General features: G+C 40.3%; 39 protein-coding genes and 5 pseudogenes (2 of these 44 running past the window's edge). 26 read left to right on the forward strand and 18 right to left on the reverse strand.

Annotated elements, in window-relative coordinates:
* The 5 genes and pseudogenes from I6L24_RS16530 to I6L24_RS03305 form a co-directional block, all read right to left on the reverse strand.
* Positions 1 to 5926 carry the 5' end (the start) of a VCBS domain-containing protein gene (locus I6L24_RS16530; RefSeq protein WP_228733338.1) on the reverse strand. The gene continues 20252 nt to the left of window position 1, outside the view, so the window shows 5926 of its 26178 coding nt (coding positions 1-5926); it begins with the start codon at positions 5924 to 5926; its stop codon lies off the left edge, out of view.
* A gap of 42 nt (positions 5927 to 5968) precedes the next feature.
* Positions 5969 to 6832: an OmpA family protein gene (locus I6L24_RS03290; RefSeq protein ID WP_032041808.1), complete on the reverse strand. Its 864-nt coding sequence runs from the start codon at positions 6830 to 6832 to the stop codon at positions 5969 to 5971.
* A gap of 83 nt (positions 6833 to 6915) precedes the next feature.
* Positions 6916 to 7063, reverse strand: a pseudogene (locus I6L24_RS03295) (IS3 family transposase); the annotation flags it as partial.
* 18 nt (positions 7064 to 7081) lie between these two features.
* Positions 7082 to 7507 (reverse strand): annotated as a pseudogene (locus I6L24_RS16820) (P-loop NTPase fold protein); the annotation flags it as partial.
* 121 nt (positions 7508 to 7628) lie between these two features.
* Positions 7629 to 8451 (reverse strand): IS5-like element ISAba27 family transposase gene (locus I6L24_RS03305; protein WP_103800643.1). Its coding sequence is split into 2 segments (ribosomal slippage): positions 7629 to 8069 and positions 8071 to 8451, totalling 822 coding nucleotides; the frame shifts between segments, so codons are not numbered across the junction.
* A 151-nt stretch (positions 8452 to 8602) separates the two neighbouring features.
* Here I6L24_RS03305 and I6L24_RS03310 point away from each other — a divergent pair.
* From I6L24_RS03310 to I6L24_RS03330, 6 genes and pseudogenes are all read left to right on the forward strand, one after another.
* Entirely contained in the window at positions 8603 to 9274 is a 672-nt protein-coding gene (locus I6L24_RS03310) for a hypothetical protein (protein WP_005233305.1), read from the forward strand.
* Positions 9274 to 11586: a hypothetical protein gene (locus tag I6L24_RS03315; RefSeq protein WP_017394004.1), complete on the forward strand. Its 2313-nt coding sequence runs from the start codon at positions 9274 to 9276 to the stop codon at positions 11584 to 11586. Before I6L24_RS03310 ends, I6L24_RS03315 begins: the two co-directional genes overlap by 1 nt.
* Complete coding sequence (locus I6L24_RS03320) at positions 11570 to 14785, forward strand: tyrosine-type recombinase/integrase (RefSeq protein ID WP_044108666.1); 3216 nt, start codon at positions 11570 to 11572, stop codon at positions 14783 to 14785. Before I6L24_RS03315 ends, I6L24_RS03320 begins: the two co-directional genes overlap by 17 nt.
* Before the next feature lie 191 nt (positions 14786 to 14976).
* Positions 14977 to 15125 (forward strand): annotated as a pseudogene (locus I6L24_RS16860) (IS3 family transposase); the annotation flags it as partial.
* A gap of 253 nt (positions 15126 to 15378) precedes the next feature.
* A complete protein-coding gene (locus I6L24_RS03325) occupies positions 15379 to 15696 on the forward strand; it encodes a helix-turn-helix domain-containing protein (protein ID WP_004883943.1) in 318 nt (105 codons plus the stop codon).
* A complete protein-coding gene (locus I6L24_RS03330; protein ID WP_004883944.1) occupies positions 15693 to 16982 on the forward strand; it encodes a type II toxin-antitoxin system HipA family toxin in 1290 nt (429 codons plus the stop codon). Before I6L24_RS03325 ends, I6L24_RS03330 begins: the two co-directional genes overlap by 4 nt.
* 18 nt (positions 16983 to 17000) lie before the next feature.
* Here I6L24_RS03330 and I6L24_RS03335 read toward each other — a convergent pair whose 3' ends face one another.
* The 3 genes and pseudogenes from I6L24_RS03335 to I6L24_RS03345 form a co-directional block, all read right to left on the reverse strand.
* Positions 17001 to 20348: a DEAD/DEAH box helicase gene (locus I6L24_RS03335; RefSeq protein ID WP_086227553.1), complete on the reverse strand. Its 3348-nt coding sequence runs from the start codon at positions 20346 to 20348 to the stop codon at positions 17001 to 17003.
* 264 nt (positions 20349 to 20612) lie between these two features.
* Positions 20613 to 21575 (reverse strand): annotated as a pseudogene (locus I6L24_RS03340) (IS481 family transposase).
* Between the two features lie 103 nt (positions 21576 to 21678).
* Entirely contained in the window at positions 21679 to 22770 is a 1092-nt protein-coding gene (locus tag I6L24_RS03345) for an ATP-binding protein (RefSeq protein ID WP_002058158.1), read from the reverse strand.
* Positions 22771 to 22968: 198 nt separating this feature from the next.
* On the opposite strand from I6L24_RS03345, the gene I6L24_RS03350 reads away from it, so the two are divergent.
* The 3 genes and pseudogenes from I6L24_RS03350 to I6L24_RS03360 all read left to right on the forward strand — a co-directional run bounded on the left by I6L24_RS03350 (position 22969) and on the right by I6L24_RS03360 (position 23876).
* On the forward strand, positions 22969 to 23271 hold the full coding sequence (locus tag I6L24_RS03350) for a helix-turn-helix transcriptional regulator (RefSeq protein ID WP_044111704.1): 303 nt from the start codon (positions 22969 to 22971) through the stop codon (positions 23269 to 23271).
* Between the two features lie 64 nt (positions 23272 to 23335).
* Positions 23336 to 23524, forward strand: a pseudogene (locus I6L24_RS03355) (type II toxin-antitoxin system HipA family toxin); the annotation flags it as partial.
* A gap of 115 nt (positions 23525 to 23639) precedes the next feature.
* Complete coding sequence (locus I6L24_RS03360; protein WP_004647809.1) at positions 23640 to 23876, forward strand: VF530 family protein; 237 nt, start codon at positions 23640 to 23642, stop codon at positions 23874 to 23876.
* Between the two features lie 550 nt (positions 23877 to 24426).
* On the opposite strand, the gene I6L24_RS03365 is transcribed toward I6L24_RS03360, so the two are convergent.
* Complete coding sequence (locus I6L24_RS03365; protein ID WP_180087389.1) at positions 24427 to 26127, reverse strand: NAD-dependent malic enzyme; 1701 nt, start codon at positions 26125 to 26127, stop codon at positions 24427 to 24429.
* A 293-nt stretch (positions 26128 to 26420) separates the two neighbouring features.
* On the opposite strand from I6L24_RS03365, the gene I6L24_RS03370 reads away from it, so the two are divergent.
* From I6L24_RS03370 to I6L24_RS03450, 17 genes are all read left to right on the forward strand, one after another.
* Positions 26421 to 27383, forward strand: a complete 963-nt coding sequence (locus tag I6L24_RS03370; protein ID WP_216986412.1) for an alpha/beta hydrolase — start codon at positions 26421 to 26423, stop codon at positions 27381 to 27383.
* A 345-nt stretch (positions 27384 to 27728) separates the two neighbouring features.
* Positions 27729 to 29240 carry an acetaldehyde dehydrogenase ExaC gene (gene exaC / locus I6L24_RS03375; protein ID WP_180087387.1) on the forward strand — a complete coding sequence of 504 codons (1512 nt, stop codon included), beginning with the start codon at positions 27729 to 27731 and terminating at the stop codon, positions 29238 to 29240.
* A 404-nt stretch (positions 29241 to 29644) separates the two neighbouring features.
* Entirely contained in the window at positions 29645 to 30760 is a 1116-nt protein-coding gene (gene ribBA / locus I6L24_RS03380) for a bifunctional 3,4-dihydroxy-2-butanone-4-phosphate synthase/GTP cyclohydrolase II (RefSeq protein ID WP_004647616.1), read from the forward strand.
* Positions 30761 to 30778: 18 nt separating this feature from the next.
* Positions 30779 to 31249, forward strand: coding sequence for a 6,7-dimethyl-8-ribityllumazine synthase (gene ribH / locus I6L24_RS03385; protein ID WP_004280926.1), 471 nt, complete (start codon positions 30779 to 30781; stop codon positions 31247 to 31249).
* Between the two features lie 4 nt (positions 31250 to 31253).
* Positions 31254 to 31703 carry a transcription antitermination factor NusB gene (gene nusB, locus I6L24_RS03390; RefSeq protein ID WP_005249568.1) on the forward strand — a complete coding sequence of 150 codons (450 nt, stop codon included), beginning with the start codon at positions 31254 to 31256 and terminating at the stop codon, positions 31701 to 31703.
* Positions 31704 to 31720: 17 nt separating this feature from the next.
* The gene (gene thiL, locus I6L24_RS03395; RefSeq protein WP_216986413.1) at positions 31721 to 32638 is read left to right on the forward strand and encodes a thiamine-phosphate kinase; all 918 of its coding nucleotides are present in this window, start codon (positions 31721 to 31723) and stop codon (positions 32636 to 32638) included.
* Positions 32616 to 33137 carry a phosphatidylglycerophosphatase A family protein gene (locus tag I6L24_RS03400; RefSeq protein WP_085064581.1) on the forward strand — a complete coding sequence of 174 codons (522 nt, stop codon included), beginning with the start codon at positions 32616 to 32618 and terminating at the stop codon, positions 33135 to 33137. The genes thiL and I6L24_RS03400 overlap by 23 nt, the downstream gene beginning before the upstream one ends.
* 20 nt (positions 33138 to 33157) lie before the next feature.
* Positions 33158 to 34522: a bifunctional UDP-N-acetylglucosamine diphosphorylase/glucosamine-1-phosphate N-acetyltransferase GlmU gene (gene glmU / locus I6L24_RS03405; protein WP_216986414.1), complete on the forward strand. Its 1365-nt coding sequence runs from the start codon at positions 33158 to 33160 to the stop codon at positions 34520 to 34522.
* Positions 34523 to 34533: 11 nt separating this feature from the next.
* On the forward strand, positions 34534 to 36372 hold the full coding sequence (glmS, locus tag I6L24_RS03410; protein WP_216986415.1) for a glutamine--fructose-6-phosphate transaminase (isomerizing): 1839 nt from the start codon (positions 34534 to 34536) through the stop codon (positions 36370 to 36372).
* 686 nt (positions 36373 to 37058) lie between these two features.
* Positions 37059 to 37325, forward strand: a complete 267-nt coding sequence (locus tag I6L24_RS03415; protein WP_010325590.1) for a type II toxin-antitoxin system TacA family antitoxin — start codon at positions 37059 to 37061, stop codon at positions 37323 to 37325.
* Positions 37315 to 37806 (forward strand): GNAT family N-acetyltransferase, encoded by a 492-nt coding sequence (locus tag I6L24_RS03420; RefSeq protein ID WP_071850529.1) that lies wholly within the window; start codon positions 37315 to 37317, stop codon positions 37804 to 37806. Before I6L24_RS03415 ends, I6L24_RS03420 begins: the two co-directional genes overlap by 11 nt.
* A 450-nt stretch (positions 37807 to 38256) precedes the next feature.
* The gene (locus tag I6L24_RS03425) at positions 38257 to 39069 is read left to right on the forward strand and encodes a TnsA endonuclease C-terminal domain-containing protein (RefSeq protein WP_216986416.1); all 813 of its coding nucleotides are present in this window, start codon (positions 38257 to 38259) and stop codon (positions 39067 to 39069) included.
* Entirely contained in the window at positions 39053 to 41161 is a 2109-nt protein-coding gene (locus tag I6L24_RS03430) for a Mu transposase C-terminal domain-containing protein (protein ID WP_216986417.1), read from the forward strand. The genes I6L24_RS03425 and I6L24_RS03430 overlap by 17 nt, the downstream gene beginning before the upstream one ends.
* Positions 41162 to 41177: 16 nt before the next feature.
* On the forward strand, positions 41178 to 42860 hold the full coding sequence (locus tag I6L24_RS03435) for an AAA family ATPase (protein ID WP_071850531.1): 1683 nt from the start codon (positions 41178 to 41180) through the stop codon (positions 42858 to 42860).
* Positions 42861 to 42862: 2 nt separating this feature from the next.
* Entirely contained in the window at positions 42863 to 44401 is a 1539-nt protein-coding gene (locus I6L24_RS03440; RefSeq protein ID WP_071850532.1) for a TnsD family Tn7-like transposition protein, read from the forward strand.
* Positions 44389 to 46020, forward strand: a complete 1632-nt coding sequence (locus I6L24_RS03445; protein ID WP_228733339.1) for a Tn7-like element transposition protein TnsE — start codon at positions 44389 to 44391, stop codon at positions 46018 to 46020. The genes I6L24_RS03440 and I6L24_RS03445 overlap by 13 nt, the downstream gene beginning before the upstream one ends.
* 308 nt (positions 46021 to 46328) lie before the next feature.
* Entirely contained in the window at positions 46329 to 47705 is a 1377-nt protein-coding gene (locus I6L24_RS03450) for a phosphohexomutase domain-containing protein (protein WP_071850533.1), read from the forward strand.
* Positions 47706 to 47788: 83 nt separating this feature from the next.
* Here I6L24_RS03450 and I6L24_RS03455 read toward each other — a convergent pair whose 3' ends face one another.
* The 9 genes from I6L24_RS03455 to I6L24_RS03495 all read right to left on the reverse strand — a co-directional run.
* Positions 47789 to 48667 (reverse strand): beta-1,6-N-acetylglucosaminyltransferase, encoded by an 879-nt coding sequence (locus I6L24_RS03455; RefSeq protein WP_071850534.1) that lies wholly within the window; start codon positions 48665 to 48667, stop codon positions 47789 to 47791.
* A gap of 2 nt (positions 48668 to 48669) precedes the next feature.
* A complete protein-coding gene (gene galE / locus I6L24_RS03460) occupies positions 48670 to 49689 on the reverse strand; it encodes a UDP-glucose 4-epimerase GalE (protein WP_071850535.1) in 1020 nt (339 codons plus the stop codon).
* Positions 49682 to 51349, reverse strand: a complete 1668-nt coding sequence (gene pgi, locus I6L24_RS03465; RefSeq protein ID WP_216986418.1) for a glucose-6-phosphate isomerase — start codon at positions 51347 to 51349, stop codon at positions 49682 to 49684. Before pgi ends, galE begins: the two co-directional genes overlap by 8 nt.
* A complete protein-coding gene (locus I6L24_RS03470) occupies positions 51349 to 52605 on the reverse strand; it encodes a nucleotide sugar dehydrogenase (protein ID WP_216986419.1) in 1257 nt (418 codons plus the stop codon). Before I6L24_RS03470 ends, pgi begins: the two co-directional genes overlap by 1 nt.
* A gap of 24 nt (positions 52606 to 52629) precedes the next feature.
* Positions 52630 to 53505, reverse strand: coding sequence for a UTP--glucose-1-phosphate uridylyltransferase GalU (gene galU, locus I6L24_RS03475; RefSeq protein WP_216986420.1), 876 nt, complete (start codon positions 53503 to 53505; stop codon positions 52630 to 52632).
* Positions 53506 to 53517: 12 nt separating this feature from the next.
* Entirely contained in the window at positions 53518 to 55392 is a 1875-nt protein-coding gene (locus I6L24_RS03480) for a polysaccharide biosynthesis protein (protein WP_216986421.1), read from the reverse strand.
* Positions 55393 to 55522: 130 nt separating this feature from the next.
* A complete protein-coding gene (locus I6L24_RS03485; RefSeq protein WP_216986422.1) occupies positions 55523 to 56692 on the reverse strand; it encodes a DegT/DnrJ/EryC1/StrS family aminotransferase in 1170 nt (389 codons plus the stop codon).
* Positions 56693 to 56745: 53 nt separating this feature from the next.
* On the reverse strand, positions 56746 to 57441 hold the full coding sequence (locus I6L24_RS03490) for an NAD(P)-dependent oxidoreductase (protein ID WP_180101094.1): 696 nt from the start codon (positions 57439 to 57441) through the stop codon (positions 56746 to 56748).
* On the reverse strand, positions 57438 to 57671 hold the 3' end of the coding sequence (locus tag I6L24_RS03495) for an ATP-grasp domain-containing protein (RefSeq protein ID WP_216986423.1). The gene runs 780 nt beyond the window's last position; only the last 234 of its 1014 coding nucleotides appear in the window; its start codon lies beyond the right edge, outside the window; its stop codon occupies positions 57438 to 57440. The genes I6L24_RS03490 and I6L24_RS03495 overlap by 4 nt, the downstream gene beginning before the upstream one ends.

Here is a 57671-nt window from a genome sequence, read left to right on the forward strand (position 1 = left end):
CAGTATCTGCCACAGCAGTCGGAACATCATCAATCACTTGTACAACCAGACTACCTGTTGTGGTTACCCCTCCTGCATCTGTGACACTCAGTGGAATGCCACTCAGAAGTAAACCATCATTTCCAACAACGCTATGTGTCTGGGCGTTGTTCAAAGTATAGGTATAACTCAAACTACCTGAAGTTGGGATACCACCTACACTGCTATTTGCCGTAAAACCATTTAGAACGATGGTTCCACCAGCGACGTTGATCGCTGCCGATGGGTTGCTGCTACTCAGTGATTGTAATTGTGAAAGGCTAAAGGTCTGTCCGCCTATGTTAATACTGCTTAAGCCATCTCCTGCATTGATCTGAATCGTTCCACTGGCAGATTCGCTCGCTGCACTTGCATTGCTACCTGTACTTAGACCACTTTCATACACTGTAATCTGACCACCAACATTGTTTCCGTTCTCATCGTTCGGTGTAATGCTTGGTAGGCCATCGGTATGTCCGTTAATGGTGATGGTTAATGTCGTGGTACTCCAGTCCCCATCTGCATCTTTAATGGTGTAGCTAAATGTTTCTGTGAGCTTGCCTCCATCTTTTAATGCATTCACGGTTGCGTTATTTGGGTCAACGGTATAGCTGTAACTACCATCGCTATTGAGTATCAGTGTGCCGTAGTCACCTGCAAGTCCTGTTCCACCAACATTACCTGTTTGTTCTGTTGTTGAGCTTCCTTTGCTGACTCCTGTCACTTGTGTTGCATCTGCACCTAAACTGTCAGCAACATCTGTGCTGTTGCTACTGCCACCTGTGATCACGTTTCCTTCAAGTGCTGCACCGTCTTCTGTCACTGTGCCTGTGTCAGCTTTGGCTTCTGGGGCGGTATCTGTGATGAGAATGACCAGATTCGTCGCTGCTGAGCTTTCATCGGCATTGTCTGTCACTATAATTGGGAAACTATCACTTACGCTGCTATCACCACCGCTGTGGTTTTTGCTGGTGCCACTTTGTTGGTAGCTATAACTGACTTTGCCTGTTACTGGATCATAGTCGGTAAGGGTCAGTGTTCCTTGTGTACCTATGATTGTTTTTGGTGTGGTCGGGGATAGACCCAAGAGTTCGCTGGTCAGAATGGTCGTGACACCAATCGTGATAGATTTCAGTCCATCTGCTGCGTTGACGGTAAACTCGCCTTGTACTGGGGTCGTTGCATTTTCGGCAATGCTGTTCGCACCAAGCGCTGATCCATTATGATCAGTGATAACCACGTTAGGTGCGCCATCGGTATGTCCGTTAATGGTGATGGTAATGGTCGCTGTCGATTTATCTCCATCTCCATCGGTAATGGTGTAACTAAATACGTCTTGGAGGCTTTGGTTATCTTTAAGGGCATTTACATCCGTATTGTTATTATTTAATTGGTAGGTGTAACTACCGTCAGCACGGAGAATTAATGTTCCGTATTCTCCATTCACTGCTGTATTCAATGCGCCATTTGCTACGTGTTCACCTGACGCAACTGTTCCAGCCTGTACTCCACTGACGTTAGCTTTGTCTGCGCCTTGGGTATCAGCTGTATCTCCACTAGATACGCCTCCTGTCAGTACGTTGCCACTGACTGGATTAGGTACGCTGTCTTCTGTAATGCTATTCGTGTCAGGCGTCGCAACAGGTGCGTCATCTATAATCGTAATCGTTACGGTATTCGTTGTACTATTGCCCTGAGCATCCTTAGTTGTATAGCTAAACGTATCCTCAACATTATCGCCATTTGATGGTTTAGTCAGTGTGTATGTGTAATGACCATCTTCATCAATGCTGAACGTCCCATATTGAGTCGAACCATTAGTAACGGGTACTGCTTTGACCTCGGATGGTAGGTTCACTGTATCTGTTACGGTATGACCAGTACCCGCAGTTGAACCACCCGCAAGACCACTTTCATTGACAGTATTGCTAATTGGGGCTGGTGTTAGATTGACATTTGCCACATTAATCGTAAGCGTTGAATGAGTTAAATCACCATCCGCATCACGTACCGTATAAGTAAATACATCCTGTGCATCAGCTGTTACTGCATCAGCGGTTGATACATAGGTATAACTGCCATCGGCATTTAAAGTGATATAGCCATATTGGCCATCTATCCTGCCTCCAACGCCACCAGCGCTGTTCGTTGCAGTATCACCCGATACCACACCAACCACTGCACCAGTATTCACCCAACCATCTGCGCCAGCAGTATCATTTGTTAATACACCGTCAGCAGCAAGTACGCTCAGCACACCACCTTCACTAAGGCTACCAGTATCTGCCACAGCAGTCGGAACATCATCAATCACTTGTACAACCAGACTACCTGTTGTGGTTACCCCTCCTGCATCTGTGACACTCAGTGGAATGCCACTCAGAAGTAAACCATCATTTCCAACAACGCTATGTGTCTGGGCGTTGTTCAAAGTATAGGTATAACTCAAACTACCTGAAGTTGGGATACCACCTACACTGCTATTTGCCGTAAAACCATTTAGAACGATGGTTCCACCAACGACGTTGATCGCTGCCGATGGGTTGCTGCTACTCAGTGATTGTAATTGTGAAAGGCTAAAGGTCTGTCCGCCTATGTTAATACTGCTTAAGCCATCTCCTGCATTGATCTGAATCGTTCCACTGGCAGATTCGCTCGCTGCACTTGCATTGCTACCTGTACTTAGACCACTTTCATACACTGTAATCTGACCACCAACACTGCTACCGTTCTGATCGTTCGGTGTAATGCTTGGTAGGCCATCGGTATGTCCGTTAATGGTGATGGTAATGGTCGCTGTCGATTTATCTCCATCTCCATCGGTAATGGTGTAGCTAAATGTTTCTGTGAGCTTGCCTCCATCTTTTAATGCATTCACGGTTGCGTTATTTGGGTCAACGGTATAGCTGTAACTACCATCGCTATTGAGTATCAGTGTGCCGTAGTCACCTGCAAGTCCTGTTCCACCAACATTATCTGTTTGTTCTGTTGTTGAGCTTCCTTTGCTGACTCCTGTCACTTGTGTTGCATCTGCACCTAAACGGTCAGCAACATCTGCACTATTGCTACTACCACCTGTGATCACGTTTCCTTCAAGTGCTGTACCGTCTTCTGTCACTGTGCCTGTGTCAGCTTTCGCTTCTGGGGCAGTATCTGTAATGAGAATGACCAGATCAGTCGCTACTGAGCTTTCATCGGCATTGTCTGTCACTATAATTGGGAAACTATCACTTACGCTGCTATCACCACCGCTGTGGTTTTTGCTGGTGCCACTTTGTTGGTAGCTATAACTGACTTTGCCTGTTACTGGATCATAGTCGGTAAGGGTCAGTGTTCCTTGTGTACCTATGATTGTTTTTGGTGTGGTCGGGGATAGACCCAAGAGTTCGCTGGTCAGAATGGTCGTGACACCAATCGTGATAGATTTCAGTCCATCTGCTGCGTTGACGGTAAACTCGCCTTGTACTGGGGTCGTTGCATTTTCGGCAATGCTGTTCGCACCAAGCGCTGATCCATTATGATCAGTGATAACCACGTTAGGTGCGCCATCGGTATGTCCGTTAATGGTGATGGTAATGGTCGCTGTCGATTTATCTCCATCTCCATCGGTAATGGTGTAACTAAATACGTCTTGGAGGCTTTGGTTATCTTTAAGGGCATTTACATCCGTATTGTTATTATTTAATTGGTAGGTGTAACTACCGTCAGCACGGAGAATTAATGTTCCGTATTCTCCATTCACTGCTGTATTCAATGCGCCATTTGCTACGTGTTCACCTGACGCAACTGTTCCAGCCTGTACTCCACTGACGTTAGCTTTGTCTGCGCCTTGGGTATCAGCTGTATCTCCACTAGATACGTCTCCTGTCAGTACGTTGCCACTGACTGGATTAGGTACGCTGTCTTCTGTAATGCTATTCGTGTCAGGCGTCGCAACAGGTGCGTCATCTATAATATTAATAACCAGATCACCCGAAGCTGTTTTATCGCCATCGATATCTGTCACTTCCACTGCAAATGTTGCATTGGTATTATCACCTGACGTATTCGCAGGAAGTGTGTAGCTATAGTGGATAGTACCTGTACCAGTTGCCGAATTGTATTCATAGCGTGCAGTTAAACCATCCGAGAATGTTTGATCTGCTGTCGTTAGGGTATGTCCACCTAACTTCACTGCATCTTGAGAAGCCAAACCATCTGGAGAGGTAAAAGCAATTGTACCGCTTGTTGTTTCCTTATCAGTAGATGCTTTAGAGCCACCATTATTCAAACCTGATTCATAGACTTTGGTACTCTCTCCATCGCTCGAAGGAAGCGTAACAAGAGGCGCACTATTGCCAATGACTAATGTCAAGCTAGCTGTTGAGCTATCCCCATCACCGTCAACCAATGTATAAGTAAATACCTCATTTACACCGCCCGGCGTACCTTCATGACGCTCGTAACTATATTCACCTGTGGTCTTATTGAGTATTAGAGTACCATACTGCCCTTCGATCGTCAGCGTTGTGCCATCATCTGTTACCACGTTAGCAGATACATTATCACTAACCACTGTGGAGATGCTCACTCCATCGGCACTAATTTTGTCTGCACCTGTAGCCCCACTACTCGTACCAACACCCGTCAGTACATTTCCAGTTTCAGGGGTAAATTGATTAGCAGCCACATTATCGATGTCGTTTTTGGCAAGTGGTGCATCATCAATAATGCTAATGACTAGACTGCCACTGCTCACAATATTACTTTGATCTGTCACAGATATACCGACTTCTTCCAGAAAGTTATCGGTGTGTGATGCATCGTTGGTAACAGGTTGATCTAGTTCATATTCATAAGTAATGGTGCCACCCGTAGATACGCCATTAAATTCCTGACCATTTGGCGTATAGTCAGTAATGATGATCTTGCCATGAGGCGTGTTGATAATAATCGGTGTAGTTGAGGCATTTTCCAGATCTGTTAGCAAAATATTGGTATCACCAACCGTAACAGACTTTACGCCATCACCAGCCCCAATCGTAATACTACCCGCTTCTTTATTTGAACCCGATGTATCAGTTAAACCCTGTTCATATACAGTAACATGCCCCTGTTCAATTAATGTATCAGTAGTATTGTTCGGATTTTCACTGCCGCCATTTTCATCTTTTATGCTAATCGAAGGATTTGCATCAGGTGTAATTGTGATTACCAATTCCGCTGAAGCGGTTCCACCCTGGCCATCACTAATTGTATAAGTAACTGTTGGAACGGTGCCATTCCAGTTAGTCGCAGGGACAAAGTGATAAGTTCCATCGGCATTGAGCGTTAGCTCGCCAATTTTATCAATTGTAACGGTTTGGCCTGCATTATAGCTTTTCCCCTCCACAACAAATTGAGTAACTGTGATTGCGTTTCCATCAGGATCACGATCATTAGTTAAAACATTGCCATTAACTGGGGTATCTTCAACACCTGTAATTTCATCCTTAACGGCGATTGGCCATGCGTTTTTATCCCCTCCACCGCCACTTCCTGCGGCTGCAATGATGCCACCAATAACAGCACCACCACCAATAATCCATGGCAGTAAAGACCCACCTGCCGCACTAGCAGGTAATAAGACCTCAAGCCCAGGTATTCCCTTAAAACCAGAAACACCATCAAACCAGTATAAGATACAACCATCTTCTTCAAAAACCAGATCAGAATCAACTTTGTCATATACGACAAAGAAGTTTTCGATAAGGACAGTTTCACCATTATTTAACTTTAAAATCAGGTTATTGCCATCACGTAAAAACTCTGCTACATCATTACGATGCATTTTGGTATGGACAATTGATGCTTCTGTTAAAGTGATATGTTGCGTGTTGATAGATACTTTATTTAAAGAATCTTTTTCTACTACAATAAAATTTGTCATGTTCTGTGTGGCCTATATTCGTTGAAACTTTTAAATGCTGAATTACTTGGTAATGCCCGTAATTTGTACCGTCACGCGACGATCGGGCTGTAAACATGCTTTTAGTGCTTCACGAGATTTAACCGTAGGACAGCCGTCCGTGACTGGTTGATTCTTCCCTGCACTTGCCACCGAGATAATATTTGCGGATACGCCATTTTGAACAAGCAGACTACGTACAGTTTCAGCACGATTCTGACCAAGTTTTTGGTTATAAGTTTCGCTTCCTAGACGATCCGTATGACCGACCAATATGATCTTACTGACAGAAACAAAACCTGTTGAAATTTTTGATGCTACGTCCTGAACTTCCTGACGGCCTTTAGGCAATAAATCATTTAAAGATGAACCATCAAATTTAAATAATGTATCGGCTGCCAAATCAATTGTTTCAGTATGCTCAACAGGAGCAACGACAGGCTTTTGAGCTGCTGGCTGTTGTCTACAAGCCAAAGGATGACCATTATTTGAAATAAAAGGTACACCAGCAGCATCTACAGAAAGAATAAAGTTACGATCTTTTAATTGATCTGGCCGCAAGTCGACATCGCAACTCTGACAATTTTTTTCGCCGCTACAATTTTTAACTTTGAAATTATAAACCTCTGGTTTTAAATAATACTTTGCCGTATTATTGATATAGAATTTACCTGATTCAATACTGTCAATATAGAAATAAATTGGACAACTCTGTTCATCTCTTGTATCCCCTGCGCATAATTTAGCATCTCTGTTGACATTGATCTCCTGATTATAACCTTGCTTATTATTTTGAAACCGTAAAGCAGAAGGCTTTGAGTAAGGATCAGATGCACAAGAGGCTAGCACCAATGAAATTACAGTAGTTAAAAGCGATAATTTCCACATAAACAACCCTTGGTAGACTTAAAGAGGTGGTCCCACTTGTTTGAACAACTAAAAGCGTATTTATAAGTGATATTCCGCTCTAGTTAAGCCACCTTGTTTTGTTGGGGTAGCTGATCATAGTAAAACTCATTTGGTGTCATTTTGTCTAGACTGAGGTCGTTTCAAATTATAAAACTCAAAATATGCACTTAATTGCTTTTTCGCATCTGTGACACTGCTATAAGCTTTGAGAAGTTCTATTAATTTTGCATCCTGCAAGGCTTTCAGAATAGATTTATAAAACAACTCAGTGGGTGAAGTAACACCACCTACAGCTTTAATTATTAGCCAAGGTTTTTCATGAGAAAAGTTAAAAGACTTATCAAATTTTTTAAGTAGCTTTTTATCATTAACAAGATTTCGTGCTGCACCCCGTATGCCATCATTTTGATGTAACAAACCTGTTAACACAGCAGCTAAGGTGGATTTCCCTGTTCCATAACTGCCTGTCAAGGTAAAGGTTGACTGACCAGAAGTTTCGAATGAATCTATAATAGTCTGTAAAGAATTATAAGCTGTTCCATGAAAAACAACTTTATCAAAAAACTCTTTTGATATATCCGTATCTAATCGGGTAGATAAAAGATGATTAACATGGACCTGGTAGTAATGATTCAAATTTTCTACTTTAGTCATTTTTAATTTTTCCAGAATAAATATTAGCTAAGAGTTCATCTAAATTGACTTCACTGATTTGATCGCAAGCTAAACTTCTCATACCTAAGGTATCTGTCCATTAGACCTCTTGCGAAAGTCGTTATTGCAAGTTCATCCGATTTACCAGTGCAGCGATTAAGTTAATGCGTAAACCGAATCTTTTCCGTCTATTTCGATAGCGTTCACTTAATATTCTAAATGTTTTCAATTGACTATTAATATGTTCGATCACAACTCGTATTTTTCCAATCATTTTATTGTACTTTTTCTCAACATCAAATAAGGGTAAATTCTTCTTTTTCTTTATTGGCATCAATAATTTAAAGCCATCTTGCTCTAATCCGTAGTACCCTAAATCGGTCATAACATATTTACAATGTTTGAATTTTTTAACCGTTCTTCTTGCCAATTTAATGTCATGCTGACTGCCATTCGATATATCTAGCCCTATGATTTGTTTGCTGTTCGGATGATAGATCACTTGTGCTTTTAGCGTATGTTTCTTCTTTTTACCACTGTAGAACTTACTCTGATTTTTTTTTCGGACGTTCTATTGAACATTCTGTCGCATCAATAATGACCCAGTTAAACTGTTCGTCTGCTGTGGTAATGCTTCGTTTTGGCAGAGTAAACCGTCTTGATTTCATCAATGCATCTTCAACCTTTTTAATGGTTCGATTCACATTACTTTCAGCGATATGGTAATTTGCAGCCAACCCCAATTGAGTGCTGTAATTCCGTAAGTAATTGAGTGTTAATAATAATTGATCCTCTATAGCTAAAGTATGAGGACGCCCAGATTTCTTTTTAAGTGATTCTACTTCTTTTAAAACTTCGATCATTTCACTAAAAACTGGTCGAGGTACACCAACCAAGCGCTGGAATTCAGAATCTGAAAAACGATTTAATTTCTGATATCTCATGAAATTTAGATTGAGGTGGTTTTTACTTTCGCAAGAGGTCTAGTGGTTTTTGAAATTTAGATGCACAATATATGGAATTTTTAGCCATTGTCTGACTGTTAACGAATATACGAATATTTACTTGATTTTTTTATATAATCACCAAGTAAATATGCAAACGGCTTTTGATTTCAATGAAAAATTTGGCGCACCTAAAAAATTGTTGTGCAAAAATTTTAATAAAATCCAAATCAGTATACACCCTGATTTTTCTGGAATTTATCTTTGCTATCAAGAGGCTTTCAAAGCTTTAAAAACAGATCTAGGTATCTTGAATCCACGTCCCGAAATTCACGTCTGGAAAGATACTAATCTATCCGGTTATACCATCGCCAGTAATATCCAATGGTTCCTATACTGGACTCAGAATGCACCCAAAGAAATTAATCTAATTATCCATTCTCTTCCCAAAGATAACAAAAAAATCGAACTATTAAAAAATGTGGCTAGTTCCGAATTTCTAAAATTTCTATCATCTACTTATTATGATCTTAATCGATTAAATCCCAAAAGGTTACATAACTTAATAAATGAATACATTTCTGCCGAGGCTATTTACAAGTTAAACAAAGAAAATTCTTTCAAACCTCACCGTACTATGAGCTTAGACCTGCTAGCAAAACGACTCTCATACACACGATATCAGCTGAATTATCGCAATAAAGTTATAAACCGAAAAAGACAAAGTGTGCTTGATCAACTAGAACAAACTAGTGAAGTTGTACAACAGCTTTTAAATAATGCGGACTTCGTTCTCACGCCAGATCAGCTATGGAAAGCATAATGTCAGAATCCAACCCAACCCATCAAAATATTGCTGATATTCCAGGGGTATCATTAAAACAGACATTGGAAAAACTCTTTGGTGATGAGCAGCTCCAACGTACCGAACATATTCAATATGTTGCTGATTTACTGACTTCGCACCCAACTGATCAATGTCTGGAAGGACTGAATCTCGATCTATTAGATTTTGATCTAGAAACCAATTCTGTTGTTGCTAGACCAGCTGCATTGGTCTCCTCTCGAAAACATACTGTTAGCGCAACACCAGTTACTTGGTATGTGAACTCAATTGCACAATTAGCAGAGTCGGAAGAAAACGCTTTAATCTGGAATATCCTGGTCTTAAAAGCAGCAATCTATTTAATTGCCCTTCCAGACATTAAACCTGAGCTTTTTAAAGAAGACTACACTGAACATTTCAATACTGTAAAACGCTTATTTCAACGCTTCCGTGTGGCCAATAGGGTTCTGAATCCCGATAAAGAATATCAAAATACACGCGAATACATGATCCTTTGGGAAAAGCATCTTAAAGATCCTACGCTTTCGTTAACTGAATTTGTTCAATATTTAAGTAATTTCAATACAGATCCATCCAATGATTTTGAAAAAAATCTACTGAATAATCTACGCATTACATTTACTTATATTTTAAACAATAAGGCCAAAATTGCCAAAGCGAGCATCGAGACTCAACTTCAACATGATTTTTTAGATGAAGATCAGCTGATTGTAGAAAGTTCAGAAATTAAAAAAGGTCAAAAGTCTAAAGCTCTTAATATAGAAGAACAATTAGATGACCAAGATACACGTCAAATACTTGTAGACCCAACCATCGTTACCCCCCTTGCTGCATATTCAGAATCCGGCCAAAGCTATGTGCTGCCTCTGGTTGCCAAACATATTCAACGGAAAGAACATTTGCTGCCATACAGCAGCCTCTTTCCTAATACCACAAGCATAAGTGCCCTAATTACTGAACTATATAAAAATTACATTGTTGAGGTTAAAGAAGACTCTAAAGACAAGGATAAAGAAATCAAAAAAAAGAAGGCATCCTTGATCCTGATGCTGTCATTTCTGACAGGAAATAAAATCCAGGAGTGGCTCCGTCTACAAAGTAAACGTGCTAAAAATTTAAATGCTCGCCAACAGATCAAGCAAAGCAATGGACAATATTATCTGAGAAGTAAATTTTCAATTTTTGAAAATAAGGATTTTGCTTATCCAGAGGGCTTGCTCAACCAAACAGTTCATCTGGACATCCCGATCCCGAATTCATTTATTGAATCTCTGCGAGACGGTGACCCCGTTAAGGAAGAGGACCTTCAGCAACATTTGAAACAGCTGAGAGCCAAATTTTATATTCCAAAATTATCACTAATAAGAATTGGCTCTCTTTTACATCAGACTATTTTGCAACGCACTGGAAATAAACAGCTTGCTGACCTTCTCACTGGTATTGATGCCAATAAGTCTTCTTCTACTTCTTATTGTCATCAAAATATCCTGACTTTACAGACTGAATATGTCTCAATTTTAAAAGAGCTGTGTGAGTCGTTATCCGATGAATACCAGAATATTGAATATGCTGCAGAAAAAAACTTTGGAAGCCGCAAAGCACCTACTTCAAATGTGATTCAAAATATCTTTGCCACTCTCAAATTCAGAATAATTTCACAAAAAGAAGACGACTGGATAGCAATTTTTAATCACTATAATCTGTGGATGTGGCATTTCTTGTTGCTCTTTACTGCTGCACGACCCGTCGCTGAATTTCCAGGTTTTTTAAAAAGCTTTAACCTGAAAAGAAAAATATGCATGGTTTCTGATAAGGAGGTGGGTGGGCGTCAAGGCTATGGACGTTTAATTCCACTAGGTCATTTTGTTGTACAAGAACTCCAGAAATTCATAGATTTTTTACATTATTTTAAAACTCAAATTGCTCCTAGTCAGCCAGAAATTCCACAACATATTCAACAAATTTTAGAGAGCAAGCTCCCACTATTGAATATCTTTCAGGATGGTCAATGGTACCCCTTAAGGCCTTCGATTATAAAAAAATCTAACCCTGAGTTAAGTTTGCTACATGAAAACTGGCACCGGCATACTGCCCGTGCGTTTCTCAGCCATAAAATTAGCGAAATTGAAATTTTAGCTTTATTCGGTCATGAACCGATGCAGCAAGAAGCTGCTCATCCTTATTCCAGCTTATCTATTTCACAATATTCAAGCATTGCCCATGTTCTTGAACAAATGAAAGATCATTTTCAAATTACCGGTATTGAACTCGATGTCCTCATCCAATAAACGAACTAAGCAAGCTCGACCACTATATGCAGAAAATCGTAGAAAACAAATTCGTCTTGAGAAAGAGAAATCTCCTCGATCGGATGTAGAAAAGGAATTAATTCAATATTTCCAAGAAATAGAACTAGAACAAAAAGAACATCTTGAATCCTTATATCCCGCAATTTATGAGTTTATTAAACGCAAAGCTCCAAGCTTGGCCTGGAAAAAATATGCACATGAGCTTTTTCGGTCATATATCAAGCAAATCAATTTAAATCGTCGTGAGACTTTGCCCCTACCGAATCTGACATTTGAGATGAAGCGTGATCAACCAGTTTTTACCATGGACTGGATCGAGAAGGGACAGCAGGTTGATGAAGTTCTTGATAAGCTTTGGGACTACTGGATTCTAGCAAAAGATAGCAAGACATTTTCTGATGATGAAATCATTGGAAATATTGTTATTTCTGCCATGCTTTATTCCGGCTTAAATCAAAAAGCGTCTTTAGAAGCTTTGCTTGAACACTTAAAAGATCCGGCAAAAATCAGAAAGATCGAAGATCTGAACATTATATTTTTAGAACCGCTCTCTCCCTCTTATGGAGATCTATTTATTGATGAAAAAACCATTCGTAAATCGCGTAATTTTATTCCTGATCAAATCACCCGCTTATGGTTAATTCATTTTAATAGCAGAAATATTCGTACAGTAAACCAGAATGTAGAAGATTATCTACAGCTTATTTTTAATAAGATTAAGTTACCATTTAATCTTAAAACTTATAAATTATTACGCGACTACGCCAACTTTAACTGGATGCAACTCCCGAAAGTTGACATTGATCCTGCTCTCTCACAATGTCTTATAGAAAATACTGCAACCTGTGGCTTATCAGAAATAGAATTTGAAAGATTTCTTCATCCAAAATTTAAATATCAGCAGGACACTCTTACTGATTCAGATGTAGAAAAATCACCATCTATTGTGGGTAAATCTTACTCCAATGATGACATTCAGCAAGCTTTGGATGATGTTATAAAGATTCACAAAGACCTTTTACAACTGATTCGTACATCACAAACTGATCAAGCCATTGATGTATTAATCATTAAATATTGTCTTGAAAATACTGATAAATTTAATGAGTACAGTAAACGTGTCGCCTTATGGCTCATCAGCCTTTATAAACCAGAATTAGAACAGATTCAGCAACTGGCTGAACGTTTTAATTTTTGCGTAAACCAATTTCAAAAAGCGTTTCAGCAGAATAGACCGTTAGCAGATAGTTCGATTTACACTTATTACTCCCGTATTGCTGAGCCCTGGCTCACCCATTCCTTACAATATCTAGATAGCGAAGATGATCTGAATACGAACCTAGCGAAGATCTACCAACAAATTATTACGAACACCCGTCTCGCAGATGAAGCAGGCCAACCTGAATTTAAAAAATCCAGAGGTCAAACCAGCAGGATGTTGAAGCGCTTCCATAGCTTTCAACGAACAGTTTTCGAAGCTGAATCTCTCGAATTAGAATCACTCACCATACAAAATAGGCCTAGAGCCCGTATTATTGGCCCTTTGACTTATCAAGCTTTCATGAACAAGTTAGATGTCTTATTTGCAGGTTCTGATAGTCAAGAAAATATGTATAAAACATTAAAAATCATCTATATCTTAGCTTACCGAACCGGTATGCGTATTAATGAAATTCTGGGCTTACGTGTGCGGGATATCGAGGGTTTGAGTCGTCTATCAGTATGGATTCAGCCCTACGGCTCAAAAAAGAAAGGAAACTTACATCAACTTAAAACAGATAGTGCTGAACGCAAAGTTCCTGTGTATTGCTTATTAAAAACCGATGAATATCAACTATTTCATAATCATGTAGTCGAGCAACGTTTACTCAATCAGCAAAACTTATACTTATTCCGTAATTGGAATGAAAATAGCAAGCTGAACAAACATACGGTGACAACACCTTTTAGAATGATTATGAACGAGCTTTTTAAAACTCATGATTATTCTTTTCACTCATTTCGACACACGGCTGCCAATCACTTATCCGTTCTGCTCAACTGCGATTACGCTCCCCTAGTCAAGAATCTGACGGATTATACTGAAGAACAATATCAGTCCATTCGGACAGAGTTACTCCGTCATACACATGGTCAAAATCATTGGTTTATGATTGCCCATTTACTGGGTCACATTGACCCTACAGAAACTTTTAAAAGTTATATTCATCTAAGCTACCTGATTGCTGGGCATAAAATACTGAAATATCACCCAGACATCGATACTCAACTGGCAAAAAAGATGATGGGCTACCTACCTTCTTTCAAATTTTTAAACACAGTAAAAGATTCTGCTCCATTCAATTTCGAAAAGCATGCTGGTCATTTAAGTCAGCAGTTACTCAACGATCAAACTGACTGGTTAAAAAGTAACGTAGAAGACATTCTAGATGAGGTTTCATTTAACTCAAAGCATCATGATTTTTTTAAATATTTCGCGGGAACAAAAGAATCCAAAGTTTCATTTGCATGGTTTTTTAAGTGCCTAAATTTACTGGAAATTCATCATGATCCAGATCGGGTATCACAAGAAATGAGTTTACCTGTCGAACTGGTTAACTACTGGTATGAAAATGCCAAACAACTGGGCCAACTCAAGTCTCAAAAAAACAACCCAAGGTTATTTGATCTCAACAACACAAATCATCTGGATAAACCTTTGAAACCCTCGATGATAGATACCGCTGAAGAGCGCAAAGCAAGGAACTATTTCTTTGAAAATATTCAAAATATCTTTGAAAAAAAGCCAGATCAAATAAAAGCGGTGCTTGAGACATTTTTAAGTCGTGTTACAGTTTCGCATACCGGCATTCATTATCGCTGGAATAAAATTGATCAATTGGAATCATTTTATTGCAAGGTAAAAGACCTGTTTCCCCATCAATTTTGGCATTTGCTTGGACAAGACTTGGTACAATTGCTAGATAAAAAGAAACAACCTTTATTACTGAAGCTGGCTAAATCGAGCACAACAGAGCATCCTACGACTCAAGAAGATTATGTTCGTCTCCAGCTTTACTCGACAAAAGATGCCAAAGCACTGGCCGCATTTAAATTTTGCTTACATCTAGCTTGTATTGGCAGACCTCGATCTCTTGAACTGCAAGTTGAAGGTCTAAAAATCACTACATGCGATTAAATAATTTAACCGTTGCTGCCTTATCTAAATGATGTGTGCTGAAAAAACAAGAGGTTTTAACTTGGTAAACTATACATACTCATCAGGAGTTTATCATGAGCAAGAAACACAAGACGTATACGGCAGAATGAATCGTACCGGGTTTGTCGGAGACCAACTTTCCCTGAGATAAGAAGCATCGCTTCGCAAGGAAACATCGAGCAAAACGAGGTCTACATGATTTTCATCATGCTGAGCGAATCAAACGAATTTGGAAAGAAAGTTCGGGGTGATATGGCGTTCGTAAGGTCTGGCAATAACTGCAACGAGAAGTTATGTTATTGCGCGCTGTACAAGTGCGCTAGGTTATGTGCCACCTTTTGTGTTTGAAAAAATGTTCGATGATAAGATTAACACGTTAGGTCAGGTGGCCTAACTTAAATAAAAAAGTCTCCGACAAACCCGGTACGGTTCAATGCAAAATCAACAACAATTTGAACACCCATTTCTCATACAAGTAGGGCTATTTTACAGATCGAAATGATAAATTCATAAATTGCTTTTCAAAAAAAAAGCAACTAATATGCTTCTTATACCACCAAAAAGCAATAAATATGTCTACACTAAATAAGTCTTTACTACAGCAAGTCAAAAAAAGACGAACCCTATTGGGTTTAAAGCAAGTTGATATGCAATCACGTACAGGCATTTCAAGACAGCAGTACCAAAAACTGGAAAGTCAAGGCAATCCTCGATTAGATACCTTAGAAATTATTGCGGCAGGACTAAATGCTCAACTGATGCTCATCCCAGATGATAAGGTTCATTTGATTAGACAATTATTGAATGATGAAATTAAAGTCACTATTGAAGATCAAGATGACTTAATGTCTAACCCATGGAAAGGTCTTCTCGGAGGAGAGGAACCATGAATACTGTTGCAGTCCTGAAATTAACATTACATCACGTTGTCGTTGGATACTTGGCAGGATTTCAGAGCGGAAAAAATATTCTGGTTTTCACAGATTCTTTTCACTTGGATCAGCAACGTCCGACCTTGAGCTTGCTTACTTCCCCTTTATATCCTCAAGCGGATAAGATTTTAGAAAAGACCTATGTTACACATCAGCGCTTACACCCCTTGCTATCAAATCTGCTACCAGAAGGTGCATTACGCGAACTCATAGCACAAAGCCTCAAAATACATATAGACAATGAATTTCAGTTATTGGCAGCTTTAGGTCATGACTTACCTGGGGCACTGATTGCAACCCCAGTAGATCCAGAAGAAATCCCAGATGGAATAAAATTTAAGCTTCAGATCTCGAATCCAGATCAGATATTAAAACAAGAGATTCGGACAAATAATAAGTTTTCCTTGGCTGGCGTCCAAATGAAGTTTTCCATGAAAGCCAAAGATGGGCGTTTTACATTAGCACAGGCAACGGAATCCAGCCTACTCGGTGATTGGATTGTCAAAACTCCTTCTACCAGACATGCTTTTGTTCCGCTGAATGAATACTCTATGATGATCCTTGCCAAAATGGTCGGAATAGATATCCCAGAGATTCGTTTGGTAGATATGGCACTCTTACAAGACCTTCCACCATTAAATCTACCCCAAGAGCAATATGCTTTTGCAATTAAGAGATTCGATAGGCAGAGTACTGCTAATACTACAGAGCTTATTCATATTGAAGATTTTGCTCAGATCTTTGGTTCATATCCACACCAGAAATACAGCACCACAAATTATGAGCAGATCGGTAAGATCATTTATCACTATTCAGATAACAAAATTATTGATATTCAGCAATTTGCCAGCCGTTTACTCGTCAATATTTTACTCGCCAATGGAGATGCGCACTTAAAAAACTGGAGTATGATTTATCATGATAAAAGTGCACCCAGATTATCTCCCGCATACGATATATTAATGACCAGTGTATATATTGAAAATGAGCGTCATTTCGCATTAAATCTTGCCAAAAATAAAGATTGGTATTTAGCTGAGATGAAACACTTTGAAGAATGGGCTGAAAAAGTCGGTGTTCCATGGCGTGTTATTGAAAAACAACTTCACGCGATCATGGACAAAGCACGGTCAGTATGGCCAGTGCTATTACTAGACTTACCTATGATTTCTGTTCATAAAGAAAAATTAAGAGAACATTGGAAAAAATTGCATCCAGACTTTCAGATACTTACAGATGATTAGAGGAAACCTGTAACCAAGCTAAAATTTCTCAAACAATTTCATCACATCATTTTCCGTCAGTTTCGCTTCTCCCTCATGATCTGTGCTTAGAATAGACTGTGCCAGTTCTGCTTTATTCTGCTGCAAGGCAATAATTTTTTCTTCTATGCTTTTATTGGTAATCAGCTTATACACAAATACCGGCTTGTCCTGTCCAATCCGCCATGCACGATCTGAAGCTTGATCTTCAGCAGCAGGGTTCCACCATGGATCATAGTGAATGACCGTATCTGCGGCAGTTAGATTCAGACCAACCCCTCCTGCTTTCAGACTGATTAAAAATACCGGCACTTGTCCAGACTGAAATGCTGTAATGACTTCATCTCGCTTTTTGGTCTTTCCAGTCAGCTTCACATAGCCAATTTTTGCGTGATAGAGCTGTTGTTCAATCAGTTCCAACATTGAGGTAAACTGAGAGAAAATAAGAATTTTTCGTCCCTCTTCCACCATTGGAACAACCATATCCATCAACTGTTCAAGTTTGGCAGAATACGCCTGCCCGGTTTTAACTGAATCCAGTTTCAGCAAGCTAGGATGACAACAGACCTGACGCAGCTTCAGCAAGGCATCTAAAATTTGGATTTGACTACGCTTAAAGCCTTTTTCTGCCACAATTTTCTGAATATTTGCCTGCATCGTGGCGCGAACAGCCTCGTATAGCTTGGATTGCTGCTCATTCATGTCAATATTGACTTCAATCGTGGTTTTTTCAGGCAATTCCTTGGCAACGTCAGTTTTCAAGCGACGTAAAATAAAGGGTTTAATGCGGTTTACCAACTTTTGCCTTAACTGCTGATCACCGCGTTTTTCAATAGGATAGCGGTACTTTTTATTAAAGATTTCTTGTGAATATAAAAATCCTGGCATTAGAAAATAAAATAGTGCCCACAGCTCACCCAAATGATTTTCCATAGGTGTACCAGTTAGACATAGACGATGTCGCGCTGTTAATTGCCGTACTACCTGTGCAGCTTTGGCACGCGGATTTTTAATATTCTGCGCTTCATCCAGAATGAGTTGATGATATTCATATTGCTTCAGTTGCTCTTCATCTCTCGCCAAGAGCGGGTAGGTGGTTAACACAATGTCATAGTGTGAAATCTGCTCAAAATACTGATGGCGGTCGGGCCCCTGTAGCAGCAATACCTTGAGCTCAGGGGTAAATTTCTCCGCTTCTTTGAACCAGTTATGCATCAGCGATGTGGGTGCAACAATTAAGGCGGGACTGTCCTGCAAATATCCAGCCTGCTTTTCCATGAGTAAGTGGGCTAAAGTTTGTGCTGTTTTACCCAAACCCATATCATCCGCCAGAATCCCGCCATGCTGGGTTTCCCTTAAAAACTGTAACCAGCCTAGGCCCTGCTGCTGGTATGGACGTAATTCCCCCTGAAAACCTTGTGGTGTCGGCAGTTGTTGCTGATAGCCTTGTTTGAATTTCTGCGCAAATTGCTGCAGGCGATTACTGACCTGCCACACCATCCCCAGATGATGTTGTAATTCTAATAGTTGACTCGCATCATAGCGATCTATGCTACGCTCTTCTTGCTGTAAAATGCTCTGCAGATGCAACAATACCGGCTTAATGTCCTTTGCGGATAAAGCCAAATCTGGTTGATCCGCTGCAGTTTTCACGGTGAAAATGTGACTGTCATTCAGATGACCAAAAATCCGTGGATCAAGTAAATCAGGCTGTTCTTTCACCAAAGCCACAAGTGCATCGAGTAAATCATAGCTATTGCCTGCACTGTCCTGAACGGTCGCCCCGATATTGAACCAGTCTTGTTGGCTTTCAGATTCAGTGATGGAAATATTTAAATTTTCAACATATTGCAGGTTAAAGGGGCTGTTTTCCAGATGCTCTATCTGCCAGCCCATCAACTCCATTTGATTGATGGGCATCAGCTGTTTGATCCAGTCTCCATAGAAAGCAAAAACCATAGAATCAAGACGTTGTTTATCCAGTTTTAATTGCTGGTCATAACTAAGATCTTTCACCCACTTCAGTGATTCGACCAATAGCTGTAAACGCTGGATTGACTGTTGTTCCTGAACTAAGTCCCGAAGCTGTCGCACCATTTTGCCATGCTGCTCACCAATAAAACTGTCGCCTGATGTACCTGCTTTTATTCTTCCGCCTGCATAGGAGAATTCAATTTCAGCACAAACAGACTCTTCCCATTTCCAATCAAATTTATCTAAAACACCGAAGCGTAAAATTGGCTGGGGACTACCCTCAAGGACATCAATATGCTGAATAGACTCGGGCTGAGGCAGATTTTTCACGTCTGAATATTGATGAGTCAGTTTCTCAAACTCTGGCAAGAGCATAGATGGAAGATCAGGCATCTGTAAAAAATGGTACAGAAGATTTGCCGTATATTCACCATATAACTGGCCCACCGTGTTCTGTTGAATATCCACATAACATGGTGGATGGCTCGCGAGAATCTGAATATGTGGATTTGATTTCAAATCGAGTCGAATATCACCATTGACCAATTCAATGTTTAAATGCTCTGTCTGTTTGTTTACACCTTGTTGCCAGATCAGTTCGATGTGATAGCCTTGTTCTGACCATTGAAGTGCAGTATGGCTCTTTTTTTGCCAGTATACATCGCCACTTTGAATAAAAGATTTGAAATGCTCCAATAAAATGCTGGAGATATCAAGATTGCTTTGATAAAAGCGTTCGTCACTGTTTATTTTGGCATAATAATAAATCTGGTTAAATAATTGTCGTTTTTGTTCAGGTAAAGTCAGATGCTTTCTGGTGATATTTTCATATTGGGTATAATAACTTTCCCCCGCAATTGAGCCATTTTTAATGCGTCTGGCCTTCTGAACATCAACTGTCAATTTCTTTAAGCTGACAGACTGATCTAGCAGGTAAATTAAATAATTGTTTGTTTTGACAGATTGCTCTGGTTCAGTCTGTTGTAAATACCGTTTAAAATCATTCAACCAGCGCTGTGCCTGATCATCCCCACGTTGGCGTTTTGCGATTCCCTGCGGGGATTGAGAGTCAGCATAACGCTGTTGAAATTCCTGACGATATTCTTGAAAGAATAACCGCGCTAAAGCAGCAGCATGTTTACAGTTATATCCAACCGGACAAGTGCAGTCGTCATCGATTAAACGGTCTTTTTGGGGATTATAGGTAATCGCGGTATCGTAATAATCTGTCCCTTCAATTTGAGCATACATCGTGACATCATCATTTTCCTCAAAAAACTCAATTGTTTCCCTATCAATGTGCTTAGCATAGCTCAGACTACGATGAAGAGTTGCAGTACTAAAGCGAGATAGAAAATTGATCAATGACGACATGATTACCAGACACTAAAAATGTTTATACAATTATAACGGACAAAGCTGTCATTTCAGAACAGTAGCCGAACTGCTCAACCTGAGCACAGATTCGACTCACTCAATAGGAATATTGTGAATAAAGACAATCAAATTCGAGAAGTTAAACAGTTCATTGAGATCGAAAATATCCTGATAGAAAGTGATCATTTCTTCACAACAGTTAATTTTAAACCAAATGGGGTCAAAAGTTTTAGCATTGTTTCTATGTGTGATTCATAGAGATCATTTCAATTTAGCGATCTCTAGATCCATCTTGTAATTGGCATGTTGAATCCGTTCATTTGAGGGGTTGTATTGCTTCTGGACTTCATCTGAGAAAGGAGTTTCTTCACATAATTCAAAGTACCTCTCCATCGGTGTTTTACCTTTCAACGCTGAATGTGGTCTCATCCAGTTATAGTAATGCTGCCATTCGGCTAGCTTGTCTTGGATATCCTCAGAATTGATATCTACAGTAGCGTAGAACTCAGATTTATCAGTTTTTTGTGAACGCTCTACCTTGCCATTCAGATGAGGTGAACCTGGTTTATTTGGCCTAAATTTGATTCCATGCTGCATCATTTTTTTCTGTACTTTTTCAGCAAAGAATTCCCGCCCACGATCGGTCTGTATTCGCTGTATGGGAAAAGGCATTTCTTCAATTACGCAGTCTAAAAAGTCGAGAGTATTCGCTGCTGTTCGGCGTTTATATATCCTTAAAACGCGATATCGTGTGCAGTCATCGATAGATGTGTACTGATATAGTCCTGGACCCAGTTTACAGGTATCCATTTGAATTCTATCGCCTGGTAATGGGCGTTCATAACGAATGAAATCTGCTTTACGACGGAATTTTTTAATCGGTTTGACTTGATGGGTGGATAGTACTTTATGGATAGTCGCTAAGGACAACGAGACTCCGTGCAGCCTCATCAATTCTGTTTGCAAACGTCGAGCACCAAAATTTCTAGCTGAGCGCATTTCTAATATTAAGGCTTTTAGCTCAGCATTGATTTTAGTATTTGGCGATTTTAAGGGACGTCTACTCTGGCTACTTAATCCATCAATACCTTGCTCAGAATATCGTTTCCACCACTTGCGTAACGTTGGTCTAGAAATGCCACATCTCCGACAAACTAGGCCAGCATCATTAGTCTCTTCAAATAATTTAACTCATACGAGTCTTTGTTGAATTTCTCTGTTCATAGACACCCATTATATTGAAATAATGTCTATGAATAAAATACTTAAATAAAAATTCTCCGACAAGCTCAGTACGGTTAATTTTTATCCAAATGAGTTTTCAAAATTATGCTTCATCCATAATCCATTCTTTAAAAAGAGCATCCTCGATTTCATAAGTACCATTTTCTGGTTTAAAAATAATTTGTTTTTTTGATAAAGAACGTAGGGCCGATTGAATACTTGATACCGCAATGTTATCTACACCAATGGAATCAGCCAGATGTTGTCTAAATTGACTACTATAAAGTTCAACTTGTGATTCCGCTATGGCTTTTAAAATTAGCTGTTCTAATAACTTAAACTCTCCCCATAATCCCGAAAAGTCACGATGCCCCATTGTATCGGCTATAAGCTGTTCCTTGGCAAAATCTATAGCCAGCATTGGGTTTAAGGCTAAACGCTCCACTAATGATCTTGCTAGTTGAGGACTTTGCTTCATATCTAAAAAAGCGTGCCATAAAATTTCTTTATTCAAACTACGTCCTGTTGTCTGATTAAATACATCTGCCAGATGATCTGTAAATGCTTTTGTTAGATTTGGAAAAGGTAAATTCTGTCCATAATGAAAAAAGGGAGCACTACTCACAGAAAACATTTGTCTCAGGCCTTCTCGACTTGAACCAGTAAAAACTACCTTTATTGTTTCTTTATGCATATCTAAAGCGGTACGTAAACTGGCAATCGTGGTTTTATATTTTGAACTAGCTAAAGCCTGAATCTCATCAAGTAACAGTAAAATAGGTTTCCCCTGCTGAGCCAGTTTAGTAATGCTAGACAAAATACTGGAATTCACTTGTCCTTGTAGAAGTGTCACTTCAGCTTTTACCCCTGCCACCTCTGTACTTAAAGAACCAATATTTTTAATCCAATGTGTGGCTTTCCCCATTAAGCCATTTTGTTTTGAAAACTCATCAAGAGCTTTTACAAACTGCCCTTCACTATGCAGGCCTGCATCTAAAAAACTGAAATAAAAAACGCGCCATCCAAGCTGTTCTGCTAGGGGCGTAATATCTTTTCGTAAAAATTCAGTTTTTCCCATCCGGCGTGGGGCAAAAAAAGTCAGAGAACTAGCTAGTCCAGTCTCAAACATGCCTAAAATTTGTTTCGCCAGTTCGGTACGTGGAAAGTGCCAAGGGTCATTGGAGATGGTCATCATTTTAATTACTCGGCAATGATTTATTTATTACCATAGATTGTATTAGATTCCATTAGATTGTAAATGTCTAATTAGATTTCTTTAATCTAATAGGATCTAATCAGGCCAATAAAGCACCTTCTTACCGATCAACTGTTTATTTTATAACTCCATTATTTTGTGGTTTAATAGACATATATGGACATAAGACCCAATATTATGGATTTAAAATTCATAAAACCTGAAGAAGTTGTTGGATTATTATGTGAGAGGCTTCGTAAAGAACGACTTTATCTGGAAATGACTCAGGCAGATGTTGCTGCACGTGCTGGTATTGGTGTGAATACAGTATCCAATCTGGAAGCAGGTCGAAATGTTTCATTTGAAAATTTAGTACGCGTTGCCATGGTCCTAGGCCGATTACAAGAATTAGAGGAACTCTTCAAACCTAATTTAAACAGTGTAGATGATATTCTTCGCTATGAGAGCAATACGGCTCGCCAACGTATCAAAAGGAAATAAATCCATGCTCAAAAAACTTAATGTTTACTACAATGGATGGGGTGAATATTGGCTTTAGGGTACACTGGTCTCCTCAACAGCAATCACAGGTCGACCATTAATTGCCTTTGAATACAGTGCTGAAGCGATCCGTAAAGGTTTAGAGCTTTCCTCTTACCTACTTCCATTAAAAGGTGACCCATTAAGAAAAAACTTTCCTACACAGCAAATGGGATTACCAAGTCATATATATGATGCATCACCCGATGGCTGGGTGTGCTCCAGAATTTTGGTGGCTATTCAGTCCATCATTACTTACATTCCAACTCTCTAGTTTTCCAACTAGCCCAGGTTATAATAATGGCCACCCAAAATACGATTGATCTATTATGAACAACTCCAATGACCCTTTACACGGCAAAAAACTTGCTGACATTTTGGATGAATTATTGGATTACTACGGTGGCTTTGAAGGTTTAAGTCGTAAAATTGAAATTAGATGTTTTTGCATAGACCCAAGTGTTAAATCATCATTGCGATTCTTGCGTACCACACCATGGGCACGTGAAAAAGTAGAAAGCTTATATTTGTACGTCTTACGCCAAAAGGCAAAACAGAAACCGTAGCCCCAGGCAACACCCCCTCTCATTATAAAATTATACCAGTCAGTAAAACACCTTTAGATTAAGCATGTGTATGTTGGTTATTATTGTTGATTATCAAAATAAATTAGTTACCAAAAATCAAAGTACCCCACCCTACCTTAAATTACACCACACAAAATAAAAACTCTATATAACTGTTATATATAGAGTTTATTAAAATACCAATTATGTTATTTAGTGTATTTTATGTCGGTGACTCTTGCCAAGGTTGGGGTCGGGAGTTCGAGTCTCCTTTCCCGCTCCAGATTCTAAAAAAGCCCTGATCGAAAGATCGGGGCTTTTTTCTGCTGATGTTATTTTCTTTAAATGATTCTTTCATTTTTATTTCACTCAATAAAAAATTCTTAATGTACTTTCTGATTTTATAACCAAGATATGACCATGACACCCCTAAGACAATAAAAAAGCCCTCATCAAAAGATCAGGGCTTTTTGATATTCCATCAATGAATCAGATGAAAGCAGGCTGGCGCAAAAAAACTAGCGATGATAAGAATCCATCTTCAATACAATTAAAAGGTGATCCGCTGATAGTCACGGTATTGCGGTGTCCAGAAATTATGCTCTATTGCTAGCTGCAATTCTTCTACACTGACTTTCGGTGCTACTCCGTCTTCAATCGCAGCAAGTGCCACTTTTAAGGCAATCTGCTTCGAAATTGACTGTAAACAATCCAGATTCGGCAATAAATCTGCCTGAGGGTCTTTGAGTTTAGGAGAACAGTCCGCCAAGGCATTACTCGAGGCCATCAGCATATTATCCGTGACACGTTTTGCACCTGAAGCAACTACGCCCAGACCGATACCCGGAAAAATATAAGAGTTATTGCATTGGGAAATATGATGAATCTGTCCCTGATAATTCACCGGGGCAAATGGACTACCCGTTGCAATCAATGCTCTGCCTTTGGTCCATTGCAAGATGTCTGCCGGAACAGCTTCTACGCGGGAAGTTGGGTTAGATAAAGGGAAAACAATCGGTTGTACGCTGTTTTCAGCCATGGCTTCAATCACTTCCTGAGTGAATAGACCTGGCTGTCCAGATACGCCAATCAATACCGTCGGTTTGGCACGTTTGACCACATCCAGTAGAGAAATCATACTCTCTGCATCTGCCCAGCTTTCTACATTTTCAAGCGGCTGTGCCAGTTTTCGCTGGAAGTCCAGTAAATTCGGCTGATTCTCAGTGATCAGACCAAAGCGGTCGACCATAAATACACGTGCGCGTGCTTCGGCATCACTTAAGCCCTCAGCAACCATTTGCTTAATAATCTGTTCTGCAATACCGCAACCGGCTGAACCAGCACCCAGGAAAGTAACCACCTGATCTTTAAGTTGTTTGCCTGCTGCGCGCGCAGCAGCAATCAGGCTGCCCACAGACACTGCTGCGGTGCCCTGAATATCATCATTGAAACAACAGATTCGATCACGGTATTTTTCCAGCAAAGGCATGGCATTTTTCTGTGCAAAGTCTTCAAACTGAATTAATGCATCTGGCCAACGTTGTTGAATCGCCTGAATCACCATCTCAACAAAGGCATAGTATTCATCGCCGCTGATTCGCGGTTCACGCCAGCCCATATAAATCGGGTCATTCAACAACTGCTGATTATTGGTACCGACATCAAGGGTAATTGGCAAGGTATAAGCCGGGCTAATCCCGCCACACGCGGTGTAGAGTGCCAGTTTTCCAATTGGAATCCCCATACCACCAATGCCTTGATCTCCAAGACCCAAAATGCGCTCACCATCCGTGATCACAATCACTTTCACGTTCTTTTTGTTGATATTGTGAATAATATGATCGATCTGATTACGGTCAGGATAGGAAATAAAAATCCCACGATGACGGCGATAGATATCAGAAAAGCGCTGACATGCTTCACCCACAGTCGGAGTATAAATAATCGGCATCATCTCGCTAAGGTGATTTTCAATCAGATGGTAAAACAGGGTCTCATTGGTATCCTGAATATTTCGCAGATAAATATGCTTGTTAATATCACTGCTAAAAGCACAATACTGCTGATAAGAACGCTGACTTTGTTCTTCAATGGTCTCGGTAACATGAGGAATCAAACCATGTAAATTAAAACTTCTGCGCTCTTCTTCAGAAAATGCAGAGCCTTTATTGAGTAGTGGGAGTTCTAGCAGAGTATTTCCAGCATAAGGAATATATAAAGGGCGTTTACTGTTCAAATTTTCTCTGGGCATTATTTAACTCATCTAATCAATCTTCGGCAGTTCTGCCAAAATAGTCACATCACTTTGTTTATTTTATATAGCTTAGCCTGATTTTAAGCTGTTAGGTCATTTAGCAAATTTATAATACTTGTAGCAGGATTTTATAATCTGATAACACTCATTTTCAGCCTAGGTTTTGGACGGTTTCTAAAATTAATCCCTATTCGTATTTTTAATTTAAATCGGCAGCAAGATCTGTTTGACAAAAAACCTCAGCTCATCAAGGATAAAGCATAAATTTAATAAGACCAACGAGTATAACAATGAGTGAACTGCAACCGCTTTATCAGCCCGATATTTTGGGGACAGGTTATGAGCAAGCGACCTTAAACTTTCCCGATGATTATGAGGGCAAAGTCGTAGCAACCCTGATCCGTAAAAAAGCAGCCCAACCTACAAAAAAAGCAGTTCTATATATTCACGGCTTTATCGATTATTTTTTTCAGACCGAAATGGCAGAGCGCTTTAATCAGCATGGTTTTGATTTTTATGCGCTGGATTTGAGAAAATACGGCCGTTCGATTCTGCCGCATCAAAAATATTATAACGTGTATGACCTTGCTGAATATGATGCAGAAATTACCCAGGCACTCGACATTATAGCAGCCGAGGGTCACGATGCTGCCCTGCTCTGTGGTCATTCTACCGGCGGCCTGACCACGACCCTGTATGCGGCACATCATCCGCAGCACCCTTTAATCAAAGCGCTTTGGGTCAATAGTCCATTTTATGACTTCAATATGAATCCAATCAAACGTGCGCTTGGCATTCCGCAACTGAGCAGACTGGCTAAAATTTTTCCCAATCTTAAATTTCCAAGCGAGCTGAACAAGTGGTATGCCACCAGCCTGCATAAGGATTTAAAAGGCGAATGGGACTTCAGTCTGGACTGGAAAAAGACCCGCTACCCGATGGTTCGGATCAGTTTTATTCGTGCCATTCATGAGGCACAGAAAGAAATTCATCGCGGTGTTCAGCTCGATATTCCGGTATTGATCATGCATTCGCATCAGACCTTATATCCTAAAAAATGGGGCAAAGCCGCACAGAGCAGCGATGTAATTTTAGGGATTAAAGACATTCAGAAATATGCCAAAAAAATTAAAGGCGATGTCACGGTTCAAAGTATCCGGAACGGTTTACATGATCTGGTACTTTCAGAGCAATCTGTGCGTGAGCAGGTTTATCAGCAACTGTTTCAATGGCTGCATGACAAAGGGCTTTAGATAAATGCGAAAGGAGAAATGAAACTTGCCCTCATTTCTCCTGCTTGGCTTCTTTTGAATCCTTATTAGGTTGGAATGTAATTAAGCACATTGAAAATATGCCAATTTTTCGATGGTTTATAAGTGCTATAAACCCTTGTTTTTAAATTTAAGACTTGAGAATTTATAACTTTTATTCTTCTACTGCTTGTCTCCAAATATTGTCTTTTGTAGCAAGCCTGTAAACAAACAACCGCCCGTCTTTTTCCCTCTTTATAGTAGAGCTGAATGCAGAAGCGCCTATATTTTTTGATCGGCAACATGCGCTCGACCTGCACCACTAACAATCATATAAAGGAATAGATTATGCGTTATGCAGACCCCAATACTGACGGTTCAAAAATCCAATTTAAAACACAATACGATAATTTCATTGGCGGCGAATGGGTCGCTCCGGTTAAAGGCGAATACTTTGACAACATCTCTCCGGTAGATGGCAAAGTCTTTACCAAAGTGCCGCGCTCTTCTGTAGAAGACATAGAGTTGGCGCTTGATGCAGCGCATAAAGCCAAAGAGCAATGGAACAGATCATCGCCGACCACCCGCTCCAATATCCTGCTGAAAATTGCAGATCGTCTGGAACAAAATCTGGAACTGCTGGCTGTGGCAGAAACCTGGGACAATGGTAAGCCAATTCGTGAAACACTGGCTGCCGATATTCCATTGGCCATTGACCATTTCCGTTATTTTGCGGGCTGTATCCGTGCCCAGGAAGGCGGCATTTCCGAAATTGATGAAGATACCATCGCCTACCATTTTCATGAACCGTTAGGCGTCGTGGGTCAGATTATCCCGTGGAACTTTCCGATTCTGATGGCCGCCTGGAAACTGGCACCTGCCCTGGCTGCGGGTAACTGTATCGTGCTGAAACCTGCGGAACAGACTCCGGTCAGTATTCTGGTGCTGGCTGAACTGATTCAGGACATTTTACCCCCGGGCGTATTGAACATCGTCAATGGCTATGGGGTCGAAGTCGGCCGTCCACTGGCGACCAATCCCCGTATTGCCAAGATTGCCTTTACCGGCTCAACCGCAGTGGGTCAGCTGATCATGCAATATGCGACTGAAAATATTATTCCGGTGACTCTGGAACTCGGCGGTAAATCACCAAATCTTTTCTTTGCCGACATCATGGATCAGGAAGACGATTATCTGGATAAAGCTCTGGAAGGCTTTGCCATGTTTGCCCTGAACCAGGGTGAAATCTGTACCTGCCCTTCCCGGGCCTTGGTACAGGAAAGTATTGCCGATGAATTTCTGGCGCGTGCGGTAGAACGGGTGCAACGCATTAAAACCGGCCATCCACTCGACACCGACACCATGATTGGTGCGCAAGCCTCACAGGAACAGCAGGACAAGATTCTGGGCTGTATTGCCACTGGCCGTGAAGAAGGTGCACAGATCCTGACCGGTGGTGAAGCACGTCAGGAAGTCGGTCAAGGTTTCTATATTGAACCGACCATCTTTAAAGGCACCAATGACATGAAGACCTTCCAGGAAGAAATCTTCGGGCCTGTACTGGCTGTGACCACCTTTAAAGACTTTGATGATGCGATCAAGATTGCCAATGATACGATTTATGGTTTAGGTGCCGGTGTCTGGTCACGCTCAGCGCATACCTCCTACCGTGCAGGACGCGCGATTCAAGCGGGTCGGGTCTGGACCAACTGTTATCATATTTATCCTGCACATGCGGCTTTCGGTGGCTATAAAAAATCAGGGATTGGTCGTGAGAATCACAGAATGATGCTGGATCATTATCAACAGACCAAAAACCTGCTGGTGAGTTATTCAACCAAACCGGCTGGTTTCTTCTAAGTATGAATTTTCTCAAAAGCGAACTGCGGTTCGCTTTTTTGTTTTATTCAAGTTTTTTAATATCTGGTAAATTTTTCTGCTCTTGATCGTTGACCAGCAAAATAAAAGTCTGAAAATCACAAAAACAGGAATAAAACTGTATAAAAAACAAATTAATACTTTAACTTAGAAGGACTTCGCCTAAGTTTTTCATTTTTTATGCATTTTAACTGTTCAAAAAACCTGCATAAAGCCCTGGCTTTCATTTAAAGTCGGCTTTTCATGATTCCCAAGACTGTGTATAACATTGAACCACTATAGGGAAACTAATAAGCATAGGCAAAATTGCTTAAAAAGCGTTAGACTATGTACCCAATAATGTCATGATTCGGTCTGATCAAGATCAAAAAAGAAGGTGAAGGTTGATGCCGCTCAATACTGTTGAAGAGCTTGTAGCAGATATCCGTGCAGGAAAAATGGTCATCCTGATGGATGATGAAGATCGTGAAAATGAAGGCGACTTAGTGATTGCTGCCACGCACGTACGTCCTGAAGACATCAACTTCATGATCACCCATGCACGTGGTCTGGTCTGCCTGACTTTAAGTAAAGAGCGTTGCCAGCAGTTGAATCTGCCTTTGATGGTTGATGCCAACGGCGCCCAGCATGGGACCAATTTCACCTTGTCGATTGAAGCGGCTGAAGGTATTTCTACCGGTATTTCTCCGGCTGAACGTGCTCATACAATTCAAACTGCTGTGGCTGCTCATGCCAAACCGGCCGATATTGTACAGCCAGGACATATCTTCCCGCTGATGGCGCAGCCAGGCGGTGTATTGCACCGTGCTGGACATACTGAGGCAGGTTGTGATCTTTCCCGTTTAGCAGGACTGGAACCAGCTTCTGTGATTTGTGAAATCATCAATGAAGATGGCACGATGGCGCGCCGTCCGGATCTGGAAGTCTTTGCTGAAAAGCATGGCCTGAAAATCGGCACGATTGCCGATCTGATTCATTACCGCATGACCAATGAACAAACGGTAGAGCGTATCGATCAGCAAAGTATTGATACTGAATACGGCAGCTTTGACCTGTACCGCTATCGTGAACTGGGTAACCCGGATATCCATTTGGCCTTGGTCAAAGGTGAGCCTAAAGAGGGTGTGACCACAGTGCGTGTACATGGTTTTAACCCGACCCGCGACTTGCTCAAACTGAAGAAACAGGATGGCGAGCCGGCCTGGAACCTGGATCGTGCCTTGAAAGAAATTTCCAACAGTGATCGTGGTGTACTGGTCTGGATTGGCCAACACCATTTACAGGACCTGGGTCCAGCATTAGATACCCTTAAAGCGCCAAAAAATGTAAAATCAAATTCTGCACTGTCTCAGCAGTATCAGACCATTGGTGTGGGTGCACAAATTTTGCGTGATCTAGGCGTTGAAAAAATGAAGCTGCTCAGCTCTCCATTGCGTTTCAATGCCCTGTCAGGCTTTAACTTAGAAGTGGTGGAATACATCACCGCACAACAAACATCTTAAGAAATTATCGAGGTTGTTATGGCAGTTCGCCGTATTGAAGGTATGTTACATCTCGCGAACGAAGACCGTTATGCGATTTTAGTTGGTCGTTTTAACAGCTTTGTGGTTGAACATCTGTTAGAAGGTGCCATTGATACATTGAAACGTCATGGTGTATCAGAGGATAATATCACTGTTGTTCATGCACCTGGTGCCTGGGAACTTCCTGTAGTTGCGAAAAAACTGGCAGCTTCAGATCGTTTCGATGCCATCATCGCGCTTGGCGCCGTGATTCGTGGTAGCACGCCTCACTTCGATTTCGTTGCAGGCGAATGTGCCAAAGGTTTGGGCGTGGTTGGCCTGGACACTGGCTTACCTGTCATTAACGGTGTACTCACTACGGACAGTATTGAACAAGCGATTGAACGCTCTGGAACAAAAGCAGGCAATAAAGGTAGCGAAGCTGCCCTGACTGCGATTGAAATGGTTAACTTGTTAAAGGCTATTTAACGCTATGTCGCAAACACTTCAAGCAACTTATGCAGCAAAACGTAAAGCACGTCGCTTTGCTGTACAAGGAATTTATGAATGGCAAATGAGCCACAATCCGGTGCATGAGATTGAAGCACGTACGCGTGTGGAAAATGCCATGCACAAAGTGGATCTGAGCTATTATCATGAATTGTTGACTCAAGTGGTTGCCAATCATGAAGCATTGGATGCGCTCTTAATCCCGGTACTCGATCGCGAACTTTCAGCACTTGACGGTGTTGAGCTTGCGACCCTTCGTCTTGGTGCATATGAACTCAAAGAACATTTTGAGATTCCATATCGCGTCGTTCTAGATGAAGCAATCGAACTGGCTAAACATTTTGGCGGTGCCGATAGCCATAAATACATCAATGGTGTATTGGATCGTTTAGCGACAACTTTGCGTGCAGCAGAAAAACAGCAGTCTAACTAATAGCGTAGATTCGTTGTATGGCTGAATTTTCGATTATCGACACCTATTTCAATCGCAAGAATGCCCATTCTGTCGATCTGGGCGTCGGTGACGATTCAGCCTTGCTCACCCCCCCTCCTCAGCAACAACTGGTCATCTGTGCCGACACTCTAGTTGCTGGACGCCATTTTCCAATAGACACCGATCCGCATGCGATTGGCTGGAAATCTGTGGCGGTTAATTTATCTGATATTGCCGCGATGGGCGCAACCCCGTACAGTATTTTACTCGCATTGAGCCTACCCCAAATTGATCATGACTGGCTAAAAGCTTTTAGTCAGGGTCTGTACGATTGCTGCGATCAATTTGGCGTAAGTTTAATCGGTGGTGATACCACTCAAAGTCCTCATTTAACCCTGTCTGTTACAGCATTGGGCTGGGTGGATATTGGTCAAGCCATTCCACGCTCAGGTGCAAAACCGGGTGATCTGATCTGTGTCAGTGGAACTGTCGGTGATGCAGCTTTTGCACTACAGCATCTTGGTCATCCACTGCAAAAACGTCTGGACTATCCAACGCCACGTTGTCAGCTCGGTGCTGCCCTAAAAGGTCTGGCGCATAGCATGATTGACGTCTCGGATGGTTTGGCCCAAGATCTTGGACATATTCTCAAAGCCTCTCAAGTCGGTGCCAAGCTGCAACTTGAAAACCTGCCGATCAGTCCTGCCCTGCATGCCTTAAGTGATGAACAAAAATGGCAATATGCCCTCGCTGGTGGCGATGATTACGAATTATGCTTTACAATAAGCCCGCAAAATTACGAAAAATTATTGCAAAAACAACTTGATGTTTCGATTAGTATAATCGGCACAATTCAGCAGCAACACGGCTTAACTTTTGAAAAAGATGGCGTAGATCATTCACTTCAATTTAATGGGTATCAACATTTTGCATAAACCTGCGATTAATTTTAAAGCCATGTCATGGATCGACCGACTGATTGTCTTTAGTGGGGTTGGTTTTGGTTCCGGTCTGGCACCTAAAGCACCCGGTACCTTTGGGTCGGCCTTTGCACTTTTATTTATTCCCATTTGGCTGCATCTTGGTTTTCTAAACAGTGTTTTTGCCATTGCCATCATGTCCCTGGTTGGCATATATATCTGCGGGCATACTGCTAGAGTCATGGGGGTTCATGATGATGGACGCATTGTCTGGGATGAATTTGCCGGACAATCCATCACATTTTTGCCCCTGATCTATTTAGGCCAGATGAACTGGTTATGGTTGCTCATCGGTTTTGCGCTATTCAGATTATTTGATATCTGGAAACCTTGGCCGATCCGTGTGATTGACCGACAGGTCGACGGTGGCTTCGGCATCATGCTGGATGACATTATTGCCGGCCTTTGGGCTGCTCTTTGTATTTTGCTTTATTTTTACTTCATCGTGGCATAAGCCATATTTAGGATTAGAACATGTCAACGACTGTTATTATTCTTGCTGCAGGTAAAGGAACGCGCATGCGCTCTAGCTTACCGAAAGTATTACAACCCCTTGCAGGACGTCCTTTACTGGGTCATGTCATTGAAACGGCAAAAAAATTAAACGCAGATAATATTATTACGATTTATGGTCACGGCGGTGATCGGGTTCAGACAGCATTTGCACAAGAGGATATTAAATGGGTCGAACAGGCTGAACAGCTGGGTACCGGTCATGCCGTACAAATGACCTTGCCTGTCCTGCCACAAGACGGCGTCTCGCTGATTCTTTCCGGCGATGTGCCGTGCATTAATCCTGTGACCTTGCAAAAATTACTCGATGCGACAGCAACAACTAGTATCGGCCTAGTGACATTAACTCTGCCTGATGCCAATGGCTATGGACGTATCGTGCGTGAAAATGATCAGATTCAAGCGATTGTTGAACATAAAGATGCCTCTGAAGAGCAGCGTCAGATCAAGGAAATCAATACCGGTATTTATGCCGTCAGCAATGCTAAATTACATGAATGGCTGCCAAATTTAAGCAATGACAATGCGCAGGGTGAATATTACCTGACTGATATTGTCGCGATGGCTTTGGCAGATGGTATGCAAGTTGCATCGGTAGAACCTGAGCAGGCTTTTGAAGTTGAAGGGGTAAATGACCGTGTGCAGTTGGCTGCTTTAGAGCGTCAGTTCCAGGCTTATCAAGCAAAACAGCTGATGCAGCAAGGCGTACATTTGATTGATCCAAGCCGCTTTGACCTACGTGGCAATTTAACTGTCGGTCAGGATGTCCGTATTGATATCAATGTGATTATGGAAGGTGATTGCGAGCTGGGCGACAACGTTGAAATTGGCGCCGGCTGTATTATCAAGAATACCAAGATTGCAGCTGGCACCAAGGTTCAACCATATAGCATTTTTGATAGCGCCGTCGTTGGGGAAGATACCCAAATTGGACCTTTTGCACGACTGCGTCCAGGTGCACAACTGGCCAATGAAGTACATATCGGCAACTTTGTTGAAGTCAAAAATACTACGATTGGTCTAGGCTCTAAAGCCAACCATTTTACCTATCTGGGTGATGCTGAAATCGGTGCCGGTTCTAATATCGGTGCAGGAACCATTACCTGTAACTATGATGGTGCGAACAAATTTAAAACGATTATTGGTGATCAGGCCTTCATTGGCTCGAACAGTTCATTGGTTGCACCTGTGAGAATTGGCAACGGTGCCACAGTGGGTGCAGGCTCAACGATTACCCGTGATGTGGAAGACAACAGTTTGGCAGTAGAGCGCTCTAAGCAATTTGCCAAAGAAAACTATCCACGTCCGCAAAAAATCAAGAAATAAGGGGAACAAATATGTGTGGTATCGTTGGTGGCATTGCAGAACGTAGCATTACCAATATTTTGATTGAAGGCTTAAAACGCCTGGAATACCGTGGTTATGATTCAGCAGGTTTGGCACTCATTAACAACAGCCAAGTCCTACGTGAACGCCGTGTCGGTAAGGTTGCAAACCTTGAACAGGCTGTGAATGAATCCCAGATTAGCGGTTCACTCGGCATTGCGCATACACGCTGGGCCACCCATGGCAAACCGACTGAAGAAAATGCCCATCCGCATATTTCTGAAAATGTAGCAGTGGTCCATAACGGGATTATCGAAAACTATCAGGAACTGAAAGATGATCTTGAAGCTTTAGGCTATGTGTTTACCTCACAGACCGATACTGAAGTGGTAGCACACCTGATCAATGATGCGCTGAAATCTACCCCGAGCCTGTTAGAAGCCGTACGCCAAGTGGTTCCACAACTGAAAGGTGCCTATGCACTGGGCATCGTACATACGGATCACCCGGATGAATTGATTACTGTGCGTGAAGGTTCACCACTGGTGATTGGTGTCGGTATTGGTGAGAACTTTATTAGTTCCGATCAGTTGGCATTACTTCCAATTACCAACCGTTTTATTTATCTTGAAGAAGGTGATATTGCCCGTTTGACCCGCACCACCATTGAAGTCTTTGTCGATGGTCAACTGGTCGATCGTCCGGTCAAGGAACTGGATGCTGCGGTCAGCAATGCCTCTAAAGGTGAATACAAGCACTACATGCTCAAAGAAATTTATGAGCAGCCTGAAGCGATCAAACAGACCATTTCCCAAGCCTTAAATAGCAATGAGCTGCGCGAAGACTTCCTGACTAATGCAGAACAGGACTTCTCCACAATCCAGCAAATCCAGATTATTGCCTGTGGCACCAGCTATCATGCCGGCATGATTGCCAAATACTGGTTTGAACAACTGATTGATCTACCTTGCCAGGTCGAGATTGCCAGCGAGTTCCGTTATCGCACTCCGGTGATTGTGAATAACACGCTGTATGTGTGTATTTCCCAGTCTGGTGAAACTGCCGACACTTTAGCTGCCTTACGTGATACGCAAAAACGTGCGGCCGCCAAAGGACTGGACATCACCACGATGACCATCTGCAACGTGGCCACCTCATCAATGGTACGCGAAACTCAGCATAGTCTGTTGACACTGGCAGGCCCTGAAATTGGGGTAGCATCAACTAAAGCCTTTACCACCCAGCTTGCTGCATTGATGCTCTTGGTCCTGAAAATCGGTTCTGTGAAAAATACTATTTCTACAGAACAAATGACGGAGATCACCACAGATCTTTGGCACATGCCTAAAGTGATGCTGGACACATTACGTCATGATGATGAGCTTCTACGCCTTTCTGAACTGTTTGTTGAAAAGCAGCATTGCCTGTTCCTGGGTCGTGGTACGCATTTCCCGATCGCTCTGGAAGGTGCACTCAAGCTGAAAGAAATCTCCTATATTCATGCGGAAGGTTATGCTGCAGGCGAACTAAAACACGGGCCATTGGCACTGGTTGACAATGACATGCCGGTAGTGATTCTGGCACCACAGGATGACATGCTGGATAAGCTCAAATCCAATATGGAAGAAGTTCAGGCGCGTGGTGGCGAGCTATTTGTGTTTGCTGATGAAAACAGCGGCATTAAAGCCAAAGAACGCCAGCATGTGGTACATATTCCGGCAGTCAATGCAGTGCTGGCACCGATTGTGTATAGCATCCCGGTGCAGTTATTGTCTTATCATGTGGCTGTATTACGTGGTACGGATGTAGATCAGCCACGTAACCTGGCAAAATCGGTCACCGTAGAATAATTAAAATTGAATCAAGGCTGGTGTTGTTTTTGAGTAATAAAGTTAAATACTAGGTAATAAATAATCATACTTAGTAATAAAGTTTCATACGAATTTTCAAAATAAAGAAAATATATTCATTATTTTCAGTATTTTGTAATTTTGGTATGAAACTTTTTTTTATTTTGATAGAATTAAATTTAGACTAGCCCTGCCTATAGTATGATACTTTAATAAATACAATATAATTTTGGAACCAATAAAAACAAATACTTATGCACAACAAAGGATGAAACTTTATTACTCTCATATAATAATAAAATAAGATAATAAAAAATTTGAATTTAATGTTTGTATTTTTATAATTAAGTTTGTATCAAATGGGAACACATCATACGCTACTTGCTCAAAGAACAGTCAACCGAAGCAAAAAGGCATGCCATCAATTAAGCCAGATCATGATTTAGGCAAGGTAGATTGATGACAGCGAAGTTTTGAGCCGGTTTGTCATAGCGTGTGAATACCTTGCGTATTCTTATGCAAACCTACTACCTATTCTTATTCACCCCCCTCATTTTGGTTCATATTAAACCACTGATTTTCTATTCAAATATTTCAAAACAAAATATGCAAATTTGAATCTTAAACCACCACCTTAATCTGCTATAATTTGTACATCATACTGATGTACAAATTGGTGGAAAAATATGACTAACTTAGCAACAGAACGAATAAATGTTCGTTCAACTGTAGATGCAAAGAATGTAATTGAGCAAGCTGCGAATTTATTGGGTCTTAGTGTGAGTTCCTTTATGATCCAGTCCTCATTTGAACGAGCAAAAGAATTACTTAAATCTAATCACGAGTTAAAAGTAAATAATGCTGATCGTGATATGTTAATGAATTTGCTTGAAAATCCACGCCCTGCAAATGATGAGATGAAAAAATTAATGAGTTTATTGGATGAAAATTGAGGTTTTACAAGCCCATCATCAGAAAAAATCATTTAATTGTGGGCAAGATGATTTAAACAAGTTCATCAAACAATACGCATCTCAGCATCAGAAATCAGGAACAAGTAAAACCTATGTTGCTATTGATGATGATACACAGCAGGTGCGAGGATTTTATTGCCTATCAAGTACCTCTATTGGATTTGATGGGGTTGATGCGGTTCTCACTCAACGATTACCTCGTTATCCACTCCCTTGTGTAGTTATAGGTCGCTTTGCCGTTGATCAAACTGCCCAAGGGCGAGGAATAGGAAAAGTGCTTTTAGCACATGCGCTTAAACAAGTTTCAAAAGTTGCTCAAATTATTGGTGTAAATTTTATTGTAATACATGCCAAGGATCAAAAAGCGATGGAATTTTATCAGCGTTTTGGCTTTATTTCATTAACATCAAATCCATTAACATTAATATATCCAGTGAGTGAAATACCTAATTTTAATTAAATGGCCTACTAGCAACAGGAGTGACTAGTAGTAGATTACGAACAAGAATAGGTGACGGACTTATTCAGCAATTTGCAATTTATGAAGACTAATGAGGAAAAGTCAGTTTTTCTCAAGCTGATTGATAAAAAACCCTAGGAAAATTAATATTTTGGCTACCAAACAATTCAATAGTAGCTCATTTTATTCTAGAGTTTTCACTGGAATTTAAAATCATACTTTCAAAAGTAAAGAATGAAACTTTATTTTTTTAAATTTTTCACAATAAGATGAAACATTTTAAAATTAACCAGAATAAATATAATTAAATTATAAATATCAATAATTTGAAATAAAAAATATAAAACAAAATATAAATTTCTGGAAAAAAGTAATAAAGATACATACCATATTGAATAATAAACAACCTAATGATATGCTCAAAAATATACTAAAGCAGGTTAAAAAAATATGTTAACCAAAGAGCAACAACTAAAATGGATAAAAGAAGGACGTGGTCAAGGCTTTCTAAGTAAATACAAACCCTTCTTGACAGTTAAGGATAATAAATCCCTAAACAACCGCTCAAGTCGAGTATATGGCTATAAAACCGGTCGAACTCATCACTTGTTTTCAGATTTAGAACTCGCTGTTTTTTTGATTTTAGATAGAAATATTTTTATCAAAGATATTCGAGAACAAATGCCACTGAATTTAAAAGAAACTGAGGATTTGGCGCGTACTTTTTCCCTTTATCATCCAATGAAAAATGGTATTGCACAAACACTAGTTTCTACATTTTTTATTGTCAGTGAAGCTACTAATGCTCCCCCTGTTTATGTCATCAGAGCTATTTCTCATACTGAATTAGAAAATTTAAATATTCTTGAAAGTCTCGAGTTAGAAAGACGCTATTGGCAAAAAGAAAATATCCCTTGGTATCTTGTTACAGAAAAAGATATCCCTCTGACGGTCGTTGATAATATTAAATGGTTATATCCTGCAAATTACTCAGAAAGTAAAAATCACACTCCAGATAAAATCAACTTCTATTATCAGCAATTTATAAGAAATTCTCATCTGAGTCTAATTGAACTATCAAAATATATTGATGTTCAATATTCATTAGAACCAGGAGAATCACTATTAGAAATCCGCGAGCTCATTGCTCAGAGGTACTTCGTATTTGATATCAACATTAGTTATAGAAAAATCACATGTGGCAATATAAAACTCAGTGAACAAGATTCATGGAAGGTCATCTGCAATGCTTCGAATCAATGATGTTTATGAGCTTGATGAGAAAAAGTATCGCATCCTCAAAGTATATACAGATCATATAATTTGGATAGAACTTGAAAATCAAAAAGCTTTACCTGAATTGTATACAAGATCTACACTCATCGAGGCAATTGAATCGGGCAACATAAAAATTACTACAGATCCTTTTGAAGACATGTCTTTGATGGTATTAGAAGAAAACTCTGTCTATCAAATCAAACGTGACAAGAATTTAGCTATTATAAAACCTATAATTGAACATGAAAAATTTTATGATTCAAACATACGTGCATCTTTGATTAATGAAATTGTAAATCAAAAGATTACCACTAAACAGACTATATATCGCTTACTTCGCCAGTATTGGCAAAGAGGAATGACCCCCAATGCCTTAATCCCTCAGTATTACAATTCTGGAGGAAAAGGTGTTAAAAAGGCTGTAAATAATAAAAAATTAGGTCGCCCTCGTATTATTTCTGAAGGGACAGGTGCTCTTATTGATGAAGATATTGAAAGACTATTTAGGAGAGTCATCAATCAGTACATGCTCAATGAAAACAAGCATACTCTACCCTACACATATCGTAAGTTTCTTAGTATATATCAAAGCCTATATCCCGACATTATTGAAACTGAAGTCCCATCAATCTGGCAATTAAAATACTTTTATGATCGTGAATATAGTCCTATTCTAAAAATAAAATCACGAACTAGTAAAATTGAATATTTAAAAGACAAAAGAGTTTTATATTCAACAGTTAATACACATGTTCTCGGACCAGGATCTCGTTACCAAGTAGATGCTACGATAGCTGACATCTATCTTGTTTCTGACTCAGATAGAGGCTGCATTATTGGACGTCCAACCATTTACTTTATGATGGATGAATTTAGCCGTATGGTTACTGGCATGTACGTGGGATTAGAAAATCCATCTTATGTTACGAGTATGCTAGTTCTTCGTATGGCGATGTCTGATAAGGTCGATTATTGTAAAAAATTTGATCATGAGATTACTTTTAATGATTGGCCATGTATTGGATTACCTGAGGCAATCTTGGCAGATAGAGCCGAATTACTTGGACATCAAATTGAGAATCTCGAAAAAAACTTTGCCATCCGAATAGAAAACACACCTGCCTATCGTGGTGATTTAAAGTCAATTGTAGAGCGCTATTTCCGCACTATCCAGGCTGAATTTAAACCTTATGCACCTGGTGTAGTCCAAGCAATCAAAGAAAAGAAACGTGGTGGTAAAGACTACCGACTAGATGCAACACTCACTGTTAAGGAATTTACCCAGATCATTTTAAATTCTGTTCTCATTTACAACAACACACATGAACTTTCTTCTTATGATCGCGACATTGATATGCCAACAGATTTACCCTGCATTCCTATTCATTTATGGAATTGGGGCATACAGAATCGAACAGGTAAGTTACGCTCAGCATCAGAAAAAGCGATTTATATTGCACTACTTCCCCACACAGATGGCACCCTCTCTGAGCTAGGATTAAAGGTTTTCGGAGTCTTTTATAATTGTAAAGAACTCATTGAACGCGGCTTGCTACACAGGAAAAGTGCTTCAAGACAAAGGCCTAAATTTAAAGTTGCTTACGATCCAGCTAACGCTGAAAAAGTTTATATATTTCATTCTGAAGATCATTCAGATTATTGGGAAGCACAACTTTCAAATCGTTCTAGAGAATTTAGAGGTTGTAGTTTTTGGGAGGTATGGCAAGTTCAACTTGAGCAAAAAATAACACGATCTCGCTACAAAATAAATGCAAATCTTGCACGTGCTGATTTAGAACAACGCAATGAAGATATCATTGAAAAAGCGATTTCTTCAAGATCTTCTACTCAAAAAAGTAATGCTCAACGTCTTTCATCGATACGGAATAACCGTAATCAGGCAAGAACTGAAGAAAGAGAGGATTTAAAGAAATCTACCCAAATCCAAAGCTCACAAAATGCGAAGGTTAGAGACAATATTATTCCAATCTCAGGAATTAAAAAAGCAGAAGACGAAGAATCCACCTTACTTCTTCCAACCTATTACGAATCATTATTTGATGAAGATGATGATTAAAACGAGGTAAATAAAAATGAAAGTTAATGCAGTTTATCATCCAAGTTTTGGGCAGTATCAAGGAAATCCTCTTATAGAAGCATTACCACCTGTACGTGAATTTTCAGAGGTGAAAAATGCACTAAAAAGTACAATTACCATTAACCCATCAGAAAAACATGAATCAGGTGTAGTTAGAGGTCACCTAATTGCTCAATTGATGAATAATTTTTTTCAACCGATTGCACGGCATATTCAATTGGAACAAAAACTCTCCATTATGCTTCGTGAAGGTTACGTAGGGCGTAATCTTGCAAATGGCTCTCTTAATTCACATCTACAGAATGGTTATGAGCGAATGATGACTGGTGATGTAAATGCCATTCGCTTTGAAGCAGCTAAGTCCACTGCACGAAGTATGTGTTTTATTGGCTGTTCAGGAAGTGGCAAAACTACTACATTAAATCGAATTCTCGCTACTTATCCTCAGGTCATTTTTCATGAAAAATATAATTTTACGCAAATTGTTTATTTAAAAATTGATTGCCCACATGATGGCTCTTTAAAAAGTTTGTGCCTACATTTTTTCAGAGCAATCGATCAAGCACTAGGGTCTGATTATGAAAGAAAATATGCATTAAAAAGACATGGTATTGAAACATTACTCAACTTAATGCGCCAGATTGCCAATTTACATGCAATTGGATTGCTTATTATTGATGAAATTCAGCATCTAAGTGTGAACAAGTCTGGAGGTGCAGATAAAATGCTGAATTTCTTTGTCACTTTGGTTAATGTGGTTGGCTTGCCAGTCGTGATGGTTGGCACACCAAAAGCTCGATTTATTTTTGAAGATGATTTGAGATCTGCTAGACGAGGGGTGGGATTAGGCTCAATTCTGTGGGAACAGATTAAAAATGAAGAAAACTTTATTCACCCACAGACAAAAAAAATAATTAAATCAGAATGGGTCGGATTTACTGAAGCACTTTGGAAGTATCAGTGGCTCAAAAAAGCAGATCTTATGATAAGTGAAGAAATCAGGAACTGCTGGTATGATCTCAGCCAAGGCATTCCAGATATTGTGGTTAAATTATTTGTATTAGCCCAAATGAGAGCAATTGAATCAGGGCTGGAGCGTATCACGGTAAAATTACTGAAACAGACATATGAACAAGATTTAATCCCAATTCACCCAATGATTAAAGCGCTACGCTCAGGTGATGCCGAACAAATTTCACAATTTTCCGATCTGATTATTCCCGAAGTTGATAAAAAGCTACTCCTCTTACAAGCAAAACTAGAGCAAAAAAAAGAGTTCATGGAAGATATTGATATCTATGATGGACATCAAGAATCTATTCATTTGCATCGCCTACTGATTGAGCTAGGATACGAATCAAATTTATTAGCACCTCTAGTTAAAAAAGTATTCCGAGAGAATCCTAAATTTGACATGAAATCAGTAATGCCGATTATCCTAAGCTGGCTGCATGAGCAAAATGAGGAGTTCTCTTCACCTTCTAGTGCAAATAAACCACAAGATACACAAAAGATAAGAAAACAGAGAATTCAATCCAAATTATGGCACTCTCTTGATAATGATGATTTACGTTTTCAGTTCAGTCAGAAAGAAAATAAACAAAGCTTTTATGAACATCTAAAAAACCAGACTGATTATGTCATCAATATGGAAACTTTAATAAAAGAGGCAGGATAAATATGCTAAATTTTCCGGTTCCTTATGCTAATGAGTTAATCTATAGTTCAGTTGCTAGAGCTGGAATACGATTAGCAATTAATAGCCCAAAACAACTTTTAGATGAGATTTTCCAAGATCGTGAAGTTGTAGCGACAATAGATTTGCCCGCAAATTTATCAAAAATTTTAAAGCTGTTACCTGAAACACAATTTGATGCAGAAAAACTAATTTATCAGCATACTCTTTTTCCTCTTTATGCCCCATTTGTTCCAGAAGAGCGAAGACAAGAATGCATGCTATGGATGCTGAATAAATCAAATGGTTCAGTACACTTAGCCCTAGGAATTAATGCATCGTACATAGCAACTCCCACATATTTGCAATATTGCCCGGGATGTATAAATGAACAGCTTAAACAATATAAAGAATACTATTGGTCCAGACTTTGGCAAGTCCAAGGTGTTACCTGCTGTCAAAAACATGGTGAACTTATACAAACGAATATAGAGTTTAGGTCACCACACAAACATGAATTTATTGCAGCTGATGTTAAAAACTGCCCGATTGTCACTCAGTCAGCAGCCAAATTAGATGATCTGTTCATCTGTAAAAAAGTAGATGAGCTTTTACAGCTTTGTCCAAAACAGTCTGCAAGTTTTGAGCAATGGAGTCTTTTTTATAAGAAACTTGCCCATCAAAATAATTGTGTCCGAGGAAACTCTCATATTTTATATGAATCCATTTATGAAAAAATTTCGACCCGCTGGTCTAAACAGTTTTTAAAACAATATCATTTGGACAATTTCAGTTCTGAAAATAGTTGGCTACGTAGTATTTTCCGAAAACATCGTAAATGTTTTAGCTATCTTCAACATTTAATTGTAATTGAAGCTATGAATGCCGGTAGAGAGTGGTCATTTAATGAGATCTTAGTAACTGTTAATTCTTTACAACCAGTCATTAAACCACAATCTATAAAATTACAATCCTCGGATATAACAGAATCTCAAAATACAATTATATTAGAAAAACGAAAAAAATGGCTTGAGGCAATCAATCAAGACAGCATCAATGCATCAAGAAAACAAAATAGTGCTCTATATGCATGGCTCTATCGCAATGATCAAGAATGGCTACTTGAAACAAACAGTCATTATCAGCAACCTCACATACCTACAGGAAATAAAATTGATTGGGGTACACGTGATCTTGAAACCGTTAAACTATTAATCAAGATTAAACAACAATTTATAGAAAACTTGGATTTACCTAGAAAATCGAGAAACTGGTGGATCAAGCAACTTAGGAATCCAGCTACTATTGAAAAAAATTTAGATAATTTGCCATTAACTAAACAGTTTTTAGATCAATATAATGAGGACATTAGCTGCTTTCAGATTAGGCGACTAACCCGAGTATTACTGCAATCATATTCAGCAAATGAACAACTTCAACGCTGGATCATTTTACGAAAATCGGGTTTAAGTGAAGAAAGAATAACAACTGAAGCAAATAATTTTTTAACGAACGTTATTAAACTTATTCATTGGGAGAATTAATTTTGGTTATTAGGGGTTTTCCGTTAAACGCTAGAATTTCATATATTGGGGCAATTTTTAAGAATAAACAAGAGAGAGATTGGAATATTAATCTCGGATTAGAGCATGAAAAACAAAGAATTTTTAAACATACTCGATTCTCAAGCATGCACTTGGTGGCACAACGGAGATGCTTAAACTCCTCAGTTCAATTGAAAGATGAAAATTATTTAACACTAAAATTTAAAATTAGCGATCTCACTGAATGGCAGGTCAGCAATAATATTGCGACAAAACAATTTCAACTCACACAGAAATTAACTGACCTGGATCAAAAATTTAAAAATACAATTGTACATTTGCCACAATTGGAACTTGCTAGAGCGTTATTTTTTCATAATGCTTATTTTGCGAGAAATGCACTTTCACAAAATTTTTTAAGTCTGGAATTTGATGTTCAAAGAGTTTCAGAAAACCATGTGCTGATTACAGAACTATCCCCGAGTAGTTTCCCCTTATCTCAATATAATCATCCTGGCATGCGAAATTTACTCGCTTGGATTTTAACCAATCCTGAAATCAGAAGAAGCTATGAAAGTATTGCTGCTTATTGTTTTAATGAAAAAATACAAGGCAAAAATAAAGAATGGTGGTATTTCAATTTTGATCCCCCGTCTTTAGCAAATGTAGAAATAACCGTTAAAGCCTATTATTCTAAAAAATTGGATCAAATTTATATCAATGAAATTGTAGAGATTAAAGGGTTAGAATCGAACTTACCAAAGAAGATTGATTTTTCTAGTCCGCGATTTACTCAAAATAAAAGCACGTCGTCTACAGGAAAATCTGGCACTTACTCAAACCTACAAGAGCCCGAATCTCCAGAAATTGATGATAGTCAAGAAGCTAATAGTGATCGCAAAATCCTTACTTTGCCTAGCTCTCCTGTATTGCTCAGCTTTTCCGATCCAGTTCTCACCCGTAAAATTTATAATAAAAAAAGAGCCAAGAACACATCCTTGCCTTCGCAGGAAGAGGAAATTCAAGACTATGATGCTGTAGGGACCGATGAAGCGACTAGGGTTGGAACAATTGGTCGTGGTGAATTTGAGGGTTTAGAAGATGAGAGTAATAATTTAGATTTGCTTATGGATCGTTTTGAAGCCTTCAGATTCATGATAGAAAGGTTTATTGAGCAAAATAATATTAAGGCGACAACCTCAAAAATCTATAAACTTCCTAGATTGCAGCGATCTAAACTCCACATGACTTTGGATGGAAATAAGCGCTCTCTAATGATTTATAGGTTGGATAAGCTATTCGATCACAATTTCATAATCTTTGAAATTGATGTCACAGATAATGTGAAAAAACTTTCAACCCTAGTTCTCTGCTTAAAGGATATGAAAGAATTTGATGAGACATCAATTGAAACAATGATGAAAAAAATTATGCAGCGTTCACTCAGATGGCCGACCTTAAAATATTTTGCAGACTATGGTTTGGCAAAAACCTTACATCATCCTAAAAATCTAAATGAACTTAATGAATCAAGTCATGAGTTCGAACTATGGGTTGAACGATTCGATAAAATAATAAAGGGATTACTTCAGAAATTAGAAAAGAATGAAAAAGTGTAAGGATTACAGAACCGTACCGGGTTTGTCGAAGGTCAGGTGTTCCAGCGCAATTTTGTTGGTGATATTCCCTTCCTCTATAATGGTGTTACCGCTTCACGTTTAGACAAACGTTATGGTTTAGCCTCAGTGGGAATTACATTGCACAATTTTTAAATGACACTCTGAATCACACTTCTATTCAACTGTATAATCAATGATATAACCTCTGTAATTTTTTATAGAGGTTTTTTTTCATTTTACCCATTTATCTCTATACTGTTTCAATCCCTTATAACTTCAACTCTTTTTTGCGAATTTTGAGAAATCACATGACACAACTGACCTGTTTCAAAGCCTATGATATTCGCGGCAAACTCGGCACCGAGCTGAATGAAGAGATTGCCTATAAAATTGGTCGTGCTTACGGACAGATCTACCAACCGAAAACCGTGGTGATTGGCTGCGACATCCGCCTTAGCAGTGAAGACCTAAAACAAGCGACCATTCGCGGTTTAAATGATGCTGGGGTCAACGTACTGGACCTTGGCATGACCGGGACTGAAGAAGTTTATTTCGCGGCTTTCCACCTAGATGTCCAAGGTGGAATTGAAGTGACGGCCAGTCATAATCCGATGGATTATAATGGCATGAAACTGGTACGTGAAAATGCCCGCCCGATCAGTGCCGATACCGGTCTTAAAGAGATTCAGACCTTGGCAGAATCAGGGGAATTCGTTGAGGTTGTCCAAAAAGGTCATACTGAACAATATAATATCCTGCCAGAATTTATCGATCACCTGATGACCTATATCGATCCGGCAAAAATCCGCCCGATGAAACTGGTGATGAATGCTGGCAATGGTGCCGCAGGTCATGTAGTGGATGCGATTGAACAGAAGTTTCAACAGCTACAGATTCCAGTTGAATTTGTCAAAATTCACAATGAAGCCGATGGTAACTTCCCGAATGGCATTCCGAATCCAATTCTGGTTGAAAACCGGGATAGCACCCGTGATGCGGTCATTCAGCATGGTGCCGATATGGGGATTGCCTGGGATGGCGACTTTGACCGCTGCTTCCTGTTCGATGAAAAAGGTCAGTTCATTGAAGGTTATTATATTGTTGGCCTTCTGGCGCAGGCATTCCTGCTGAAGCAGTCTGGTGAAAAAATTGTCCATGACCCGCGTCTGGTCTGGAATACGCTGGATGTGGTGGAGCAGTATCAGGGAATTACCGTCCAATCAAAATCAGGCCATGCCTTTATCAAAGATGTGATGCGTGAACATAATGCAGCTTATGGCGGGGAAATGAGTGCCCATCACTATTTCCGTGACTTTGCCTATTGTGATAGCGGGATGATTCCGTGGTTACTGGCAATAGCAGTACTTTCTGAAACAGGAAAATCATTATCCTCTCTAGTCGAAGAAATGATTGCCAAATTTCCATGCTCAGGTGAAATCAACTTTAAAGTTTCAGATACTCAAATTACGATTCAAAAGCTCTTTGATCATTATACCGATCAAAACCCTGCTATCGACCAGACGGATGGAGTCAGTTTGGATTTTGGTGCATGGCGTTTTAATGTCCGTGCCTCCAATACTGAACCTTTACTGCGTTTGAATATTGAAAGCCGTCGTGACCAGAATCCACGACCAATGCAGGACTATGTCGATGAGCTGACAAAACTGATCCAGGGCGAAGCTTAAATACTCAAAAAAACCTGAAACCAGTGCCCTTTAAACCAGAGAAAAGACTCCAGTTTTTAGGGTACTGTTCCGGCCTGAAATTCTTATGGAAAATGTTTTTCGAGTATCTCGACTGCAATATTTGCATTCATTTTCCGCGCAAACAGCATGCCTGATTGCTTCATTTTATCAAAATCAGATTCATCTAAAGTTCTGGGATAATCCGGCCCGGAATCCCAGTCAATATATCTTAGCCCTGTTTCACAATCCTCTATCCTATGCTGGGCATGATAGATGCGTTGCTGAAAATGGGAATTATAAATAATGGTATGGAAAAAGATTTCATCTGCACAGAGTGAAGATTTAAAGGTTTTTGCATAATCCGGATTTGCTTCCAGATAATCCAGAATAAATGTCACCGCCTGATCGGTAAGGGTAATCCAGTTTGAACCTTTATATAGTTTAGGTAAATGAGAAATATCCTGTTTACGGAAGTGCCGGCAATACCATAATGCCCATCTGTTCAGGAACTGAAATAATGGTGATTTAGCTTTTTGATACATAATCGGTAAATACAGGACATTCACCCGTTGTTCCACATCATCTGCTAAATCATCATGACCCACAAACTCGGTCTGTTTTTGACATTCTTTTTCTAGAAATAATTCTCTTGCTGTATTGGAACATAAAGGAATGTCATCTCCAGACAGGAAGAAAAAATAGCCGTAATCATATTTTTGCGCTTCCTGCAGGAGTTTTAACATGACTTCAATTTGGCTATAGCTGCCCCATCGTACATCTGTCCGGTCTGCTAAAAAATATACCTGTTCATGCTGCCCAAATTGAGCACTAAACGGGGCAAGATCAGCTTTCTGGTCGACATGAATGAGAATAATACTATGGGGACTTTTCAGCAGCTCATTCACCAGAAAAACCAGTGAATGGGTAAGTTGATGACAAATGACCCCATAAATAAAATTCATCTTTATGATCCATATCCTTTAGGATTCTGCTTCTGCCATTTCCAGCTATCGGCGAGCATATCCTCCAAGCCATATTCGGGTGTCCAGCCCAACTCTTTTACTGCACGCGCATTGTCTGCAAAACAGGTCGCCACATCGCCTTCACGCCGTGGTATCAACTCAAATGGAACAGCAATACCATTCACCTGCTCGAAGGTATTTTTGACTTGTAGCACTGAAATCCCATTACCGGTACCAATATTCCAGGCACGACAACCTTGAGAAACCAGACGATTATTCAAAGCACACAGATGTGCACTGGCCAGATCCACCACATGAATATAGTCCCGCACTCCAGTACCATCGACCGTATCGTAATCATGACCAAAAATAGACAGTTTTTCACGACGACCTACAGCCACCTGCGTTACATAAGGCATTAAATTATTTGGGATACCTTGTGGATCTTCTCCAATCTGACCACTTTTATGCGCACCAACCGGATTAAAATAACGCAATAATGCAATCGACCAGCGTTCATCAGCTATAGATAACTTTTCGAGCAGTTGCTCAACTATTAGTTTAGTATAACCATAGTTGTTGGTTGGCATTCCGGTAGGCATCTCTTCATTTAAAGGTGAAGGATTATCTTCACCATAGACAGTAGCTGAAGAGCTGAAAACCAGTTTAAATACTTGTGCGCGCTGCATCGCCTGAACCAGACTGATTGAACCGGCAATATTGTTGTCAAAATAGGCCAAAGGAATTTGCTGACTTTCACCAACAGCTTTTAGTCCGGCAAAATGAATCACCGCATCAATCGAATTTTGCTGAAAGATCTGATCGAGTAACTGGCTATCCCGGATATCTCCTTCGATAAAGGTCAGGCTTTTTTGGGTCAATTTTTCTACCCGGCTTAAGGACTCGGAGGAGCTATTACACAGATTATCCAGTACAACAACCTCATGTCCGGCATTCAGCAATTCTACACAGGTATGTGAACCAATATAGCCTGCCCCGCCTGTGACCAAAATTTTAGCCATTTTGCTTTCCTAACAGAACTTTAATTAAACCTTGGGTTGAACCATCCAGACCATTCAGATCAGTCTGTTCACCATTCAGTATGGGTAGTAACTGGTTGGCAATTTCCTTGCCTTTTTCCACGCCCCACTGGTCGAACGGGTTGATATTCCACAGCACAGACTGGACAAATACCTTATGTTCATATAAAGCAATTAGCATGCCCAAGCTGTATGGATTGAGCTCCTGTAATAACAGGGTACTGCTCGGCTGATTACCCTCATATTGCTTATAGGGTGGCAAGCTCGCCAATTCGGTTTGATCCAGCGCTTCATTGCCAAAAGCCAGTAAACGCGATTGCGCCAGACAGTTAGATAAGGCCAAATGATGTTGTTCGACCAATGCTTCGGCACTGTCTGCATAAGTATATTGCTGGCTGTTATAACGCTCTACCGGCGCAATAAAATCACAGCTGACTGACTGAGTGCCCTGATGCAATAACTGATAGAAGGCATGCTGGGCATTCGGACCTACTTCCCCCCAGATGATCGGGCAGGTATCTAGCTGGACTTTTTCGCCATTGCGCTGGATTGACTTACCGTTGGATTCCATTTCCAGCTGTTGCAAGTAAGATGCAAAGTATTTCAACCGACCATCATAAGGCAGAATTGCATGGGTCTGAATATCCAGAAAATTGGTATTCCAGGCTCCCAACAATCCCATCAATACGGGAATATTGCGTTCAAAAGGCTGGTACTGAAAATGCTGGTCCACGGCATAGGCGCCAGCCAGCAGCTGCTTAAAGCCTTCAATTCCGATACTCAAGGCAATTGGCAGTCCGATACAGGACCAGAGTGAATAACGCCCGCCGACCCAGTCCCAGAGCAGCAACTGGTTTTCCGGCGCAATGCCCCATGCGGTCATTTTTTCCGGCTTGGTCGATACCCCAATAAAATGATGCTTGAGGATATAAGGATGCTGACCTAATGCCTTTTCCAGCCACAGGCGTACCGTCTGGGCATTGGTCAGGGTATCAATGGTGCCGAAGGATTTGGAGGAAATAATAAACAGTGTCGTTTCCGGACGCAACTGATGCAACAGCTCGGACAGCTGACTGCCATCCATGGTTGAAACAAAATGTACGTTCAGTGGCTGAGCAGACTGGTATTTAAAATCAGATAAAGCATGCGTGACCATCAAGGGACCCAGATCTGATCCCCCTACCCCGATATTGACCACATCCTGAATGACTTCCCCGGTGGCACCGCGACGCTGTCCGGCATGAATCTGTTCCACCAGCGCATACATTCGTTCCAGCTGGGCATGTACATCAGCTGCCAGATCAGCATGCTGTTGATCCTGTTTGGGCAGGCGCAGTGCCCAGTGCATGGCAGCACGCTGCTCGGTATAGTTGATTTCCTGATTGGAAAATAGGGAGCCAATCCAGGATCTGAGGTTTTGTGCATCGGCCCATTCGATCAGGCCTTGTAGCACATTTTGATTGATTCTGTGTTTGCTATAGTCAAATAGCAGTTGTTCAAACTGAATGGAATATCGATTAAAGCGCTCCGGGTCAGCAGCAAACAGTTCCCGCAGATGCTCAGATTGAAGTTGTTCTTTGTTTGAGGCTAATTTCTGACACACAGTTTCAGTGTCGAGATTTGGATTAAAATGGCTCAACATTAACGTCCCACCCCAATATAATTAAAACCACGTGTCTTGACATACGTCGGATCATACAGATTACGCCCATCCAGAATCAGGGGATGCTGCATTAGCTTGATTAAATACGGATAATCCGGACTGCCGTACTGTTTCCATGCCGTAATCAGACACAAGGCATGCGCCCCTTCCACAGCCTGATACTGGTCTTTACACAGGATCAGGTCTTCCCGTGACCCATAGACCTTTTCAATATTTGCGATTGCCTGAGGATCATGCAGCTTGACCGTCACGCCTTGCGCCCACAAAGCGGTCAGCATGGCATGTACCGGAGACTGCTGGATACTCGGGGTATTTTCCTTAAAGGCTGCACCCCAGATCGCAATGACTTTACCCCTTAAGTCTCCACGGAAATAGTTCCAGAGTTTACGGAACAATAATTCTTTTTGCTGTTCGTTAATGTCCCAGACCTGTTCCAGCAGCTGGTTTTTCACTCCTGAATCTGCCACGGCATGAGTAAGCGTCCGGATATCATGGGAGAAATTCTCTCCACCAAAACCAACGCCGGGGAACAGATAGGCAGAACCAATCCGGTTATCCGCAGCCATGCCTTGCCGCACCTGTTCAATATCAATACCAAGCTTTTCTGCCACACTGGCCAGATCATTCATATAACTGATCCGGGTGGCCAGCATGCCGGAAATACTCAGCTTGGTAAATTCGGCATCCAGAACCGGCATAAATAGATACTGTTGCGCGCGTGGAAAAAGGGGACGTAAGAGTTCTTTGATTTTAGGCTGTATATCTACATGATCACAACCCACAATCAGCTGGGTGGCCTGAGTAAAGCTACGCAGTGCATTCCCTTCCTGAATAATATCTGGCAGATAGATCCAGTCATCATTCGGCAGCAACTGCTGAAAGCGTTGCGTACCATGCAAGCCAAAGGTCGAGGCATTAATCATCAGTTTGGGATGGGCAAAACAGGCATGCCGGATGGTATCCACCATCTGAAACGCTTGTTGCTCTTCAGTCGCATTAAAACTAAAGAAAAACACATCCTGATTAAAATCCAGATGCTGAAAATCGCAACAGTTTAAAAAGCCAGATTTCTCCTGTTTTTGCAGTAATAGCTGAAGGGATTCATCTTGGAAATAGGGCCGAGCCGACTCATCTGCATTGAAGCTATTACACCAGACCACCTGGTGACCACATTCAGATAAAAGAGCTGAAATGACTCCGGAAAATAAGGTTTTCCCTAATACTGCGACTTTCATGATATTCCTTTTTATTATTTTTTCTTACAAAGTCAGTTCCTGAATCAATGCTTTAAACTCGCTACCGAGTTTAGGATGATCGACGCCATAATGTAAAACAGCTTTTAGATAACCTAACTTGCTACCACAGTCAAAGGTCTGACCTTTCATGCGATAGGCTTCTACAGCTTCGGTTTGCTGCAGCATGGCAATGGCATCGGTGAGCTGGATTTCATTGCCCGCCCCGCTTGGTGTCTGTTCCAACAGCTGCATGATTTTTGCCGGCAGGACATAACGTCCAACCACAGACAGATTCGATGGCGCTGTGCCAACTGCCGGTTTCTCGACGATGCCTTGCATCTCAATACTGTTCCCTTCCGCAGGCGATGCTGCAACATCAACAATGCCATACTGGTCCACCAGATGTTCAGGCACCGCTTCCACCATGATTTGTGAGGCTTTAGATTGTGCATAACGCTGGATCATACGTGACAGGTCATTTTCCGGACCGTGATCCTTGACCAGTACATCTGGTAGTAATACCGCAAAATCATCATCGCCAATCACGGCTTTGGCACACAGTACTGCATGTCCCAGACCCAAAGGCTGCGGCTGACGTACACTAATCACACTCACACCCGCAGGCAGAATCTCAGTAATTTCTTTAAGCAGGTCCGTTTTGTTTTTTTGCTCAAGGGTGGTTTCTAGCTCAAAATTACGATCAAAATAATTTTCAATCGAAGCCTTGGAAGAATGGGTCACCAGAATAATCTGCTCAATTCCGGCAGCAACCGCTTCACGCACCACATATTCAATCGCAGGGCGATCCACGACTGTCACCATTTCTTTAGGAATGGATTTACTGGCAGGTAAGAAACGCGTACCTAAACCAGCCACAGGGAGAATTGCTTTCTTAATCATATCTATAAAAACCTAGTTCACTTTAATTTCGTTACCGCGTACATAACCATCCACATAATGTTCTAATTGTGCCAGCGCCCATTCAATGTCGGTTTGAGTCGCGGTAAGTTCATGTATGCGGTTAAATACTGCCAGAATTTCTGCCAATGGATAATGTTTTTCGACAGATCGTAGAATACGCGTGTGTGAAGTAATTTCTGTATTTTCTTCGTCAATCAGCAATTCTTCATAGAGTTTTTCGCCTGGACGTAGCCCAGTATATTGAATTTCAATATCGCCATTCGGGTTTTTATCATCTCTGACTTTGAGTCCGCTGAGAGAAATCATTTGTCGTGCCAGATCCTGAATGCGTACCGGCTCACCCATATCCAGCAAGAATACATCTCCACCCGTGCCCAAAGCCCCCGCCTGAATCACCAGTTGCGAGGCCTCCGGAATGGTCATAAAGAAACGGGTTACTTCTGGATCAGTCACGGTAATCGGACCACCTTTGGCAATTTGCTGTTTAAACAGCGGCACGACCGAGCCCGAAGAACCGAGGACATTACCAAAGCGCACAATACTGATTTGAGTCTGATCCTGAACCTCTGCCATAGCCTGACAGTACAACTCTGCCATACGTTTGGTCGCCCCCATCACGTTGGTTGGACGTACTGCTTTATCGGTTGAAATTAGCACAAAGGTTTCTACCCCTTTTTTTACCGCCGCATTCACACTAAAGGCAGTTCCAACGGCATTGTTTTTCAACCCTGCCAGCGGATTACACTCCACCAGCGGCACATGCTTATACGCAGCAGCATGATAAACGGTTTGTACGCCATATTGTTCAATCACCCGTTCTAACTTACGTTCGTCAAGAACTGAACCTAAAATTGGAATAATTTCACAGTTTGCTGTAAGACGTAATTCTTTATCGATACGATATAAAGCAAATTCTGTCAGTTCATAAATGATAATTTTGACAGGCTGATTTTTAATAATTTGGCGACATAGTTCTGAACCAATCGAGCCACCCGCACCTGTGACCATGACTACTTTATTTTTAATATTTTTAGTCAAAAGTGCTGGAACTGGCGGTACAGGATCACGCCCCAGTAAATCAATAATATCCACTTCCTGAATATCAGAAATTCGAATTTCACCATTGACCAGTTTAGTCAGCCCCGGAATCTCGGTAATTTTTAAATGAGCCGGCTCTAAAAACTTGATAATTTCACTTTTACGTATTCGCCCTACTGACGGCAGTGCAATTAAAATTTCATCAATTTTCAGTTTTGTAAAACATTTCAAAGCAATATGTGGTAAAAAAACTTGGATACCACCAATATTTTGGCCACTTAAAGAAGGATCATCATCAATAAATATAATCGGTAGATGTTCATTAGAACGGTTTAAAGTAGCTGCTACTTGCTGACCAGCATGACCTGCTCCATAAATCGCGATACGTTTTTTCGGTACACCTGACTTCAAATAAGATTGAACGACAAAACGAATAATACCCCGGCTAAACCAAACCCAAGCGAACATCATAAAACCAAACATTAAAGGGATTGATGTCGGAATAAAGGCATGTGTACTATAAGCCAACAAGTACAAACCAATCACGCTTAATATGGTTGCCAGACCTAATTTGGCAATAAAAAATTCATTAAAGGTACGAACAATAAAACGGTATACACCACAAATAAACAGCGCAAAGACTGTAATAGCACTGACCCAAACTGACCCAAAGGGAATATTGGGTACAACTTCTGCACCGAGATCAAACTGTCGAATGACATAACAAAGCCAGATCAGAACCGGGAAAATAAAGAAATCCAAGACGACCAAAAATACTAATTTTGCTGATCGTGGAGATTCAACTAATGGCAAGATGATAGATTTCACGTGATGTGTCTTCTCAATATGACTTATAAGTTTCAACTCAATTTAAATATTAGAATGACTAAATTGAAACCTGGATAAATTTATCAAATGCACCCATCGGTACATTCTACGTGACTGAATCATTGATAGATTATATACGAGCAATCACTTGTTGAATGCCATATTCGGTTGTTTGAATATTATTTTCTGTTAATGTCGGATGCACCAAAAACATTAAACTAGTTTCACCCAATTGCTGAGCATTTTTCAAACGTTCTACTGGACGCCATTTTGTGTGATCAAACGCATGCTCCAAATAGACCTCTGAGCAAGATCCGCTGAAACAAGGCACGCCCAAAGCATTAATCTCTGCCATAATTCGGTCACGTGACCATCCTTCAGGCAAAGCATCGATATTGACCTGCACATAACATTTATAAGCAGCATGTACATAATCATCGGATGGGCGATGTACAGTAAAATATGGACTATTCTCAAAACAACTCAAAATTCTTTCAGCATTTTTAGTACGTTTTTCCGTCCATTCCGGCATCATTTTGAGCTGAATACGCCCAATCACTGCCTGCATTTCCATCATGCGCCAGTTGGTACCAAAGGAGTCATGTAGCCAACGGAAACCCGGTGGATGCTGCTTGTTATAGATGCTGTCAAAGTTCTTGCCATGGTCTTTATAAGACCACATTTTTTTCCATAAATTTTCATCATTGGTGGTGACCATACCACCTTCACCACCTGTCGTCATAATCTTGTCCTGACAGAAGGACCAGGCACCAATATGACCGATTGAACCGGCAGATTTGCCTTTGTACATCGCACCATGTGCCTGTGCACAGTCTTCAATCACATACAGCCCCTTTTCTTTTGCCAGTTGCATGATCGGATCCATATCACACATCCACCCTGCCAAATGCACACAAATAATGGCTTTGGTATTTGGAGTCAGTACCGCTTCAATGGTACGGGCAGAAATGTTTTGTGAATCAAGTTCTACATCTGCAAAAATGGGGTTGGCACCTGCGGTAACAATGGAGCTGGCCGAGGCCAGAAAGGTACGTGAGGTAACAATCACGTCATCACCCGTGCCAATGTTCAAGGCTTTGAGTGCAACATCTAAAGCGACAGTACCGTTGGTAAGTGCTACGGCATATTGGGTTTGCGCAAATTGGGCAAATTCTTTTTCAAACTCGCGGCACTCTTGTCCTGTCCAGTAGTTGACTTTATTGGACAGTAAGACTTGCGAGACGGCATCGGCTTCTTCTTGGGTAAAGCTAGGCCAGGGTGAAAATTGGGTGTTTAGCATCTAATAATCCTCAAAATTTTTCCTAATATTAATGACATTTCGAATATCAAACGTTAATCTTCTTTAGCTAGACTATTTATTAGAGAAGGCATCACATAGTAAATACCATTGTTAAATAAAGCCCTATCAATATATTTACCTTTAATAATAAGATTTGGCTCTACTATTTTGATAACTTCATCATAGAGATTTTTTTTGGTATAGTAGTTTGATATAGGTATGTAACTAGACGTATTCGAGACTAGATTCTTTGTTAGTTCTGCTACTTCATTAAAGCTCATATAATTGTAAATTAATTCATCAACGACAGGTTTTTCTCCTTTCATAGCTTTGCTAACAATTGAATTAATAATGTTTATGTCATCTAAGGTTGGCAGAGGTAAAATGTGTAAATTTTCAAAAATATTAGAATTTATTAATAATAGACTATTAGCCAACATTTTTGATTTTTGATAAAAATCCGCTTTGTATATTTCACTAAAGGTTGAAAAATGTATAAACTGCTTGTCTTTCGAATACTCTAATAATTTTTGTAAATAAATTACATTCCCTGATAGGTAATCATCATTGCTAGCCTTACTGCTAGGAATAACACCTGCACAGTTAACTATACATTTGATAGAAGACCAATCAATGTCAGATAAAGACATAGAATGGCTATAGGGAATGTATCTTATATTATATTTTTCAAAGCAATTGATAATCGCTCTTCCAAGGTTTCCATTAGAGCCAGTAACTAATACAGTCATAATAAACTCGACACATTTTTTGCTATAATTTTGCCATTTAAGTTATTTCTCAAATCATTAATATTTTGTTTGCTAACTAATACTTCAGTCCAATGGCGTAAAACAATTTTTTCATAATCTATTTCAGATGAGTATTGTAAATTTAATGCTGATTTCAGACAGAACTCAACTGGATTAAATCCTAAATATGAACAAAATGGTGTCGTCCCTGAAAATCGGCTATTTATTTC

This window comes from Acinetobacter lwoffii (assembly GCF_019048525.1).
Taxonomy (GTDB): domain Bacteria; phylum Pseudomonadota; class Gammaproteobacteria; order Pseudomonadales; family Moraxellaceae; genus Acinetobacter; species Acinetobacter lwoffii_K.

Excerpts from the sequence above, each read along its gene's own strand:
- I6L24_RS03290 (WP_032041808.1), bottom strand. The coding sequence starts at position 6,832 with ATGTGGAAATTATCGCTTTTAACTACTGTAATTTCATTGGTGCTAGCC.
- I6L24_RS03310 (WP_005233305.1), top strand. The coding sequence starts at position 8,603 with ATGCAAACGGCTTTTGATTTCAATGAAAAATTTGGCGCACCTAAAAAA.
- I6L24_RS03315 (WP_017394004.1), top strand. The coding sequence starts at position 9,274 with ATGTCAGAATCCAACCCAACCCATCAAAATATTGCTGATATTCCAGGG.
- I6L24_RS03320 (WP_044108666.1), top strand. The coding sequence starts at position 11,570 with ATGTCCTCATCCAATAAACGAACTAAGCAAGCTCGACCACTATATGCA.
- I6L24_RS03325 (WP_004883943.1), top strand. The coding sequence starts at position 15,379 with ATGTCTACACTAAATAAGTCTTTACTACAGCAAGTCAAAAAAAGACGA.
- I6L24_RS03330 (WP_004883944.1), top strand. The coding sequence starts at position 15,693 with ATGAATACTGTTGCAGTCCTGAAATTAACATTACATCACGTTGTCGTT.
- I6L24_RS03335 (WP_086227553.1), bottom strand. The coding sequence starts at position 20,348 with ATGTCGTCATTGATCAATTTTCTATCTCGCTTTAGTACTGCAACTCTT.
- I6L24_RS03345 (WP_002058158.1), bottom strand. The coding sequence starts at position 22,770 with ATGATGACCATCTCCAATGACCCTTGGCACTTTCCACGTACCGAACTG.
- I6L24_RS03350 (WP_044111704.1), top strand. The coding sequence starts at position 22,969 with ATGGATTTAAAATTCATAAAACCTGAAGAAGTTGTTGGATTATTATGT.
- I6L24_RS03360 (WP_004647809.1), top strand. The coding sequence starts at position 23,640 with ATGAACAACTCCAATGACCCTTTACACGGCAAAAAACTTGCTGACATT.
- I6L24_RS03365 (WP_180087389.1), bottom strand. The coding sequence starts at position 26,127 with ATGCCCAGAGAAAATTTGAACAGTAAACGCCCTTTATATATTCCTTAT.
- I6L24_RS03370 (WP_216986412.1), top strand. The coding sequence starts at position 26,421 with ATGAGTGAACTGCAACCGCTTTATCAGCCCGATATTTTGGGGACAGGT.
- exaC (WP_180087387.1), top strand. The coding sequence starts at position 27,729 with ATGCGTTATGCAGACCCCAATACTGACGGTTCAAAAATCCAATTTAAA.
- ribBA (WP_004647616.1), top strand. The coding sequence starts at position 29,645 with ATGCCGCTCAATACTGTTGAAGAGCTTGTAGCAGATATCCGTGCAGGA.
- ribH (WP_004280926.1), top strand. The coding sequence starts at position 30,779 with ATGGCAGTTCGCCGTATTGAAGGTATGTTACATCTCGCGAACGAAGAC.
- nusB (WP_005249568.1), top strand. The coding sequence starts at position 31,254 with ATGTCGCAAACACTTCAAGCAACTTATGCAGCAAAACGTAAAGCACGT.
- thiL (WP_216986413.1), top strand. The coding sequence starts at position 31,721 with ATGGCTGAATTTTCGATTATCGACACCTATTTCAATCGCAAGAATGCC.
- I6L24_RS03400 (WP_085064581.1), top strand. The coding sequence starts at position 32,616 with ATGGGTATCAACATTTTGCATAAACCTGCGATTAATTTTAAAGCCATG.
- glmU (WP_216986414.1), top strand. The coding sequence starts at position 33,158 with ATGTCAACGACTGTTATTATTCTTGCTGCAGGTAAAGGAACGCGCATG.
- glmS (WP_216986415.1), top strand. The coding sequence starts at position 34,534 with ATGTGTGGTATCGTTGGTGGCATTGCAGAACGTAGCATTACCAATATT.
- I6L24_RS03415 (WP_010325590.1), top strand. The coding sequence starts at position 37,059 with ATGACTAACTTAGCAACAGAACGAATAAATGTTCGTTCAACTGTAGAT.
- I6L24_RS03420 (WP_071850529.1), top strand. The coding sequence starts at position 37,315 with ATGAAAATTGAGGTTTTACAAGCCCATCATCAGAAAAAATCATTTAAT.
- I6L24_RS03425 (WP_216986416.1), top strand. The coding sequence starts at position 38,257 with ATGTTAACCAAAGAGCAACAACTAAAATGGATAAAAGAAGGACGTGGT.
- I6L24_RS03430 (WP_216986417.1), top strand. The coding sequence starts at position 39,053 with ATGCTTCGAATCAATGATGTTTATGAGCTTGATGAGAAAAAGTATCGC.
- I6L24_RS03435 (WP_071850531.1), top strand. The coding sequence starts at position 41,178 with ATGAAAGTTAATGCAGTTTATCATCCAAGTTTTGGGCAGTATCAAGGA.
- I6L24_RS03440 (WP_071850532.1), top strand. The coding sequence starts at position 42,863 with ATGCTAAATTTTCCGGTTCCTTATGCTAATGAGTTAATCTATAGTTCA.
- I6L24_RS03450 (WP_071850533.1), top strand. The coding sequence starts at position 46,329 with ATGACACAACTGACCTGTTTCAAAGCCTATGATATTCGCGGCAAACTC.
- I6L24_RS03455 (WP_071850534.1), bottom strand. The coding sequence starts at position 48,667 with ATGAATTTTATTTATGGGGTCATTTGTCATCAACTTACCCATTCACTG.
- galE (WP_071850535.1), bottom strand. The coding sequence starts at position 49,689 with ATGGCTAAAATTTTGGTCACAGGCGGGGCAGGCTATATTGGTTCACAT.
- pgi (WP_216986418.1), bottom strand. The coding sequence starts at position 51,349 with ATGTTGAGCCATTTTAATCCAAATCTCGACACTGAAACTGTGTGTCAG.
- I6L24_RS03470 (WP_216986419.1), bottom strand. The coding sequence starts at position 52,605 with ATGAAAGTCGCAGTATTAGGGAAAACCTTATTTTCCGGAGTCATTTCA.
- galU (WP_216986420.1), bottom strand. The coding sequence starts at position 53,505 with ATGATTAAGAAAGCAATTCTCCCTGTGGCTGGTTTAGGTACGCGTTTC.
- I6L24_RS03485 (WP_216986422.1), bottom strand. The coding sequence starts at position 56,692 with ATGCTAAACACCCAATTTTCACCCTGGCCTAGCTTTACCCAAGAAGAA.
- I6L24_RS03490 (WP_180101094.1), bottom strand. The coding sequence starts at position 57,441 with ATGACTGTATTAGTTACTGGCTCTAATGGAAACCTTGGAAGAGCGATT.